This window comes from Pseudomarimonas arenosa (assembly GCF_014841215.1).
Lineage (GTDB): Bacteria > Pseudomonadota > Gammaproteobacteria > Xanthomonadales > Xanthomonadaceae > Pseudomarimonas > Pseudomarimonas arenosa.
This window is the reverse complement of sequence record NZ_JACYTR010000016.1, coordinates 57,672-98,060: the sequence shown is the minus strand read 5'-3', so window position 1 is coordinate 98,060 and position 40,389 is coordinate 57,672. Positions and strand designations below refer to the sequence as shown.

Annotated in this window: 29 protein-coding genes and 5 tRNA genes (1 of these 34 cut by a window edge); 26 read left to right on the top strand and 8 right to left on the bottom strand. The window is 63.1% G+C overall.

The genetic code is table 11. The features are described from left to right. Positions 1–155: 155 nt before the first annotated feature. Positions 156–1,739: a POT-type proton-dependent oligopeptide transporter gene (locus IFO71_RS10085; protein ID WP_192029503.1), complete on the bottom strand. Its 1,584-nt coding sequence runs from the start codon at positions 1,737–1,739 to the stop codon at positions 156–158. Positions 1,740–1,996: 257 nt separating this feature from the next. Between IFO71_RS10085 and alaS the strand changes: the two genes are divergently transcribed. The 18 genes from alaS to IFO71_RS09995 all read left to right on the top strand — a co-directional run bounded on the left by alaS (position 1,997) and on the right by IFO71_RS09995 (position 25,140). Next, on the top strand, positions 1,997–4,633 hold the full coding sequence (gene alaS, locus IFO71_RS10080; RefSeq protein WP_192029502.1) for an alanine--tRNA ligase: 2,637 nt from the start codon (positions 1,997–1,999) through the stop codon (positions 4,631–4,633). Between the two features lie 189 nt (positions 4,634–4,822). Next, entirely contained in the window at positions 4,823–5,032 is a 210-nt protein-coding gene (csrA, locus tag IFO71_RS10075) for a carbon storage regulator CsrA (RefSeq protein WP_192029501.1), read from the top strand. 136 nt (positions 5,033–5,168) lie between these two features. Continuing rightward, a tRNA-Ser gene (locus IFO71_RS10070) sits at positions 5,169–5,261 on the top strand. Positions 5,262–5,517: 256 nt separating this feature from the next. Continuing rightward, a tRNA-Arg gene (locus IFO71_RS10065) sits at positions 5,518–5,594 on the top strand. A 211-nt stretch (positions 5,595–5,805) separates the two neighbouring features. Further along, positions 5,806–6,942, top strand: coding sequence for an efflux RND transporter periplasmic adaptor subunit (locus tag IFO71_RS10060; RefSeq protein WP_192029500.1), 1,137 nt, complete (start codon positions 5,806–5,808; stop codon positions 6,940–6,942). Between the two features lie 3 nt (positions 6,943–6,945). After that, on the top strand, positions 6,946–10,065 hold the full coding sequence (locus IFO71_RS10055; RefSeq protein ID WP_192029499.1) for an efflux RND transporter permease subunit: 3,120 nt from the start codon (positions 6,946–6,948) through the stop codon (positions 10,063–10,065). Between the two features lie 485 nt (positions 10,066–10,550). Further along, the gene (locus tag IFO71_RS10050; RefSeq protein WP_192029498.1) at positions 10,551–11,024 is read left to right on the top strand and encodes a hypothetical protein; all 474 of its coding nucleotides are present in this window, start codon (positions 10,551–10,553) and stop codon (positions 11,022–11,024) included. Positions 11,025–11,036: 12 nt separating this feature from the next. Further along, on the top strand, positions 11,037–13,229 hold the full coding sequence (locus IFO71_RS10045) for an ADOP family protein (protein WP_192029497.1): 2,193 nt from the start codon (positions 11,037–11,039) through the stop codon (positions 13,227–13,229). A 240-nt stretch (positions 13,230–13,469) separates the two neighbouring features. Beyond that, the gene (locus tag IFO71_RS10040; protein ID WP_192029496.1) at positions 13,470–14,756 is read left to right on the top strand and encodes an HD-GYP domain-containing protein; all 1,287 of its coding nucleotides are present in this window, start codon (positions 13,470–13,472) and stop codon (positions 14,754–14,756) included. Next, positions 14,753–15,469 (top strand): alpha/beta fold hydrolase, encoded by a 717-nt coding sequence (locus IFO71_RS10035; protein WP_192029495.1) that lies wholly within the window; start codon positions 14,753–14,755, stop codon positions 15,467–15,469. The genes IFO71_RS10040 and IFO71_RS10035 overlap by 4 nt, the downstream gene beginning before the upstream one ends. A gap of 87 nt (positions 15,470–15,556) precedes the next feature. Continuing rightward, entirely contained in the window at positions 15,557–16,129 is a 573-nt protein-coding gene (locus tag IFO71_RS10030; protein ID WP_192029494.1) for a glycine zipper 2TM domain-containing protein, read from the top strand. A gap of 280 nt (positions 16,130–16,409) precedes the next feature. Continuing rightward, on the top strand, positions 16,410–19,022 hold the full coding sequence (locus IFO71_RS10025) for a bifunctional aspartate kinase/diaminopimelate decarboxylase (RefSeq protein ID WP_192029493.1): 2,613 nt from the start codon (positions 16,410–16,412) through the stop codon (positions 19,020–19,022). After that, entirely contained in the window at positions 19,015–20,376 is a 1,362-nt protein-coding gene (gene murL / locus IFO71_RS10020; RefSeq protein WP_192029492.1) for a UDP-N-acetyl-alpha-D-muramoyl-L-alanyl-L-glutamate epimerase, read from the top strand. The genes IFO71_RS10025 and murL overlap by 8 nt, the downstream gene beginning before the upstream one ends. Continuing rightward, positions 20,357–21,736, top strand: coding sequence for a UDP-N-acetylmuramoyl-L-alanine--D-glutamate ligase (gene murD / locus IFO71_RS10015; protein ID WP_192029491.1), 1,380 nt, complete (start codon positions 20,357–20,359; stop codon positions 21,734–21,736). Before murL ends, murD begins: the two co-directional genes overlap by 20 nt. A 569-nt stretch (positions 21,737–22,305) precedes the next feature. Continuing rightward, a complete protein-coding gene (locus IFO71_RS10010) occupies positions 22,306–23,793 on the top strand; it encodes a DNA-3-methyladenine glycosylase 2 family protein (RefSeq protein WP_192029490.1) in 1,488 nt (495 codons plus the stop codon). A gap of 62 nt (positions 23,794–23,855) precedes the next feature. Next, positions 23,856–24,350 carry a methylated-DNA--[protein]-cysteine S-methyltransferase gene (locus IFO71_RS10005; protein ID WP_192029506.1) on the top strand — a complete coding sequence of 165 codons (495 nt, stop codon included), beginning with the start codon at positions 23,856–23,858 and terminating at the stop codon, positions 24,348–24,350. 194 nt (positions 24,351–24,544) lie between these two features. After that, positions 24,545–24,796, top strand: coding sequence for an AbrB/MazE/SpoVT family DNA-binding domain-containing protein (locus IFO71_RS22640; RefSeq protein ID WP_192029489.1), 252 nt, complete (start codon positions 24,545–24,547; stop codon positions 24,794–24,796). Continuing rightward, a complete protein-coding gene (locus IFO71_RS09995; RefSeq protein ID WP_192029488.1) occupies positions 24,793–25,140 on the top strand; it encodes a type II toxin-antitoxin system PemK/MazF family toxin in 348 nt (115 codons plus the stop codon). Before IFO71_RS22640 ends, IFO71_RS09995 begins: the two co-directional genes overlap by 4 nt. A 64-nt stretch (positions 25,141–25,204) precedes the next feature. Here IFO71_RS09995 and IFO71_RS09990 read toward each other — a convergent pair whose 3' ends face one another. Then, positions 25,205–26,209, bottom strand: coding sequence for a polyprenyl synthetase family protein (locus IFO71_RS09990; protein ID WP_192029487.1), 1,005 nt, complete (start codon positions 26,207–26,209; stop codon positions 25,205–25,207). Between the two features lie 148 nt (positions 26,210–26,357). Between IFO71_RS09990 and ssb the strand changes: the two genes are divergently transcribed. The 3 genes from ssb to IFO71_RS09975 are packed head-to-tail and all read left to right on the top strand — an operon-like array spanning position 26,358 to position 28,988. Beyond that, the gene (ssb, locus tag IFO71_RS09985) at positions 26,358–26,903 is read left to right on the top strand and encodes a single-stranded DNA-binding protein (protein ID WP_192029486.1); all 546 of its coding nucleotides are present in this window, start codon (positions 26,358–26,360) and stop codon (positions 26,901–26,903) included. A gap of 15 nt (positions 26,904–26,918) precedes the next feature. Continuing rightward, positions 26,919–27,515 (top strand): DUF4124 domain-containing protein, encoded by a 597-nt coding sequence (locus IFO71_RS09980; protein WP_192029485.1) that lies wholly within the window; start codon positions 26,919–26,921, stop codon positions 27,513–27,515. Between the two features lie 36 nt (positions 27,516–27,551). Then, positions 27,552–28,988: a mannose-1-phosphate guanylyltransferase/mannose-6-phosphate isomerase gene (locus IFO71_RS09975; protein ID WP_225444525.1), complete on the top strand. Its 1,437-nt coding sequence runs from the start codon at positions 27,552–27,554 to the stop codon at positions 28,986–28,988. A 105-nt stretch (positions 28,989–29,093) separates the two neighbouring features. On the opposite strand, the gene IFO71_RS09970 is transcribed toward IFO71_RS09975, so the two are convergent. Both IFO71_RS09970 and IFO71_RS09965 read right to left on the bottom strand, forming a co-directional pair. Continuing rightward, positions 29,094–30,092 carry a ribonuclease H-like domain-containing protein gene (locus tag IFO71_RS09970; protein ID WP_192029484.1) on the bottom strand — a complete coding sequence of 333 codons (999 nt, stop codon included), beginning with the start codon at positions 30,090–30,092 and terminating at the stop codon, positions 29,094–29,096. After that, entirely contained in the window at positions 30,089–32,485 is a 2,397-nt protein-coding gene (locus IFO71_RS09965; protein WP_225444532.1) for a DEAD/DEAH box helicase, read from the bottom strand. The genes IFO71_RS09970 and IFO71_RS09965 overlap by 4 nt, the downstream gene beginning before the upstream one ends. 313 nt (positions 32,486–32,798) lie before the next feature. Between IFO71_RS09965 and IFO71_RS09960 the strand changes: the two genes are divergently transcribed. Further along, positions 32,799–33,245, top strand: coding sequence for a VOC family protein (locus IFO71_RS09960; protein ID WP_192029482.1), 447 nt, complete (start codon positions 32,799–32,801; stop codon positions 33,243–33,245). 109 nt (positions 33,246–33,354) lie between these two features. Here the strand turns inward: IFO71_RS09960 and IFO71_RS09955 are convergent, their stop codons facing one another. Continuing rightward, a complete protein-coding gene (locus IFO71_RS09955; RefSeq protein WP_192029481.1) occupies positions 33,355–34,329 on the bottom strand; it encodes a threonine ammonia-lyase in 975 nt (324 codons plus the stop codon). Further along, positions 34,326–36,422 (bottom strand): putative bifunctional diguanylate cyclase/phosphodiesterase, encoded by a 2,097-nt coding sequence (locus IFO71_RS09950; RefSeq protein WP_192029480.1) that lies wholly within the window; start codon positions 36,420–36,422, stop codon positions 34,326–34,328. Before IFO71_RS09950 ends, IFO71_RS09955 begins: the two co-directional genes overlap by 4 nt. Positions 36,423–36,568: 146 nt before the next feature. Between IFO71_RS09950 and IFO71_RS09945 the strand changes: the two genes are divergently transcribed. Continuing rightward, complete coding sequence (locus tag IFO71_RS09945; protein ID WP_192029479.1) at positions 36,569–37,945, top strand: aminotransferase; 1,377 nt, start codon at positions 36,569–36,571, stop codon at positions 37,943–37,945. Between the two features lie 555 nt (positions 37,946–38,500). Here the strand turns inward: IFO71_RS09945 and IFO71_RS09940 are convergent. Together IFO71_RS09940 and IFO71_RS09935 are read right to left on the bottom strand one after the other, a co-directional pair. Further along, positions 38,501–39,016, bottom strand: a complete 516-nt coding sequence (locus IFO71_RS09940) for a hypothetical protein (RefSeq protein WP_192029478.1) — start codon at positions 39,014–39,016, stop codon at positions 38,501–38,503. 127 nt (positions 39,017–39,143) lie between these two features. Beyond that, positions 39,144–39,875, bottom strand: a complete 732-nt coding sequence (locus tag IFO71_RS09935; protein WP_192029477.1) for a hypothetical protein — start codon at positions 39,873–39,875, stop codon at positions 39,144–39,146. 193 nt (positions 39,876–40,068) lie between these two features. Between IFO71_RS09935 and IFO71_RS09930 the strand changes: the two genes are divergently transcribed. The 3 genes from IFO71_RS09930 to IFO71_RS09920 all read left to right on the top strand — a co-directional run. Beyond that, positions 40,069–40,145: transfer RNA gene (locus IFO71_RS09930), tRNA-Pro, on the top strand. A gap of 41 nt (positions 40,146–40,186) precedes the next feature. Continuing rightward, positions 40,187–40,263 (top strand) — tRNA-Arg (locus IFO71_RS09925). Between the two features lie 71 nt (positions 40,264–40,334). Beyond that, positions 40,335–40,389 (top strand) — tRNA-His (locus IFO71_RS09920) (it continues 22 nt past the right edge of the window).

Genomic DNA, 40,389 nt, shown 5'->3' with positions numbered 1-40,389 from the left:
GCTACGCGGGACTGCGTCCCGATCTCGCCCAAGTGGGCCCACCACTTGGGCTCGTCGCGCCTTGCACTCGACGCAAAGTCCTCGGTGATCATCCGCGCCCCCTCATGAAATATCCGGGTTAGCCCCCACGCCACTCGGTTTGGCCGAGGGCGCGCTCAACCCGCGTTTCGATAATGATCCATCACCGGATACTTCCTCGCGTATAGCCCGAATACCCCTGCTGCCACAAAGGCGAAACCAGCGAAGAAGAACATCAGGAAGGCTGTTTCGCTCATGCCGGTGCTGGCAATCTGTGCCGTGACCGCTTCGTTGCGGACGGCCTCATTGGTGAGCAGTACCCAGAGATTGCCAAAGGTCACCGACAGCATCCAGAAGCTCATGATGCTGCCCTTCATCGAGGACGGCGCCTGGCTGTAGGCGAATTCCAGGCCGGTGGCCGAGACCAGCACTTCGCCAAAGGTGAGCAGGGCATAGGGCGCGATCTGCCAGGCCAAGGACACCGAATCACCACCGTCGATTGATAGCTGGATCAGACCGGCGACGACCCACGCCAGGCCGGAAAATGCGATGCCCAAGCCCATCCGGCGCAGCGCAGTGGGTTCGATGCCGACCCTGCGCAATGCTGGGTAAAGCACCAGGTTGTTGAACGGAATCAGCAACATCACCAGCAACGGATTCAAGGCCTGCATCTGCGCCGGCTGTTGCACCAGCCAGCTCGGCCACCACCAGCTATCGTGCGGAATGGTCATGGCATTGCCCTGCAGAATCCAGGTCGACGCCTTCTGATCGAACAGAGACCAGAACGGGGTCACCAGGGCGAATACGATCAGGATACGCAGCACGGCGCGCACGCCTTCCACGGCCTCCCGCGGGTGTTGCTGCAGGGCTCGATCAAGCTGCAGCCAGGTGCCGATGCCGCCGAACAGCATTACCAATCCGATGGCCGATACCAGGGCCGTCACCACACTGAGTTGCGGTGTGAAGTACAGCGTAACCAGGGCAAGAGCCGCACCCAGGTAGAAGCAAGCCAGTCCATAGACATGCGAACCGGGTGCAAACAGGGCCGTGCGCACCACGCGAATGAACGAATGAGGGTTAGGTGGCGACGGCGGCACATGCACGTACTTGTGGCGGCCGAGCCAGAAGATCAGCGTTGCCATCGCCATTAAAATGCCGGGAATGCCAAACGCCCAGGCCGGGCCCCAGGCGGCCAGAATGCGTGGCATCAGCAGCGAGGCGAAGAACGAGCCGAAATTGATTGTCCAGTAGAAGGCATCGTAGACCAGTTTGGCCTTGTGCTTGTTGGTCTGATCGAACTGATCGCCAACGAATGCGGAGACCAGTGGCTTGATACCGCCCGAACCCAAGGCAATCAGAAACAGGCCGAAATAGAAGCCGCTGCGGTTGCTTTCGAACAGCGCCAGGCAGAGATGGCCGACGCAGTAGACCAAGGACAACCACAATGTGGTGTTGTACTTGCCGAAGAAGCGATCGGAGATCCAGCCGCCCAGCAAGGGGAAGAAATACACGCCGATGACGAAGGAGTGGAATACGTCCTTGGCGATGCCGGCGCGCTCGGCCTCCGGGGCGTACAACAGCAGGCTGGTGATCAGGAACGGCGTGAGGATGTTGCGCATGCCGTAGAAGCTGAAGCGCTCACAGGCCTCGTTGCCGATGATGTACGGAATCTGCCGCGGCAGGCGGCCGCTGCTGGGTGTCGGCGCACCGTTCGGGTTCATTGTTTGGTTGCTTGCGCTCATCATCGAAGCCTTCCCCGGGAGGCCCGGAACTTTAGCAGACCGTGCCGGCGCCCGCGGCCGCGCGACTGTGGCCGGAAATCAGGCACTTGCACGCTTGGTCGGCCCGCTTGCCCTGCCTGGGACGCCCAGCCGTGACGACGAAACGAGTATTTCAGCAATCTGTTAGGTATTCTGGAAGGCATTTGCCGTCTCGCACCGCGGGAACGGTCAGCCGTATTCCCATCTTGATCCTGCCCATGAAAACCAGCGCCGACATCCGTACCGATTTCCTCGAATTCTTCCGCTCCAAGGGACACGCCGTGGTGCCGTCGGCGCCCCTGGTGCCGGGCAACGACCCCTCGCTGTTGTTCACTAATGCCGGCATGGTGCAGTTCAAGGACGTCTTCCTTGGCGGCGAGAAGCGCAGCTACAAGCGCGCCGCCTCATCACAGCGTTGTCTGCGCGCCGGCGGCAAGCACAATGACCTCGACTCGGTCGGCTACACCGCTCGCCACCACACCTTCTTCGAAATGCTGGGCAATTTCAGCTTTGGCGACTACTTCAAGAAGGATGCCATCGCCTACGCCTGGGAACTGCTCACTGCGGTGTGGAAAATCCCGGCCGACAAACTGTTGGTGACCATCTATCACAGCGACGACGAAGCCTTTGATATCTGGCACAAGGATATCGGGCTGCCGGCCGAGCGCATCATTCGCATCGGTGACAACAAGGGTGCGCCCTACGCCTCGGACAACTTCTGGCAGATGGCCGATACCGGCCCCTGCGGCCCCTGCAGCGAGATTTTCTACGATCACGGCGAGGGTATTCCGGGTGGTCCGCCGGGTTCGCCCGATGAAGACGGCGACCGCTTCATCGAGATCTGGAACAACGTGTTCATGCAGTTCGATCGTCAGCCCGATGGCACCCTCGTGCCGCTGCCGGCGCCCTGTGTCGACACCGGCATGGGCCTGGAGCGCATCTCGGCCGTGCTGCAGCATGTGCACAGCAATTACGAGATTGACCTGTTTCAGGCGCTGATCAAGGCGGCTAGCGAACTCACTGGCACCGCGGATCTCGAAAACAAGTCGCTGCGGGTGATCGCCGATCATATCCGCGCCTGTTCATTCCTGATCGTCGACGGTGTGTTGCCCAGCAACGAAGGGCGTGGTTATGTGCTGCGACGAATCATTCGCCGCGCCCTGCGTCATGGCTGGATGCTGGGGGTGCGCGGTGGCTTCTTCCATAAGATGGTGAAGCCACTGGTTCAGTTGATGGGCGAAGCGTATCCGGAACTGGCCGCCAAGCAGGATCTGGTGGCGCAGGCGCTGAAGGCCGAGGAAGAGCGCTTTGCCGAGACCCTCGATCAGGGCATGAAGATCTTCGATGAAGTGGCCAAGCGCAGCCAGGGCAGCATTCCTGGCGCCGATGCTTTCCGCCTCTACGACACCTACGGCTTTCCGGTCGATCTCACTGCCGACATCGCTCGCGAACGCGGCCTGACGGTGGATATGGCAGGCTTCGAGTCGGCGATGGAGCAGCAGCGCGAACGTGCCCGCGAAGCCAGCAAGTTCGCCTCGGCCGGTGTTCTGCCATCGGAGCTGGTGGCTAAGTTGCATCCGACCCAGTTCCTTGGCTATGAATCGTTGGAAGCGGATGGCTGCAAGGTGATGGCCCTGATGCGCGACGGTGTCGTTGTCGATCGCGTCGAGGCTGGGCAGCAAGCCGTCGTGGTGCTGGACAAGACACCGTTCTATGCGGAGAGCGGCGGTCAGGTGGGTGATCAGGGCGTGTTGCTCGATGCCAAACACGATCGCTTCCAGGTGCTCGATACACAGAAGCTGTCGGCTGCCTTTCATGGGCATGTGGGGTCGGTGCTGAGTGGCGCCATTGCCGTTGGTGATCTGATCTCCGCCCGTGTCGATGGCGAGCGCCGTCAGGCGACTATCCTCAATCACTCGGCGACGCATTTGCTGCACGCCGCGCTGCGCGAAGTGCTGGGCGAGCACGTGACACAAAAAGGGTCCCTGGTGGCGCCGGACCGGTTGCGTTTCGACTTTGCCCATTTCCAGCCGATCACGGCGGAACAGCTGGCGCAGATCGAAGATCGGGTGAATCAGCAGATTCGTGCCAATGCCGAGGCCGAAGTGCATCATATGGGCATGCAGGAAGCGCTCGATTTTGGCGCAATGGCACTGTTCGGTGAGAAATACGGCGAACACGTGCGTGTGCTGAAGATGGGCGATTTCTCGGTTGAGTTGTGCGGTGGTACGCACGTGCACCGGGCGGGCGATATCGGTCTGTTCAAGATTCTCTCCGAAGGAGGTATTTCGGCTGGGGTGCGCCGCATCGAGGCGGTCACCGGGCAGGGTGCCCTTGAACATGTGGCTTCGCTGGAGAGCCGGGTCGGTGATCTGGCCAGACTGACCGGCAGCTCCAACGCTGATCTGGTCGACAAGATCAAGCAGATCCTCGATCGACAGAAGAAACTGGAGAAAGAGCTGGAGGCGATCAAGGCCAAGCTGGCTGCCGGAGCCGCTGGCGATCTGGCCAGCACTGCCCAGGATATCGGCGGCATTCGCGTGGTAGCGGCCAAGCTGGAAGGCGCAGATCCAAAGTCGCTGCGCGACAGCGTGGATGTACTGAAGCAGAAGCTAGGCGATGCGGTGATCGTGCTGGCCGCCGGCAAGGATGGCAAGGCTTCGCTGGTGGCTGGCGTCAGCGGCGCGGCCTTGGGCAAATTGAAGGCCGGTGAGTTGGTCGGCAAGGTGGCGGCGCGCATCGGCGGCAAGGGCGGTGGTCGTCCGGATATGGCGCAGGGCGGCGGCGATGACAGCCCTGAGCTGTTGCAAGCCCTGAGTGAAGTGCCCGATTGGGTAAGTTCGGCGCTGAACTGAGGCTCATCAGGACGGGACGATGATTTCGGCCCGTCTTGGTTGCACTGCAGATTGCGAAGGCCGCGCACGCTCGGCTAGTATCGAGAACGAGTGGTCTCGGTCAGGAGATCGCGAAAGGGAGCGGGTGCCGAAACTGAGCGGCATCAGTATCGGGGCGGTGCATCGGGCGCCGAGCGAGGGAGACGCGACATGCTGATTCTGACCCGAAGGGTAGGGGAAACCCTGATGATTGGCGACCAGGTCACCGTGACGGTGCTGGGCGTCAAAGGTAATCAAGTACGTATTGGCATCAATGCGCCGAAAGACGTATCGGTGCATCGAGAAGAGATCTATCAACGCATTCGCCGCGATGATGAGCCGGCAGATGGCTCGTCCGGCGAACCAAGCGCTGAATCTTGAGTTAGACAACACCGGTCTCATCCATCAAGATGGTGGCTTGGGGTTTACCGGGAGCGCGTCTCCCGCTAGACTTCGCGTCCTGCCACATTCCGGCCCATGCCGGTGGCAGCGATCTGCCGAGATCGAAACAAAGAACGGAGAGTTGCCCGAGAGGCCGAAGGGGCTCCCCTGCTAAGGGAGTATAGGGTCAAAAGCTCTATCGAGGGTTCGAATCCCTCACTCTCCGCCACTTCCCCACGGGAAGTGGCGATTAGTTCGTGATTGCCGAGCAGGTTGCTTGCAAGCAACTTGGCGCTCGGTGCTGCGCGGAGCGATGCTCGGCAAACACTGCACGCCCGCCCCGCCGCGATCCAGCATGTAGGGCCCTGGCCCGCCGATGGCGGGGCGGGATGGCGGCGCTCAATGGCGGGCCAGGCTCGCACTACGTGAGATCGAAAAAATCTGTTGACGAAGTCGGGCGAGATCCACATAATTGCCGGCTCAACGCGCCCGTAGCTCAGTTGGATAGAGTACCAGGCTACGAACTTGGTGGTCGGGAGTTCGAATCTCTCCGGGCGCGCCATATACAGACAGAAGGCCGATGAGCAAGCTCATCGGCCTTCTGTCTTTCTGCGTTCGAGTTCGCTTTCCCGAGCCCCACTGCGGGCTGAACGCCAAGGGGCTCTAGTCCCTCCGGCACATGCCGGCATGCCTTCGCTCAGGCCAAATGCCGCCTCACTGCGCCCTTCGTTTCTCAGCGGCGCGGGCCGAACCCCATGATCAAGAGCCGCTCCATGAACAAGACGCTTGTCCTTTTGACTTTGTCGGCCGCCGTGCTTGTGGCCTGTGGCAAGGCAGCCGTACCCACTGACCTGCAGTCGGCCGAACCGCAGCCATTGCTGCTGGTGGAACAGGATGTATTGGTAGCCGAGGCCAGTGCGCTGTCGCAGGGGCCGGTGATCAGCGGTTCGCTGCAACCTGAACTACGGGCCGATCTGCGCGCCGAGGTGGCTGGAATCGTGCTCGATGTGTTGAAGGACAACGGCGACGAAGTGGCCAAGGGCGATGTGTTGTTGCGGCTCGACCCGACCGCGATTCGTGACAAGCTGCTGTCGGCGCAGGAAGCCGAGCGCGCTGCCAAGGTGGCGCTGGAGCAGAGCGAACGGCAGTTCAAACGCATGCAGTCGATGGTCAAGCAGGGAATGGTAGCGGTCGAAGCGGTGGAAACCGCCGAGGGCAAGCGCAATCAGGCCCAATCTGAACTGGCCTCGGCCCATGCTCGGGTGGTGGAGGCGCGGCAGCAACTGGAAAAGACCGAGGTCCGCGCGCCGTTTGCCGGTGTGGTCGGTTCGCGTACGGTGTCGCCCGGTGACACTGCCCAGGTTGGCATGCAACTGTTATCCGTGCTCGACATCGACACCATGCGGTTTGAGGGCATGGTAGCCGCCGATCAGATTGGCAAGGTCGAAACCGGGGCACCGGTTCGATTCCGCATCAACGGTTTTGCCGGCCAGGAGTTTGAAGGCCAGGTGCAGCGGGTGAACCCGGTGGCTAACGAAGCGACCCGGCAAGTGCAGGTGCTGGTGGCCCTGTCGCCGCAAGCCGCCGATCGTCTGGTCGCCGGCTTGTACGCCGAAGGCCGGATCGATGTCAGCAGTCGGCCGGCCATCATGCTGCCCGAGTCCAGCCTGCTGCGCGACGGCGATACTGCCTTCGTCTGGCAAGTGCTGGATGCCAACCTACGCCGGCAACAAGTGAGCCTGGGTGAACGCGATGCGCGCCTGGGGCGGGTCGAGATCACTTCGGGATTGAGCGCTGGCGACCGCGTACTGCGTCATCCGCTGGGGTCACTGAAAGACGGCGCGCCGGTTGAGTTTTCCGGCGATGCGCCTGCTGGCTCCGAACTGGCGACTGCGGCAGTCGGAGAGTAGTCCATGTTTCTGTCCGAGTTCAGTATCAAACGGCCGGTGGTGACCTTGGTGGTCACCATCGCCCTGATGGTGTTCGGCTACGCCGCGCTGACCCGCTTGAAGACCAACCAGACGCCGGATGTGCAGCCGCCGGTGCTGGTGGTCAGCATTCCGTATCCAGGCGCTTCACCGGAGACGGTGGAACGCGAGGTTATCAACCGCATCGAGGATTCGCTGTCGAGCATCTCCGGCATCCGCGATATCCGCGCCTACGCTCGAGATTCGGTCGGCACCATCGTGGTGATCTTCGAATTCGACAAGAACCTGATCGAGGCCTCGCAGGAGATTCGCGACAGCATCGCCACGGTGCGTGACAAGCTGCCGAGCGAAATGAAAGAACCTTACCTGCGCCGGGTCGACCCCTCGGCACAGCCGGTGATGAATATCGCCCTGTTCAGCGACAGCGTGTCGCATATGGAGCTGTCGCGTTTTGCCGATCAGGTGTTGGCGCGCGAGTTGCGCACCGTGCCTGGCGTGGCCCTGGTCGATCTCAATGGCGAGCAGATTCGCGAAATGACCGTGCAGCTGAAGAGCGCCGCCATGCGCCAGGCCAATGTGTCGGTGGCCGAGGTATTGGCCGCTCTGCGTGCGCAGAACCTGGCCGCGCCGGTTGGGCGGGTCGAGAGTGGGATGGAAGAGCAGAGCATTCGCCTGCTGGGCCGTCTGCGCGATGTGGCCGATTTCGAGAACGTGGTGGTGCGACGGCAGGGCGAGGCTGAAGTGCGCCTTGGCCAGGTGGCCAATATTGAGGATGGCCACGCCGAACAGCGCAGCTATTCGCTGTTCAACGGGCAGGGCTCGGTGGGTATTAGCGTGACCAAGTCGCGCGAAGCCAGCACGGTGTCGGTGACCGATGAACTGCTGACCAAGGTCGAACAGCTGCACCCGCAGCTGCCGAGTGGGGCGGAACTGCAGGTGGTGTTCAACGAGGGCGAATACGTACGCACCTCGTTGAACAATGTGATCGAGGCCCTGACCTTGGGCGCCTTGCTCACTGTGCTGACGGTGTACATCTTTCTCAATTCCTGGCGCTCCACCGTGATCACTGCGCTGGCCCTACCGACCTCGGTGCTGGCCGCCTTTATTGCAGTATGGGTGTGCGGATTCACCCTCAACTTCATGTCCTTGCTCGGCCTCAGCCTGGCGATCGGCGTGCTGATCGACGATGCCATCGTGGTACGCGAAAACATCGTGCGCCATATGGAGATGGGCAAGGACAAATACACCGCGGCGCGCGAAGGCACCAAGGAGATCGGTCTGGCGGTGATTGCCACCACCATGGCGATTATCGCGGTGTTTGTGCCGGTGGCTTTCATGGACGGCATGGCCGGGCAGTGGTTCAAGCCGTTTGGGCTGACCGTCGCTGCCTCGGTGCTGGTGTCGTTGTTCATCTCTTTCAGTCTTGATCCGATGCTGTCGGCCTATTGGGGCGATCCAGACGGCGAGGTCAAGCACCGTACCTTCGTCGGTCGTGGCCTGGAGCGCTTTAACGCCTGGTTTGACCGTCAATCCGAAGCCTATTCGCGGGTGATCGCCTGGGCCTTGCACCATCGCAAGTCGATGTGGAGTTTGGCGATTGCGGCCTTTCTCGGCGCCTTTGCCATGATCGCCACCCAGAGTGTCGGTTCTAGCTTCCTGCCCGATTCCGATAATGGCGCCATTCGCATTGACGTCACCGCGCCCTCCGGTTCCAGCCTGGCCTATACCCGGATCAAGGCCGAGCAGGCCGCTGCTATGGCGCGTGCGTTGCCGGAAACCGAATACACCCAGACCACGGTCGGCAGCGACGGCAATGTCAGCAAGGCCTCGATCATGGTCGAGTTCGTCGATCAGGATCAACGCTCACGCAGTGCCAAACAGATTGCTCAAGATCTGCGAGCCGATATCGCTCGCCTGGTAGGCGCCGAGTACACCGTCGCCGACGATCTCAACAACGGCGGGCAAAAGCCGCTGCAGATTCAGTTCCGCGGGCCCGATTCGCGCAAGCTCACCGAACTGGTCACTGCGTATATGGAAAAGCTGAAGCAGGTGCCGGGCGCGGTCGATGTCGGCTTGTCGACCCAGGAGCCGAAGCCGGAACTGCAGGTGGAGCTGGATCGTGGCCTGGCTTCCAGCCTGGGCATTTCGATGAGCGATGCCGCCACTGCGCTGCGGGTTGCCTTCGCTGGCGTGGAACTCGGTGATTGGATCGACCCGACCGGCGAAACCCGTAACGTGACAGTGCGGCTATCGCCCGAGGATCGCGCCCAAGCCAGCGACCTGGAAACCCTGCCGATCGTCAGCAAGGGCGATCAAGTGGTGCCGCTGAAGCAGGTGGCGACGATTAGCATGGGCTCGGGCCCGGCGGCGATCGAGCACTTCAATCGTGAGAATACGATTGCGGTCACCGCCAATGTGCAGGGCCGCAGCTTCGGTGAAGTGTTTGGTGAAGCGATGGCGCTGGCCCGCGGCATGGAGTTCCCGCCGGGTTATGACTTGGCGGTGGGCGGCGCCGGTCGCGATCAGGCCGAGGTGTTCGGCCGCATCCTCGGCGCGCTCGGCGTTGCCGTGTTGCTGATGTATCTGATCCTGGTCATGCAGTTTCACAGCTTCCTGACCCCGGTAGCGATCATGCTGTCTCTGCCGCTGTCCTTGATCGGCGTGGTGTTGGCGCTGAAGTTCACTGGCGCCACCTTGAACCTGATGAGCCTGATCGGTGTCGTCATGCTGATGGGACTGGTGGCTAAGAACGCCATCCTGCTGATCGACTTCGCCCGCAAGCGTGAGGCCGAGGGCATCGACCGCGATACTGCCTTGATCGAAGCCGGCAAGGCGCGTCTGCGGCCGATCTTGATGACCAGCTTTGCCCTGGTCGCCGGCATGCTGCCGGTGGCGATCGGGCTGGGTGAGGGCTCGGACTTCTACCGGCCGATGGGCATCGCCATTATCGGTGGCGTGATCACCTCGACCGTGTTGACCCTGCTTGTTGTGCCGACCTTCTACGACAGCCTGGAGACCCGGCGTGATCAGCTGTTTGCCTGGGGGCGGCGGGTGCTGCTGCGGCGTCAGGGGAAGTGGCAGATGCAGGCCGAGCCATCGGCCTGATTGGCTCGGCCTGCAAGGGCCAAGCGACGGCAGGGGCCAAGTTTCTCCCGGTCCGCGTAGCAGCGACCCCCAGATCAGACCCGAATACGGACCTGGACTGGAACGGGTTTGACTCCATTTACAGTCAATCGATCGACTTGCATGCTAAGGGCGTTGACAGCCCCCCCCCCCCATTCGACTACCGTCTGCCGCGGCGCGAATGGCGTCGGGTGAGGAAGTGAGAAATGGCTGGACGATCAAGGATGGCAAGAGTGAGAGCGATTGTCGTGGGTGTCGCCCTGACGGTTGCTGCTGCGCCAGCGTTTGCAGCGTGGGTTTCCGTTTGTATGGGAAACTATTGTCGCCACTGCAACACAGATACTGGCTTCTGCGTCGACTGCATTAACGGTAGTTGCCAGGTTGTAAAATAAGGCGGACTCTGCGTTAAGCCTGTGCCGACATACCGCCGTGTGTCGGCGCATTTACTCTCTTGGAACAGGACGCAAATGACCTTGCAACGCACATTGCAATTCTTGACTTTACTTTTGCTTTCAACGGTAGTTTTTCAGGTAGGAGCTCAGGAGAACGGCAAGCCACTGTCGCGAAGAGTGTTTCAGCTCATGTATGAGCCGATTGGGGGCGACTGGGTACCGCAAGTGTATGTCTTCAACTCGGCCGGCGTTTGCGTGGGCGTTTTTGGCCGCCCCGATCCTGCACTGATCGGAGCGCAGGTGGTGGAGGCCATCGAGAAGTCATCCAAAGCGTGCGAGCTCACCATCAGTGACGAATTTCCGGGAGCAGCACCGACTTCCAACAAGCAGGCGGTGGTTCAGATGATTGGTCTTGCGGGAGAAGCCGCAGGATTTTGCGAGAACTGCGCAAGAACCTATTCGGTGCTTGAGGCAGCGCTCAAGGGCGTTAGTGGCGTTCGTCTGGATAAACTTAACCTGGATCTTGCGGCAAAGGAACCCAACGCGTAGCGGAGCGACTATATGTCCAAGGTGGGACATCCGCAGAGTGATTGGACGTTTGCCTCGAAGTGGTTGCTCGAAGGCTCGTTTCTCGTCGCTTTTGCGCTCGCGTTCGCACTGGGGCTGTTGGCACTTGGCGCAGAGCGTTCTGTGCAACACATTACTCAAGGCATTCCCGACGCTTACGTGCTAACGAGAGTGCATCAGGTTCCCAGCGACGATGGCCCACTCATGATGCGGGTGGGATTTCCGACCGCCGATGCGCGAATCCTGTCTGAACGTGTAGGTCCGTCTGCTGAAGTCGGATTTGTCGGCATGGATTCGGTAGTCGCCGATTCCGCCGGTCGCCGTGTGGCGCTTGATGTGCTTGTTCTCTCGCCGGTTGCATTCGGACTTGTCGTGCCGGGCGGGTCTTGTCATGAATCTACCCTTTGGTTGGACGCGAGCATCGCGCATCGCTTGGTCGATCAGCCGATCTCCATCGGGACGTCCAGCTATCGGGGCGTAGCCACTGACTTGAGACGCACCCAGCAGTGGCTTGGCTTACCGGGACCTATTGCCGCGCTGTGCCGAGAACAGGGGCCGGTCGCTATAGCCGCAGTACTTGCACATGGAAGCGCGCTAACCGAGGCGACGTTGGCGTCGCTTGCGCAAGACCGCGCTTTGTTTTCTGGCGAGATGTTCGGAGTTCGACTCAAGTTCGACAAGCTCGATGCCTCGGTGAGGGCGGCCCTGGAGTCTCAATTCGCATGGGCGCAGGGGCTAGCGTGGGCAGCCCCGGTCTTGCTGTCCTTGCTGTTCGTGGCATGGGGAATTCTACAGGGCGTTTCTGTGCGACGGGCCAACATCCAACGACGCATCTTTGGTGCCAGTCGTGCCCAGCTGACCAGGAAGATGCTGGCCCGCGCGTTGGCCCGGGCGGCTCTGGCGTTAGTCTTGGCCAGCCTTGCACTTCAGCTTGCGGTAGGCTTGCAGGGAACTGGCGTACAAGCCGATCTTGATTGGGCAGCGATGGGTTGGCTATCGGTGTTAGCGGTAGTTTCGGCCCTGATCCCAGTCTGGACTATGTCGATTCGCCGGGTTGATTCGGATCTGCGCGAGGCAATGGGTGGCACCCACGTGACGGCGGCGATGCGACCCTATATGTTGCTGTGGGCGGTCAGCCTGGCTGCGTCGATGGTCGCGGTCACGCTGGCAGCTTCGATTGCGCTTCATGCCCGGAATGTGCTGAACACCGATCTGGGGTATCAGCCCGAGGGCCTCGCTACCTTGCCGGTCCGGGTCGACCAGGATGACGATCTGCGGCGCATGCAGGCGGAAGTGCTGCAAAGCGCCTACAACGAGGGTGCTGACGTCGCCAGCCTGATCTGCTTTCCTCCGTGGGAGTTCTCAGGTCACAGCGCAGTAATTGGCAATGACTCAACGATTGGAGCCGGCATGGGGGCAGGACCTTCAATCCTGAAGACGCTGCAAGTTCGTGCGTTCACCGGCCGTGACTTCGAGTCGTTCGACATGGGAGTCCCGGTCATGATGATGCAGGGCAAGGATGATGTCGTCAGCGTGATGTCGCGCTCCAGGGCCAACCTGATCGCCCGCATTGACGGACTGATGGTCGGAGCGCTGAGGCCAGAGTCACGTCTCCTGAGCATTCAGCCGATCGCGGCGCTGGATTGCCGCAGTTTTGCCGTGCTTGCGCGAGGTCTCGATATCTCCACCGCAGGCCTGAGGGCCTTTTCCGAGCGCGTGGCGAGTTCCTTCCCAGAAATTGCCGTAGGTGAAGCCACCCTAGTGTCGAAGCTGATTTCAACCGCGCGTCAGCCGTTGAGCCATTTAGCTTGGTTCCTGATCACCGCAGCGTTGCTGGCGGCCGGCCAACAGCTTCTGGTTTCGATTGCCGTTGCGCGCGCATTCTTGACCGCGCACGTAAAGGAGCTTGCTCTGCGGCAGGCGCTCGGCGAGCGTCCGGCAACGGCCGCCACTCGACTGGCCACAAAGGCGTTGCCCTCGGTGCTGATCGCCGCACTTACGGGAATACTGCTAGCCGTCGCTTTGCAGCGGTTCATCGCAGCCGCCGTCTTCGAGTTTGCGCCACTGTCCTGGACCCTCCTACTTGCGCTCTGCGCGGCCATCGTGGCGACAGCGATTTTCGCGCTTTGGTCAATCGCCACACTAAGGGTTGCCAATATGCCTCTGCTGCGCGCCCTTGCTGAATGACACAGTGGCCAGCGGTGCTTGCTACGACCATGCGACCGGGTGGGCCGAGAAAGGATGTCCTGGCAGCTGCCAGAGCCAGCCCTGGCCGACCGCTCAGTCGCTTGCCTGCAACGATCGTCGATGCGCACAGGGTGCGCGCGATCTGATTGACGTTACTGCCCGGCTGCCCGGCTGCCCGGCTGCCCGGCTGCCCGGCTTCGACTCGGCGCGCTATTATCAGGGCTTAGCGGAGGAGCATTCATGGCCGACAGCACGTTGCCTTCGATCGATGTCGACCGACTGCGGGTCGGCATGTTCGTGGTGCTGGATGTCGGCTGGCAGAACCATCCGTTCCCGTTCAACAGCTTCAAGCTGCGCACCGGCGAGCAGCTCAACGTGCTGCGTTCGCTGAATCTGGGCAAGGTTCGCTACGACCCCGATCGCAGCGATGTCGCGCCGCTGCCGCCAAGCAGCGGCCGGCCGGAAGGCAGCCCGCTGCGAGCCGAATCGGTGGCCGATATCGAGCCGGCAAAGGACAGCGTGGCCGCCGAGCCGGTATGGCGCGACCTGCTTGCTGAGCAAGCAGCTTCGTTGCAGCGCTGCGAGGTGCGTTATCAGGATGCTGTCGACAGCTACCGGCTGCTGTCGAAGAAGCTGATGAGCGAGCCCGGTCTGGCACGGGAAGCTGCCGACAAGGTGGTCAGCGGTATGCTCGATGAAGTGCGCGTCGATCATGAGGTCAGTCTGCGCGTGCTGTCGGATAACCTGGGCGAACACGGCAGCAGCCACTCGGTCAACGTGGCTGTCCTCTGCGTGCTGCTGGCCCAGGCCTGTGATTTTGGTGATAGCGCCATGTCCGATGTGGTGCGCGCGGCGCTGTTGCACGATATCGGCAAGCAGCGCCTGCCGAGTTTCCTGCAGCGTGAAACGCCGGCGCTGAACGATTTTGAGCGCAAGACGCATCGTCGACACGTGGAGTTCAGCGTCGAGGCTGCTCGTCATCTCGGGGCGCCGCTGGCCACGGTGCGAGCCATCGAAGAGCATCATGAAGCGATGGATGGCAGCGGCTATCCATTCGGATTGCGTGGCGAACAGATATCGCCGGCCGGGCGCCTGCTGGCCCTGATCAACCGATACGAGAATCTGGTCAGCCCGGGCGACAAGGACCCCGGCATGACGCCGCACGATGCGCTGGCCTACATGTATGCCCGCGAAAGGCAACGATTCGATCCGCGCATCATGGCCCTGTTTGTCAAGATGATGGGCGTGTACCCGCCTGGCAGTCTGGTGGAACTCAGTGATCAGCGCTTGGCGATTGTGGTGTCGGCCTTGCCCGGCGCTGCCTTGTCGCCGCGGGTGATGATCGTCGAAGATCCAAAGAGCACCGAGCATGGACTGGCCGTCGATCTTAACGAGCAGGTCAACCTTCGTGTCGTGCGTAGTCTGAAGGCAGATGAGCTGGATTCCGACTGGGCGCGGCTGGTTCGGCGCACCAGTCGCGGCGGCTACTACATCGATGCGGTGCACAGCGCTGCCGCGAGCGCGTGAGTACAGCGCCCTCTGAACGGCCGGCGGCGCTGTTTGTGCACGGTGCGGGCGCTGGAGGTTGGGAGTGGGCGATCTGGGCCGAGGTGTTTGGCGCGCACGGCTACGCCTGCCGTGCGCCGGATTTGCATCCGCGGCCTATGGGCCTGGCCTCTACCGGCTTCGGGGACTATCTGGATCAGCTCGACGACTGGATCCTTGGCTGCTCCGGGCCGCAGGTGGTGGTGGCCGCCAGCCTGGGCGCGCTGTTGACCCTGTGCTGGTTGCAGCGGGCAGAGGCCATTGCTGTCCAGCGAATCAGTCGTCTGGTCCTGCTGAATCCGCATCCGGCACTGCCCGAAGCTGAACGAATGCCGCCGCCGCGCTTCAGTGAAAACGGCGTGATCCCCTGGGGACAGCGCAGTCGACTGCAGGTCAATGGCGCTGTCGGCGCCGATGAGGTCAGCGCGCTGCGTGCATTCCGCGGTTGGCGCGATGAGTCGGCCTGCGTACTGGCCGAGGCGCGTCAGCAACGCCTTGATGTGCCGATACAAGTGCCCTGTTTGTGGCTGGCCAGTCAGGACGATGAGGATGTCCCGGTCAGCTTGACCGAGTCTCTGGCCAAGCGCCTTGGCGGCGAGTCAATGCGCCTGCAGGCCGATCACATCAGCCCCCTGATTGGTCGGGGCGCGGCCCGGACGGCGGGCCTGGTGCTCAGTTGGCTGTCGACGGGCTGAACACGCTGATCGGATTCAGAACCAATTAAGTCGCTGATTCCTAGCGTAGTTTCCACGCGGCGCCACTTGCCGTGTCAGGAGATGCAAATGAACCGTTCGATGCTGACTGTTGCGCTTATCGCTGGCCTTGCGGGCGTTGCCGCCGCCGGTTCAGTACAGGCAGAACATCGTGATCTACGCGGTTATCAGGCGCCGGCCTATGAGTATGCTGAAGTACTCGAGGTCGATCCGATCATCACCCGCGTGCAACGCCCGGTGCAGCGCGATCAATGCTGGCGTGAGCCGGTGACCTACCGCGAGCCGGTACGGACAGCCGATACCCGCCGCTATCGTGCCCCGGCCGTGCTCGGCGCCATTGTCGGCGGCGTGATCGGCAATCAGTTCGGCAATGGCCGCGGTCGCGATGCCGCCACCGCCGCCGGTGCATTGCTGGGCTACCACGCAGTGCGCGACGGTCAGCGCAGCCACCAATACGCGGGTTATCGCGAAGTGACTCGCTACGAGGAGCGTTGCGCCACCCAGACCGAATACTTCGAGGACGAGCGGGTTACCGGATATGACGTGACCTATCGCTACAACGGCCAGATCTACCGTACCGTGACCGACTTCCATCCCGGTGATCGACTCCGTGTACAGGTTGACGTTCGACCAGCTCCGTGAGGCGGTAGGGATCGAGCGAAAGCAAAAGGGCGCCCTGGCGCCCTTTTCTTTTTCGCTATCCGGGCTAGCCTCGGCAAAGCGTGTCGTTTGGTTCCCGCGCCGAGCGAGCACCCTTCGGCTGTGCCGGGGGCGCGTTAACCCAGGTCCGGTTCCAGTTCGCCGATGGCCCCGGCGCGAATTTGCTTAGAATCACGAGCCCTGGCTGGCGCCTAGCGTCTTCACTTCGGTTTTGTCATGCTGCGCTGCAACGTGGCCGGTCGAGGCCGTTCGGTAAACAGGAATGAACGCATACAGCGCAGTCACCGCGCCGCCTTGGGTTGTGCTCAAGTTTGGCGGCACCAGTGTTTCCACCCGTGCTCGTTGGGACCAGATCGGTGCCCGCATCAAAGAGCGCCGGAACGAGGGAAAACGGGTGCTGGTGGTGGTGTCGGCCTTGTCCGGCGTTACCAATGCGCTGACCGCGATTGCCGATTGCGTCGATCCCGATGCGCGTCAGCTGCAAGCCGAAGGTTTGCGCGAACGCCATCTGCGCTTTGCCGCCGAGCTGGAGCTCGATGGCCCTGCAGTACTTAACGATTTGTTGGATCGACTGGCGGCGTTGGCGGGCGACTCGCGGGCGATCGACGACGATGCGGGGCGGTTGCTGTGGCAGGCCGAGTTGCTGGGGATGGGCGAACTATTGTCGAGCCGGCTCGGCAGCGCTTACCTGTCACGTACCGGCGAGCCGCTGCGCTGGTGCGATGCGCGTGACTGGCTGCGGGCGCGCAGCTTTCCGCATCAGAGTGCATGGGCCAAACGGCTTTCGGTGAATTGTTCAATCGATAGCGATGCCGAATGGCGGCAGCGCTTCGCTGAACAGGGCGATTGTCTGATCACCCAGGGTTTTATCGCGCGCGATGCCGAGGGGCAGGCCTGCATTCTCGGCCGCGGCGGTTCAGACACCTCGGCGGCCTACTTCGGTGCCTTGCTCAATGCCGACCGGGTCGAAATCTGGACTGATGTGCCGGGCATGTTCAGTGCCAATCCGCGCGCAGTACCACAGGCTCGGCTGCTGGCCCGGCTGGATTTTGCCGAAGCGCAGGAAATCGCCACCACCGGCGCCAAGGTGTTGCATCCGCGCTGTATCGGCCCGTGTCGCGATGCTGGCGTGCCGCTGTGGATCCGCGACACCGAGAATCCGCAGCTCACCGGCACCGTGATCGATGATTCTGCGGTGACCTTGCCGGGTGTTAAAGCAATCAGCTCGCGCAAGGGCATCGTGCTGGTGTCGATGGAATCGATCGGCATGTGGCAGCAGGTCGGCTTCCTGGCCGATGTGTTCGCCATCTTCAAGCAGCACGGCCTATCAATCGACTTGATCGGCTCGGCCGAGACCAATGTCACGGTCTCGCTCGACCCCAGCGACAACCTGGTCAATTCGAATGTGCTCGATGCGCTGTGTCGCGATCTGGAACCGATCTGCCGGGTCAAGGTGATTGCGCCGACCGCCGCCATCACCCTGGTCGGCCGTGGCATGCGCTCCCTGCTGCATCGACTGTCCAGCGTGCTGGCCAGCTTCGGTCGCGAGCGCGTGCATCTGATCTCGCAGAGCTCGAACGATCTCAACCTCACCTTTGTCGTCGACGAGGCATTGGAAGCCGGGCTGTTGCCGCATTTACATGAACTGCTGGTGCATTCTGGCGCCATGCCGATCGGCGAGGAGCGGGTGTTCGGGCCAAGTTGGCGGCAGTTGAAGCAGCCGACGCCGGCGCCGGCCAAACCCTGGTGGCGGGCGCGGGCGCAACGGCTGCTCGATCAGCATGCCGGCGAAACGCCGCGTTATGTGTACCACCTGCCAACGGTGCGCCAACGGGCCGAAGAATTGCGCGCCATCGAGGCGATCGATCGACGTTTTTATGCCATCAAGGCCAATCCCCATCCGCGCATCCTGGCTGAGTTGGAGCGGCTGGGCTACGGCTTTGAGTGCGTTTCCCTGGGCGAGCTGCAGCACGTGCAACAGGCGCTGCCCGAGCTCGCCGCCGACCGGCTGCTATTTACTCCGAGTTTCGCTCCGGTGGCCGAGTATCAGGCAGCGCTGCAGCTTGGCGCCTTTGTCACGATCGACAATATCGAATTGCTGCAGCGCTGGCCGGAGGTGTTTCGTGCTCAGCGTCTGCTGCTGCGCATCGACCCCGGCTTTGGCCAGGGCCATCACGAGAAAGTGCGCACCGGTGGGCGTGAAGCCAAGTTCGGCCTGACCATGGAAGACCTGCCCGGCCTGCTCGATGCGGCGCAGGCGCTGGGCATCCAGATCATCGGTCTGCACGCCCATATCGGCAGCGGCATCACCGAAGCGGCACACTGGCGCGAGGTTTATGCACGCCTGGCCAGCATCGCCGATAGCATCGGCAGCGTTGAATTCGTTGACGTCGGCGGTGGCCTGGGCGTGGCCTATGAGCCGGGTGCCGATCCGTTCGATCTCGAAGGCTACGCCGCCGCGCTTGCCGAGCTGAAACAGAACTGGCCGCACTATCAGCTGTGGGTCGAGCCGGGGCGCTATCTGGTGGCCGAGTCGGGCGCGTTGCTGGCGACCGTCACCCAGGTGGTGAGCAAGGCCGGGGTCAGAAGGGTAGGCATCGACGCAGGAATGCATACACTGTTGCGCCCCGCGCTGTACGGCGCCTGGCATTGGGTACAGAACCTGAGTCGTTTGGACGAGGCAGTGGATGGCGAGGTCGACGTGGTGGGGCCGATTTGTGAGACCGGTGATGTGCTGGCGCGGCGGCGACGTCTGCCTGCCGCCACTGTACCCGGTGATTGCCTGTTGATTGCCCACGCCGGGGCGTACGGCGCGGTGATGGCCAGCCGCTACAACCTGCGTGAGCTGCCGATTGAGGACGTGTTGGATGACTGAGTGGCAATTCGAGCGCGATCAGGTCGAGTGCTTCCGTTTTGTGCGCTCGGGCATCGATCCGCACAGCGGAGAGATCGCGTTGGTCTATGCCTTCGATCAGGGCCCCGAACTGGTCGAGCGGCTGCGTCTGCCCGGCGCGCCGTTTCAGTGGAGCGAGCTGCAGCGTCTGGCAGTGGAGCGCTCTGTTCAGCTGCTGCATTGGCTGGCCGGAGTGAGCTACTACAAGGCCGCCGTGCCCAAACAGATCCAGATCGAATCGGGCGAGATGGATCAGCACACGGCGGATTTTCTGCAGCAGGTCTATGAGTCGGGCCTGGGCGAGTTCGCTTATCGCAATGGCCTGAATCTGCATGGGCAGATCCGTTTCCGGCCCAATGCCGAAGTCCTGGCCGAGGCGCCGGCGCTGCAACTGCAGGATAAGGCCCTGACGGCGATCGGCGGCGGCAAGGATTCGCTGGTCAGCGTCGAGACCCTGCGCGCGGCCGGCGTTGAACAGACCCTGGCCTGGGTGGGGCAGGCGCCGCTGATTCGTTCCTGCGCCGAGCGTACCGAGCTGCCGACCCTGCAGATCGAACGTCAGCTGGCGCCGCAGTTGTTCGAGTTCAATCGACGTGGCGCCTACAACGGCCATATTCCGGTGACCGCCATCAACTCCGCCATGCTGACCGTGGCTGCGCTGGCCTCGGGCAAACGCTGGGTGGTGTTCTCCAATGAGCGCTCGGCCAGTTATGGCAGCCTGATTGCCGGTACTGGCGAGGTCAATCATCAGTGGTCGAAGGGCTGGAGTTTCGAGCAGGCCTTTGCCGCCGAGGCCAGGCGACGCCTGGCGGCGGATCTCGAATACTTCAGTTTATTGCGGCCACTATCAGAACTGGCGGTGGCCCGGCAGTTCGCGCGAACCGATCGTTATGATGGGCATTTCTCCAGCTGTAACCGCAACTTTCATATCCTCGGCGAACGCCCGGCCAGCCGCTGGTGCGGGGTCTGCCCCAAGTGCCGTTTCGTGTTCCTGGCCCTGGCGCCGTTTGTATCCAAGCCCCGTCTGGTCGGCATCTTCGGTCGAAACCTGCTGGATGAGCCGGAGCAGGTAGCCGGTTTCGATGCACTGATGGAGTATCAGGATCACAAGCCGTTCGAATGCGTGGGTGAAGGGCGTGAATCGCGCGCTGCGATGGCGGCCTTGGTCGAGTCAGCGGTGTGGCGCGAAGATGCCCTGGTGGCGCGATTCCGGCGCGAGATTCTGCCCAAGCTCGATTCGGCCGAGTCGGATATGTCGGCCCTGCTGCAACCCAGCACTGAACACGGCATTCCGGCGCAGATCTGGAGCCGGGTGGATGCGCGTTTCCGGACTTGAAGATCAACGCGTCGCCCTGTGGGGCTTCGGTCGCGAAGGCCGTGCCAGCTGGCGCGCGCTGCGAGCACAGTTTCCGACCAAAGCGCTGAGCCTGTTTTGCCCGCGAGCCGAGCATTTCGCCGCCGACGAGCTACGCGATGCGCATCTGCAGGTCTGGGATGAGCCGACGCTGGAACGGCTGGTCGAGTTCGACTGGGTGATCAAGTCGCCCGGCATCAGCGCTTATCACCCTGTTTGTCTGCAGGCTCGGGAGCGCGGTGTGCACGTCACCAGCGGCACCGGGCTGTGGTTTGCCGAGCAGCTGCCCGGCATCAAGCTTTGCGTGACCGGTAGCAAGGGCAAGAGCTCGACCACCGCCCTGATCGCCCACGTGCTGCGCCAGCGCGGCGTGCTGGTCGGCCTGGCCGGCAATATCGGCCTGCCCTTGCTCGAGCTGCTGAACCCGCCCTTGATGCCAGCCGTGTGGGCGATCGAGCTGTCCAGCTATCAGACCGGCGACGCCGTGCGGCCCGATGTCGCACTGGTGCTGAATCTGTATGCCGAGCACCTCGATTGGCACGGCAATGAGCAGCGCTATATCGAGGACAAGCTGAAGCTGATCACTCAGGCGCAGCCGCGTATTGCCGTACTCAACTGGCAGGATCAGCGCCTGCGTCTCGCCGCTGAACAGATCGATCCAGCGATCACCGAGGTGCGCTGGTTCGGTCGCGAAGACGGCTGGCATCTGCGCGATGACGCGGTATGTCAGCGCGCGCAGCCTATGCTGCCAATCGATCGGCTACCGATCGCCGGCACCCACAATGCTGCCAATCTATGCGCGGCCATGGCGGTGATCGAGGCCGCCGGCTTGCAGCAGCCCCGGCTGATCGATACAGCTTGCAGTTTCACCGCCTTGCCACATCGCCTGCAGATCATCGGCGCGAGCAATGGGGTTCGATTCGTCGATGACTCGATTGCCACCACGCCGCACGCCAGCATAGCCGCCTTGCGCTGCTTTGCCGGCCAGCCGGTCGCCATCCTGGTCGGCGGCTATGACCGCGGCCTCGATTGGACGCCGTTCGTCGAATACCTGCAGCAACAGCCAGTGCTGCGGGTGATCTGTCGCGGCGCCAACGGCCCGCGCATCGCCGCCCAGCTGCGTCAAGCCTTGCCGAATCTCGATGTATTGCAAACCCAGGATCTGCAAGCCGCGGTGGGGCAGGCTCGCGCCGCCCTGCCGGGTGGTGGTGTTGTCCTGCTATCACCCGGCGCGCCGAGCTTTCCCGAGTTCAAGGACTACACCGCACGCGGCGCCGCATTTGCAGCCGCGGCGGGGTTTGCGGCGGAGGCCAGAGCGATTGGGGGGTTGGGGATTGCTTGAGTGGGTGTCGAGATGAGTCCGATTGGGTCGGCTTCGATTTGGCCCTGGTACGTCTGCTTCGCCCGACCCTCACCCCCGGCCCCTACCCAGGAACCTCGCTATGCGAGGCCCCTGGGCAGGCAAAGATCGGCTCCCTAACCCCGCCCCGGCCCTCCCCGAACATTGGGGAGGGAGTTCCGGGCGCCAGCCGGCGCGTGTTGTCAGTGCGCATCGGTCTAGCCAGGAACCTCGCTATGCGAGGCCACTGGGCAGGCAAAGATCGGCTCCCTAACCCCACCCCGGCCCTCCCCGAACATCGGGGAGGGAGTTCCGGGCGCCAGCCGGCGCGCGTTGTCAGTGCGCATCGGTCTAGCCAGGAACCTCGCTGTGCGAGGCCCCTGGGCAGGCAAAGATCGGCTCCCTAACCCCACCCCGGCCCTCCCCGAGCATCGGGGAGGGAGTTCCGGGCGCCAGCCGGCGCGCGTTGTCAGTGCGCATCGATCTCTCCCGATGGGAGAGGGGAGTACTGCGTCAATCACCCTGTCCGAAAACGGCGAGTCCGCTGCCCTATTCCAGCCTAAGATGGCTGCATGGACATCTCGCACACCGCCACCGAACGCTGGTCTCGCGCACGCTTGGCGCGCGATGCGCGGTTTGATGGCATGTTCGTGGTGGCGGTCAAATCGACCGGCATCTACTGCCGGCCGGTGTGCCCGGCGCCGTTGGCGCGGGAGTCGAACGTGCGTTATTTCACCCAGGCCGCGGCGGCTGCTGCTGCTGGGTTTCGACCCTGTCTGCGTTGTCGTCCCGAGCGCGCGCCGGGCCTGCGCAGTTACGGCGAGCAGGCCTTCGATCTGGCGCTGAAGCGGGTCGGCGAAGGTTTTCTGGCCGAGCACTCGGTGGCTGAACTGGCCGAGCGGGTCGGGGTCAGCGACCGCCATCTGCGTCGTCAGTTTGAGCAGCAGATGGGCATCGGTCCGCTGGCCCTGCACGCCAATCAGCGCTTGTTGCTGGCCAAGCAGTTGCTGGCCGAAACCCGGTTGCCGGTCACCGAGGTGGCGCTGGCGGCCGGCTTTGCCAGTCTGCGCCGCTTTAACCAGGCGTTCCACGATGCCTGCGGCATGCCGCCCACCGCACTGCGCAAGCAGTCGGAGCAGATCTCGACCGCGCCGGAGCGGATCGAGTTGCTGCTCGGCTACCGGCCGCCGTTCGATTTCACTGCCCATTTGGAATTTCTTGCCGCACGGGCCCTGCCTGGGTTGGAATGGGTGGAAGGCGGTTGCTGGCGGCGACAGCTCGGCGCTGCAGCGCAACTCGATGTGGTGGACGTGCCCGAGCGCTGTGCCATTCGGGTCAGCCTGCAGGGTGTGAAAGCAGCGCGCATTCCCGACCTGTTGCGCCGCGTGCGGCGGGTGTTCGACGTCAATGCCGATCCGGCCTGCATTGCCGAGCAACTCGGCAGCGATCCGATACTGCAGCGTCTCCTGCAGGTTCAACCGGGGCTGCGTTTGCCCGGCATGTTCGATGGCTTTGAAGGGGCGGTGCGCGCCATCCTGGGGCAGCAGATCAGTGTGGCCGCCGCTCGAACCCTGGCCATCCGACTGATGACGCGCTGCGCCGAACAGTTCGCCGATGCCGAGGGATTTCCACGACCGGCCGAACTGGCCGAGCTGGATTTCGACGGCCTCGGCCTGACCTCGCAGCGGGTGAACAGTCTGCGCAGCCTGGGGCGTGCGGTGGCGGAGGGCAGTCTCGACCTGGAAGCACCGCAGCCCTTGTCGGATTGGCTGGCGCAGTGCCAGCAGGTGCCGGGCATCGGCCCGTGGACCGCCGCGTACATGGGCATGCGCGTTCTGCATCATCCCGATGCGTTTCCTGGCGGTGATCTGGTGGTGCGCAAGGCCATGGCGCGAGCGCTTTCGGCGTCGGCCATGCTGCCGAACGAGCGGCGGGTGCGGCAACATGCCGAGGCCTGGCGTCCGTGGCGGGCCTACGCCGTAATCCAGCTCTGGCGGGCGCAGAGCGAGTCCGCCAGTGCGAATAAGCCAAGCGTTAAGTCGAAAGGAGGGCAGCCGTGAATCATTCCTCAGCCGTAGCAAGTACCCGCTTGCCACCGCGCAAGGCGCATGCCGCAGGCAGGGTGCGGGCCGAACTGGAGACGCCGGTCGGCGAACTGATCCTGATCGCCGATGAGGTTGGATTGCGCGCGCTGCGTCTGCCGCAAGGACGGCCCTTGGCCAGCGATGCCGATATCCCGCGCGACCCGCGCCGGCTGCGCCCGTTCCTGACCCAGCTGCAGGCCTATTTTGCCGGCGAATTGCGCCAGTTCGATCTGCCCCTGTCGCCCACCGGCACCGATTTCCAGTGCGCGGTGTGGTGGGCGCTGGCCGAAATTCCCTATGGTGAAACCATGAGTTATTCCGCCATGGCGGCCAAGATCGGCCGACCCAGGGCGGTGCGCGCGGTGGGCGCGGCAAATGGCGCCAATCCCTTGCCGATCGTTCTGCCCTGTCATCGGGTCATCGGCCGCGACGGCTCGCTGACCGGTTTTGCTGGTGGGCTGGCCTGCAAGGCCTGGCTGCTGGCGCACGAGCGACGCCTGCGTGGGGAGCGGCAGGCGGATTTGTGGGGGTAGAGCGTCTTTCTTGTTGCCCCTCCACTGCGGCCGCCGATACACACATCATGGGCGCACGCTGCTCCCTCCGTGACGGCGTCTCGACGGCCTCGCTACAAATAGCTATGAGAAATGCAGGCTAGCAGCGGACGCCTTGCCGGTACGAGCCGAACGGCGTATGTTTTACTGCAGTAAAACAAGTCCATGGTCCCGCAATGAGTTGTACCGCTACCCTTCGTCGTTCAGGCGGCTCTGTCATTCTCTCGATCCCGAAAGCCATCGTCGACTCGCTAGCGGTCGATGCCGGTTCGGTTGTCGAGCTGTCACTCAATGGCCGCAGTTTGTCCGTCACGCCCGCTCGGCGCAGCTTGGCCGAACGTCTCGCGGAGAGTCCGAAGTCGCCGGCGGCGTGGCAGCGCGACGATGCCTGGCTTGAGGACTCACCAGCGGGGCGTGAATCCCTGTGAGCCGCGGCATTCCGCAGCGCGGTGACATCCTCGAACTAAGCCTGGACCCGACCCACGGTCGTGAGATTCGCGGCGCGCGCCCGGTATTGGTGCTGTCGGCCGATGCCTTCAACAAGGCGTCCGGATTGCTCCTGGTCGCGCCTATCACACAAGGTGGCGCGGCGGCGCGCGAAACCGGCTTCAGCGTGACGCTGATGGGCACCGGCACGCGCACGCAGGGCATCATCCTATGCGATCAAACCCGCACCGTCGACGCGCGAGCGCGAACCTTCAAGCGTGTTGAGAAGGCGCCTTCTTTGGTGGTTCAGGAGGCGCTCGAAGCGGTTCGGTCGATACTCGAATGACCCCTGTGGCGCTGCGAACGCCCGCCAGGGCGAACGGCGTTGTGGTGTATCTCTCTGTTAAGGGTCAATGGCGCCGTTCAACGGCGTAGCGAGCCAGGCCGCGCAGCGCGCGGCTATAGGGATTGTCGGGCATGCCCTCCAGCGCTAAGAGGGCGGCGGCGACATGGTCGCGAGCGCGCTGCATGGCGTAGTCGATGCTGCCGGCGGCTTGGATGGCGGCGAGTACGTCCGGAAAGGCGTCGGCATCGCCATTGGCGATGATCGTCTGCAACCGTTCGCGGGTGGCGGCGTCGCTGTGTTGCAGAGCGTGGATCAGGGGCAGGGTGGCCTTGCCTTCGGCCAGATCATCGCCGAGGTTCTTGCCCAGGGTGTCGGCATCGGAGACGTAGTCGAGCACGTCATCGGCGATCTGAAAGGCAAAGCCGAGTTGTAGGCCGTACTCCTGCATGGCGGCTTCGGTGGCCGGATCGGCATCGGCCAGCACGGCGCCGAGCCGGGTGGCGGCAGCGAACAGCACCGCCGTCTTGCGCTCGATTACCCGCAGATAGGCCGCTTCATCGGTATCAGGGTTGTGTACGTGCAACAGCTGCAGCACTTCGCCTTCGGCGATCGCATTGGTGGTGTCGGCCAGAATCTGCATGACCGCCATGCGTTCCAGCTCGACCATCAGCTGAAAACTGCGCGAGTAGAGGAAATCGCCGACCAGCACGCTGGCAGCATTGCCCCAAACGGCATTGGCTGTGCTGCGGCCGCGCCGCAGGTCGGATTCGTCGACCACATCGTCGTGCAGCAGGGTGGCGGTATGGATGAACTCGACCACTGCTGCCAATTGATGCTGCTGGTTACCCTCATAGCCCAGCGATCGTGCGGCCAACAGCAGCAGCATCGGGCGCAGGCGTTTGCCGCCAGCGGCGATGATGTGTTCGGCAACCTGATTGATCAACACCACATCCGAGGCCAATCGGGCACGGATCAATGCGTCCACGGCCTGCATGTCAGGGCCAGCAAGTGCCTGAATTTCAAGCAATGTGGGGAGATTGGATGGGGTGGGGGCAAGAGAAGCGCTCATGGGCGCCGGATTATACGGGCCCTGTGTGCTGGATTCGGCAAAATCCTACAGAATCGAGCGCCGAAGTCTGACGGATTCCCGGCTGGCTCTATACTAGGCTGCTTTGAACGGCCGCTCCGGCCGCAGCTTTCGTCAAAGAGGATCAAGCATGGCGCGTGGAATCAATAAGGTCATTCTCGTCGGCAACCTGGGGGCCGATCCGGAAACCCGCTACACAGCCGGCGGCAGCGCGATCACTTCGATCCGCATCGCCACCTCAGAGAGCTGGCGCGACAAGCAGAGCGGTGAAATGCAGGAGCGCACCGAGTGGCATCGCATCAAGTTCTTCGGCCGCCTCGCCGAAATCGCCGGTGAGTACCTGCGCAAGGGCTCCCAGGTCTACGTCGAGGGCAGTCTGCGCACCGACAAATACACCGACAAGGAAGGCGTCGAGCGCTATACCACCGACATCATCGCCAACGAGATGCAGATGCTGGGCGGTCGCGGTGAGGGCGGCGGTGGCGGCGGCGCTGGCAGCCGCAGCAGTGAAGGTGGCGGCCGCGGTAACTACGGTGGTGGCGGTGGCGGAGATCGCGGCGGCGACCGTGGCGGCTACGGTGGTCAGCGTGGCGGTGGTGCCGGCGGTGCCGGTGGCGGCCAGCGTTCGGCGCCGCCGCAGGAGCCGGATTTCAACGACGACGATATTCCGTTCTAAAAGCTACCGCTAGTCATGCTGTTGCGTCTTGCGCTGAAACCCTTGTTTGGTAGTAAGAATATGTCGTCTTCTCTTGGGCGCTCCGCGTTCGTGTTGTGTGCACTGGCCGTATTGGTCGAGTCTGCCAGTGCGCAGGTATTCAAGTGCGCCGGTCAAGATGGGCGTGTGGTTTATCAACAGACTGCCTGTGCGGCCGATCAGGCGGGTGGCGAGCACGATGTGCGCGTCGCACCGCCTTCTGATCCGGACGCCGCTCGTAGGGCGAAGCAAGATGCGCAGTTGCGCGAACGCAATCACGCGTACTGGCTGAGCCTGCAGCAAATCGAAGCGCTGCCTGAGCGGGAAACGGTGCCGTCGGCCGCACCTGCACGGAAGAGGAACGAAGAACGAATCATGCGTTGTGAGGGCGCAGGACAGGTCTGGTACAGCGCCACCCGAGAATGCCACGACGCTGAGCGGATCGATACGAAAGATGGATACCTGAAAGACGTTCAGTACCGCCATGGTAGGTCGGTCAGTGTGACTCAGGCCTGTGAAGAGATTCGTTCCGGAGCAGCGTCACTTCAGATCGACACGTATCAGCGCAATCAGGGCATGGATCCTTGTAAGTGACCCGCGTGCCTCGTTGATTGATTTTGGTGAATTGCATTGACTAGTTTGAAACTGATTCCAGTGATTCTGTCCGGCGGCGCCGGCACCCGTCTGTGGCCGGCTTCGCGTCAAGGCTATCCGAAGCCCTTTATGCGCTTGGGCGACGGTCAGTCGCTGCTGCAGCGCACCTTGCAGCGCGCGCTGAAAGTGGCCAATGCCGACGAGGTGATGACGGTTACCGGTGCCGACTACTATTTTCTGACCCGCGATGAGTATCAGCGCGAAGCGGCTGCCGCCAGTATTGGCCAGCGATTTCTGCTTGAGCCGGCGGGACGCAATACCGCGCCGGCGATCGTGCTGGCGGCCTTGGATATTGCCCAGAGGCATGGCGCCGAGGCGCAACTGCTGGTGTTGCCGGCCGATCATCTGGTCGCCGATCTGGATAGCTTTGCCGCCGATGTGGCGGTGGCCTGCGAGCTGGCGGCGGCCGGTCATCTGGTGACCTTCGGCATTCGGCCGACCCATCCGGAAACCGGCTTTGGTTATATTGAGGCCGGTGCCGCGGTGGGCAATGCGGGTGGGCGCGAGATCAAGGCCTTTGTCGAGAAGCCTGATCGGGTGACAGCCGAGCAGTACCTTGCCAGCGGCCACTATTTCTGGAACGCCGGCATGTTCTGCTTCGCTGCCGGTGCCCTGATTGAAGCGGCGGCCAAGGTGTGCCCGAATGTGCTGGGGGCAGCGCAGGCGGTGATGGAAGCCGCCGATCTACAGGCCGAGCCGCTGAAGTTCGAGCGTGAGCGCTTTATCGCTCAGCCGGATATTTCGATCGACTACGCGGTGATGGAAAAGGCGGCGAAACGAGCCGTGGTGCCGGCGCGTTTCGACTGGAGTGACATCGGCTCGTGGAAGGCGGTCAGCGAACTTGGCGAGCCCGATCCGCAAGGCAACCGGGTGCGCGGTCAAAGCATCCTGGTTGAATCGGTGAACTGCTACGTCGATGCTGGCGATCGCGTGGTCGCTGCGGTGGGCGTGCAGGATCTGGTCATCGTCGACTCCGGCGATGCGGTGCTGGTGGCCGATCGCGAGCAGGCCCAGGCCGTGCGCGCGGTGGTCGATCACCTGAAGCGCCACAAGCACAGCGCGGCCCAGCATCACCTCACCGTATATCGGCCCTGGGGCAGCTACACCGTGCTGGAGGATGCCGACGACTGCAAGGTCAAGCGACTGACCGTGAAGCCGGGTGGCATTCTGTCGCTGCAGAAGCATTCGCGGCGCAGCGAGCACTGGACGGTGGTGAATGGCACTGCCAAGGTGCGGGTCGGCGATCAGGAATTCCTGCTCGAACGCAATCAGAGCACCTACATTCCGACCGAGACCCTGCATCGGCTGGAGAATCCCACCGATAAGGATGTGCATCTGATCGAGGTGCAATGCGGCGATTACTTCGGCGAGGACGATATCGTGCGACTGGAGGATGTGTACGGGCGGAAGTAGGGGCATCGGCCAGGTTCATGCAGCAACGTGTGGTTAGCGTAGGAAGGGTGGGTCATAGGCCCACCGCGCATCGCGTAGGGTGGGCGTGCCGCCCCCGTCGCCAGCTCAGCCCATGACGGGCGATTCGGCGCTGCGGGGTGCGTGCAGGCGATACTGGTCGGGGTCGATATCGCCTAGCCTGAGCGCCAGCCTCATCAGGCTCACCAAGTCCTGAGCATTGTGTTCCACCACCCGGTTGAGCTGGGTGGCGTCAGCGCGTTGCAGCCAGCGTCGAAAAGCGGCCGGGGCTTCGCTACCGGGCAGGTCGTCGTTGCGCACGATCGATAGCAGTTGCCGTTCGACGGTTTGTAGTCGGCAATCGGCCCACAAGCCGCGGTAGCGTCGTCGCACCAGGTGCAGCAGGTCGGTGTGCGGCAACTCGCGGCTGGGGTCAGGCAGGCGATGCAGGCAAAAGCGGGTACGCAGCAGGGGCAGGTCGTAGCTCTTGCCGTTGTAGCTCAGCAGATGATGCTGTGCGCACAGGTATTGCCCAAACGCTTGCAGCATTGCGACTTCTCCGCTCAGGCCACTGAGCAGCCACTGCCTGAGACATAGTTCGTTCTGCTCGATGAAGGCGATGCCAACCAGAAAGGCGCGGGTGCCGGTGCCGCCGGCGAGCCCTGTGGTTTCGGTGTCGATGGCCAAGAGATGACGCGGATCGATTGCCTGCTCGCGGTGTTGAAAGCGCAGCTCGGTCGGGATCTCGGCCAAAGGATGGCGCATTTCGATCAGATGCAGGCCGGCGGCAATCGGTTGCCCAAGCAGGGCGATCTTGGGTGCATCCGCGTCGGGCGAAGACAGTAGCAGGCGGCGCTGCAGATGCGATCGACTTAGCCAGTCGATCAGTTGGTGGTGGTGTTGCGGGACTGCGGTTGAGGCAAAGTGTTCATGGGGTGCGTTTTGGACGCGCCGATCGGCGTATGAGGATTGCCCGGTCGTCAGGTGTGCATGGCCAAACGATGGTGCGTCCGAGACGCACCGCATGGGGTCAGCATTGTTGTTCGCGCTTTGCCGCAACGCCCGCAGGCGTTCCAGCGTCTTGGCGGCTGTGGCGGTAGCGCTCACCGATTGATCAGCGCGCTAAGCACGCGTGCCGCCAGTTGCTTCTGGCTGTGCGTGGCAGGGGCAGCGAGTACCGGGCCGACACAGGCCGGGCAGCCGTAGCGGCACTGGCAGTGTTCCACCACCGCCAGCGCGCGCTGCAGTAGTTCGGCAGAGCGCTCGAACAATGCTTCGCTGAGCCCGATGCCGCCTGGGTAGTTATCGTACAGATATACCGTTGGCTGAAAACGCTGCGCCTGTTGATCAGTGGCATAGGTTCCCTCACTACCACGCCAGCGTGGCCCGACGAAGGCGTCTCGTTCGGCGCTGAACTCACCATCGCCGCTGCCCACCGAGGACTGCAGGTCGCGTGCCTCGGCCATGACCGCCACCGTGGCCACCAGATGCAGCACGTGGGCGGCGGCGAGAAAGCCGTCCAGCGCATCCTGGCGGCTGTCGAACACCTGATCTAGCAGTTCCGCCGGCAAGCGCCACCAGGCCGCGGTGCTATGCATCTCCTGGTCGGGTAGGGTGATCGGCCCATAGCCGATGTTTTCGTGTGTGTAGTAGCGGATCTTCTTGTAGCCCGGCACCCGGCGCACCACATGCACTTCGCCATGGGCGACATGGCCCTGGCCGCTTGCATTCTGATCAAACCGTTCCAGCGGTTTGAGTCGGGTGTAGTCGATCGCATCGGTGTAGTAGTCGACCGCGGTGCGGGTGACAAAGGCCTTGCGGCCGGTCCAGTCCAGCTGTTCGACCTGGAACGGCTGCGACTGCACCATATAGATGGCACCCTCGTACAAGGTCATGGCGGCGCTGGAATAGTCGACTTCGGCAATGATGGTCTGGCGACCATCGGTGCGATCGACGACGACGAAATTGCCGTCGGCCACCGCGCGCAGCGATACCGCATTGGCCGGGTAGCTGTCGGCGATCCATTCAAAGCGGCCGTTCTCGGGGTGCACCACACCGGATTCGGCCAGCAGTTGTAGATAGGGCAGTGGATCGACATCGGCAAAGCGTTCGCCCTGCTGAAACGGCAGCTCGAAGGCGGCGCAGCGGATGTGATCAAGCAGGATCAACGGCTGATTTTCGGCAATCCGCGCCTGTTCGGGGGAACTGCTGGCGAAGTCTTCTGGATGCTGGATCAGGTACTGGTCCAGCGCTTCGCTGCTGGCGACCAGTACCCCCAGTGCCGGCTGCTGGCGTCGGCCGGCGCGACCCAGACGCTGCCAGGTGGCGGCGATGGAGCCGGGATAGCCGTTCAGGATCACTACATCGAGCGCGCCTATGTCGACACCCAGTTCCAGCGCCGAGGTGCCGACCAGACCGTCGATCTCACCGCGTCGCATCGCGCGCTCGGTCTGGCGGCGCTCATTCGGCAGGTAGCCGCCGCGGTAGGCGCGAATGCGTTCGGGCTTGCGCGGATCATGGTCGAAGACGTCCTTCAGATACTTGGTCAGCACTTCAACCATCAGTCGCGACTGAGCGAAGATCAGGCATTTCAGGCCGGCACGGATGGCGGCGCGGGCGATCCGCGTGCTTTGCGAACGGGCAGAGGCGCGAATGCCGAGATCGGCATTGACCACCGGCGGGTTCCATAACAGTACGGTGCGTGGACCGAGCGGGGCACCGCTGCGCTCAATCAAGTGCACGGGGCGGCCGATAAGTGCTTCGGCGTGAGCCTGTGCATTGCCGATGGTGGCCGAGGCCATGATGAATTGCGGATCACTGCCGTAGAAGCGGCAAATGCGCTGCAGCCGGCGCAGCAGGTTGGCCAGATGCGAACCAAACACGCCGCGGTAGCTATGGATCTCGTCGATCACCACATAACGCAGGGTTTCAAACAACTGGGCCCACTTGGTGTGGTGCGGCAGGATGCCCTGATGCAGCATGTCCGGATTACTGATCACGATGTCGCCGGACAGGCGGATGGCACGGCGGGCATCGGCCGGTGTATCGCCGTCGAAGGTGTGCACGCGCAGGCCGAGCTCGCCAGCCTTGTTCAGTTCCAGCAGTTCGGCCAGCTGGTCCTGGGCCAGCGCCTTGGTCGGAAACAGGTACAGGGCGCGGGCGCTGCCCTGCATGGCGGCACTCACCACCGGCAAGGTGTAACAGAGTGTTTTGCCGGAAGCGGTGGGGGTGGCAATGACCAGATGCTCACCACGTTGGCTGGAGGCCCAGGCTTCGCCCTGATGGCTGTACAGGCGCTCGATGCCGCGCGACTGCAGCGCCTGGCGCAGCGCTGACGGCAGGTCGGCCGGCAGCGCTGCGTACTCCGCTGTCTGGGCCGGGCGATCGATGCAGCCGGTGACGCGCACGGCATAGCGCTGCTGCAGCTTTTCGGCCAGACGGCTGGCGTCAGCCCTCACCCTGACGGCACGTTGCGTTGAGTCGCTGCGTTTCCAGGGCAACTGGCCAGATTCTGCAGGCGCGGCCAGGGCGGGCGAATGAGGAGCCGGCGTTGGGATTTGTTCGGCGAACAAGGGAGCGAGTTGGGCGTTCATGGTGGCCGATACGGGGAGGATGCCCGCTATCGCACGCGCGCGCCGTCGCAGATCCTGAGACTGCGGCTGCTGTGGGGCACCTTGGGGTGGCGGTGTTCCCGAGCAGGTCTTTCTGGCCACCAAGGACGCGGCCTTGCGACGATTGCCATTCAGGCAGCGGCTGGCCGTCGGAGCAGTTCAGCCGGACAATAGGCCTTCCTGTCGATGTCCGGAGAACGCTGTGAGTGCAGCCCCTCGTTTCCATCTTGCCTTTCCGGTCGATGATCTGGAGGCGGCGCGTGGTTTCTACGCCGGGGTGCTGGGGTGCGGCGTGGGACGCGAAGCGCACGATTGGATCGACTTCGATCTTGGCGGTCACCAGATTGTGGCGCACAAGGTGTCGGCAGATAGCTTCGCGCAGTTGCGGGCCAGCAATCCGGTCGATGGTAAACAGGTGCCGGCCTTTCATTTTGGCCTGGTACTGGATTGGGATGCCTTCGAACCGATGGCAGAACGGCTGCGTCAAGCCGGTGTGGCGTTCGTGATCGAACCCTATCTGCGTTTCGAGGGCCGGGTCGGTGAGCAGGCCACGATGTTTGTTCGCGACCCGTCCGGCAACTGTCTGGAGTTCAAGGCGTTTCGCGATATCAGCAAGCTATTCTCGCGCGATCTGGATGCATACCCTTAATATAGGGTGCGCCTTGGCGCACCGATGAGCATTGGGCTCATGGCGAAGCTTGATGTTGCGACGGTGCGGTAAACCGCACCCTATCCATGATCGTGCGGTAGACCGCACCCTATGTTGGGTCCTGCCAGGGCAATCGATCGAGATCGAGATTGCCGCCGCTCAGAATCACGCCGACCTTCTTGCCTCGAAACCGATCGCGGTACTTGAACAGGGTGGCCAGGGTGATGGCGGCCGAGGCCTCAATCACTAGTTTGAGCTGCTCGAACACTTTGCGCATGGCGTGTACTGTCTCGCTGTCGTCGACCAACAGAATCTCGGCGCGATGCGATCGCAGCAGATCGAAGGTCATCGGGCCCAATTCGGCGCGCAGGCCATCGCAAATGGTGTGCGCGATGCGCCCGGTGATGCGTTGGCCGCTGGCCAGCGAGTCAAACGCATCGCGTGCGCCGCTCGGTTCCGCGCCGATGATTCTGATGTCCGGGTTGTGCGCATGCGCTGCCAGTGCCGCTCCGCTAAGCAGGCCACCGCCGGAGATCGGCGCAATGACAGTGTCGAGCTGTGGCTGGTCCTGCAACAGTTCGGCGGTCGCGGTGGCCTGGCCGGCGATGACTCTGGCATCGTTGAATGGCAGCACCAGACTGGCGCCGGTCGACTCAAGCTCGGCCTCGGTGGCGGCATCGCGTGCAGCTTGATGGGTATCGCAATCGACGATGCGCGCACCCCAATAGGCGATCGCATCGCGCTTCATTCTGGGTGCGCTGCGCGGCACCACCACGGTCGCCGGTATGCCGCGCAGGCGGCAGGCCAGGGCCACCGCTGCACCGTGATTGCCGGAGGACTGAGTCAATACCCCGCGTCGGGCGGCAGCGTCGCTGAGCGAGAACACCGCATTGCAGGCGCCGCGAAACTTGAATGCGCCGGCGCGCTGCAGGTTTTCACACTTGAACCAGAGGTTGCAGTCGAGCTGCTCGTCGAGCACTGCCGAGCGCAACACCGGCGTGCGTTCGGCATACGGCGCAATGCGCGCGGCGGCCTGTTCGATGTCGGCCAGGCTGGGTGGGTCGCGAAAGGGGGATGTGGTCATGGCGCGGTCTTTGGCTTGCGATCATCACGGCAAGCGTAGCGGATTGCCTCGTCCATGCTGAGAGGGGGCGAAAACAGAAAGCCCTGATACTCATCGACGCCGATCTCGCGCAGCAGTTCCCATTGAATCTGTTGCTCGACGCCTTCGGCGACGGTGCGCATACCCAGGGCGCGACACAGATCGGCGATGCCGCGTGTTAGCGCAACACCGCGCGGGCTTTCGCCGACGCCGCTGACAAAGCTCTTGTCGATCTTGACCTTGTCGAACGGCAGGTCACGCAGGTAGCTCAGCGAGGAAAAGCCCGTGCCGAAATCATCCAGGGCGGTACGAAAGCCGCGTTGGCGCAGGGCGCCGAGCAGGGTCTTGGCGCGCTCGACGTTGTCCAGCAAGGCCGATTCGGTGACTTCGATCTCAAGCCAGCTGGGGTCGATGCCTTCGATGGCGCAGCTCTCGATCAGGGCTTGCTCCAGGATCGGGTCAATCAATTGCCGTGACGACAGATTCACCGCCACCGGCAACGGGTTGCCGGCATTGTGCAGGCCGCGGATCAGGTGAGTGGCGGCCAGCATGGCCTCCCGACCCAGGGCTGAAATGACGCCGATCTCTTCGGCCAACGGAATGAAGTAAGCCGGCGAGACAGCGCCGAAAGCTTCGGTATGCCAGCGAATCAGCAGTTCGAATCCGGTCGGTTGGCCCGACGGGTCGACCTTCGGCTGGGCGGCGAACTCAAATCGGCCGCGGTCGGCGTCCTGGCGCAGCAGATTGACCAAGGTGAGGCGGCGCAGGCTGTCCTCGTCGAACTGATCGCGAAAGAACTCCCAGCCGCCGCGCTTGTTGCGCTTGGCGGCGTTCATGGCGGCATCGGCGCGGCGAATCAGGAGCTCGGCAGACAGTCCGTCTTCACCGGCGACCGCGATGCCGATGCTGGCGCCCAGGGTCATGGTGTGGTGTTCGACCAGCGTCTCGACCTTCAGTGCCTGCAACACGCGTTCGGCCATGCGCGCCGCTTCGGCCCGTGGCTCCCGGTGTTCAATCAGCAGCACGAACTCGTCGGCACCCCAGCGCCCGACCACGTGCGAACCGGGCACCAGTTCCCGCAGGCGCTCGGCGACACGCACCAGCAAGGCATCGCCGAAGTCGTGACCGAGCGCCTCGTTGGTGGCCTTGAATCCGTCGAGGTTGATGAACATAACTGCCAGTTCCGGCGGGTCGTTATGCGCCAGGCGGCGGCGCAGTTCGGCCTGCAAGGCAATGCGGTTGGGCAGGCTGGTTAGCCCATCGGAGTGAGCGAGCTTGTCCAAGGCCCGCGCCGATAGCTTTTGCGAGGTGATATCGCGCACGCTGATGGCATGAAACACCACCCCCTCACGGCGGCCCTGGCAAGGCACCAGACGTGCCTCAACAGTGAGCTTGTGCCCGCCCGCGGCCTTCATCTGCGTTTCGCCCTGCCATTCCTGTGGCTGCGCGCGCAGCAGCTGGTGGGCGACGTCGGGCAGCACGCCAGCGATGGAGCGTCCTGCCAGCTCTTCCGCCGAACAGCCGGTCATCGACTGGGCGGTGGCATTGCTGTCCACCACCATGCCGTTCTGATCGACGATCCAACGCGCTTGACTGCTATGGCTGAAGCACTGGGCCCGTAACTGCTGATGAAACGCCTGGCGGTGTTGCCGGCTGACGTCGCTGTGCGTTCCCAGCACCCGACAGGCGCGCCCATCACGGCCGCGCTCGGTAACCCGTCCGCGCAGGCGCAGCCATCGCCAGCGCATGCCATGCGCCAGGCGGAACGTGCAATCGATGCTATCGCTGCGCCCTTCGACCAGCCTGCCCCAGGATTCGCGCAGGCCGTACTGATCCTCGACATGTGAGTCGTCGATCAACTCGGACATCGCTCGGTCCTCGGTCGCCGTGTCGGCTGACGCGATAGCAGCGTGCAGACGAATCCGGTCGCCATCGGCCAGCCATTCCCAGAGTGCGACCTGCTCGACCTGCAGAACGGTCTGCAGGCAAAGCGCAAGCTCGGCCCGCGCTGAGTCGGGCGGCCCGGAGCACCGGTCTGTCCGCTCGGCAGAGCGGGGAATGTCTGGCTGGCTCATCGGATGCCTGCAGGTCGCAGTGGCCGTGATGGCAGTATGCGATGCCGGGCTGTGCCGTGCACGCGTGCGCTCCCCGGGCCAGTCCGAAGCGCCTGCTAGACTCAGTGTCCATCCCAGCCCCTTGATCACTTTCAACGGAACAAGCCATGGACCATTTGTCTGATCTCGATCGCCACTTCGTTCTGCATCCCGCCACCAATCTGGCGGCGCATCAACGCCAGGGGCCATTGATCATCGAGCGCGGTGAAGGCATTTACGTCTGGGACACTCAAGGCAAGCGCTATATCGAGGGGCTGGCGGGGCTCTGGTGCGTGGCCCTGGGCTACGGTGAGGATGCCCTGGTCGATGCCGCCGCCGAGCAGATGCGCAAGCTGGCCTATGGGCAATTGTTTGCCTCGCGCAGCCATGAGCCGGCGATTCTGTTGTCCGAGAAGCTCGCCCATTGGCTGCCGCCAACACGTTCAGGTGATGGGCCGTGGCGTTTTCTGTTCGGCAATTCTGGTTCTGACGCCAACGACACCCAGATCAAGCTGGTGCGCTACTACAACAATGTGGCGGGGCGATCACAAAAGAAAAAAATCATCAGCCGCTGGAACGGCTATCACGGCGTAACGGTGGGTTCAGCCAGCCTGACCGGCCTGCCGGTATTCCACACCCATTTCGATCTGCCGATCGAGGGCATCCTGCATACCGATTGCCCGCATCATTTCCGGCATGCTGAGGCCGGCGAGAGCGAGGAAGCGTTCGCCACCCGCCTGGCCGCCAATCTGGAAGGAATGATCCAAGAGGAAGGCCCGGACACGGTGGCGGCCTTTATCGCCGAGCCGATCATGGGCGCGGGTGGTTTGATCGTGCCGCCCGCCACTTACTTCGAGAAGATTCAGGCCGTACTCGAGCGCCATGATGTGATCCTGATCGACGACGAGGTGATCACCGGCTTTGGTCGCCTGGGCACACCGTTTGGTTGCCAAGCCATGGGTATGCGGCCGGATACGATGACCCTGGCCAAAGCGCTGTCGTCGGCCTACTTGCCGATCAGTGCGGTGGCGGTTCCCGACTGGATGCACGAGGCGATGAAAGAGCCAAGCGACAAGCTCGGTGCCTTCGCCCATGGCTTCACTTACAGCGGGCATCCGGTGGCGGCAGCGGTGGCTTTGCGCAACCTGCAGCTGTTCGAGGAGCGCGACCTGATCGCGCATGCGGCACGGGTTGGGCAACACTTTCAGGCCAGGCTCGCGGCGCTGGGCGAATTGCCATTTGTGGGCAGCACCCGCGGCCGTGGTCTGCTCGGCGGCCTGGAGTTGGTCCGCGATGTATCGGCCAAACGGCGCTTTGCGGCCGAGGACAAGGTGGCGATCCGCGTAGCCGCCTTGGCGCTGGAGCGCGGCCTGCTGGTGCGCGCGCTGGCAGGCGACACCATCGCAATCTGTCCGCCCTTGGTCATCACCGAGGCCCAGGTGGACGAGCTGTTTGACTGTCTGCAATCGGCACTGCGCGCGTTCGCTGATGAAACGGCCAGATAACCCGGAATTTCATGAGGTCGCGCCGAAAGACACCGCCAGCCCAGGCACAGCAACGTTCTCGGGCAGTTCTCACTGGATGACAACGTGTTCGCGGTCTTTCGTCGCAGGCAAGGCCCTCATTCGACCGCTGCGCGGCAACGGCTGCTGCGCGGCAACGGCTGCTGCGCGGCCTGCGCCTTCCTCGCTCCCAGAGCAGGGCCATCCATGGCCCTTCCCGCGTGCGCTGCGCTCGGTCGACCGCTGCGCGGCAACGGCTGCTGCGCAGCCTGCGCCCTTCCCGCGTGCGCTGCGCTCGGTCGGCCGCTGCGCGGCAACGGCTGCTGCGCAGCCTGCGCCTTCCTCGCTCCCAGAGCAGGGCCATCCATGGCCCTTCCCGCGTGCGCTACGCTCGGTCGGCCGCTGCGCGGCAACGGCTGCTACGCAGCCTGCGCCTTCCTCGCTCCCAGAGCAGGGCCATCCATGGCCCTTCCCGCGTGCGCTGCGCTCGGTCGGTCTACGCGGGGGCATTCGCCCCGAGGTCCTTTGCACCGATTGCCGCGTTGTTCGGCTGCTCGATCACTTCTTCTGATCGACGCGGTCGATGCGGCGATAGTAGCCTTCAAACGCGGTACTCCAGCTGGCACCGCCGTCGCTTGAGGTTTGCCAATGCTGTCGAACTCGACCATCGTCTAGCAGCTGCCAGTGAATCCGCTGTAGCGAGTCGTTAAGTGACTCGCTCTCCATGAGCATCTCGTTTGGCCCTGGGCTACTGCCGCGCAGTTCCAACAGACCACCCCGGCTGTCGACCCAGAATTGCTTCCAGCGCTGGCTGCTACGGTCGAACAGATTGAGGCTGCGGCCATGGGTGCCGCGGCTGCCGCGCCAATGCTCGCTGATCGCGCAGCCTTCGAGGTCGCGTTCGATCGTGTTGTGGCCGGCCACCACTTGCTTGCCCTCGTTGTCGGTCGTGCTCACCTCCCATTCGCCGATCCAGAAGTCGAACTGTCGATGTTGGACATCCGAGCAGTCCGGTGGCGTGGGTACATTGGCCGCCAGTCCGAGCGCAATGATCAGGGCAGGGCAGTTGAGCATGGTCGTCGTTCCGTCAGGAAAGCCGCTGGCAATCTGCCACAGCAAAGCATTACGCTGGCTGCTTGAGGTGCAGAAAGCGACGAAGCGAGCCAGTCTTGCGACCTTTTGAGATCGCGATCGGGGCAGCTCAGTCGTTCTGCCCCTTCACCGGTGGACCCAGCTGTTCAAGGTCGAGCGCCGAGACTTCGAACAGAAAGCGCTTGTCGCCCTGTTTCTTCAGGCCGGGGCTGATCTCGAAGGTCTGCGCCTGATCGATGATCTCCAGCATCTTCTGGTCTTCCTCCAGAAAAACCGCCGGTGGCACGTTGTTCTTGACTTCGCTGATCAGCACCTTCGGCAAGTCCTGATCATCGGCTCGCGCTGCTACACGGCATTCCTTGACACAGCTGAACTCGTCGCTGTCGGCGAGCAGATAAACGCTCTGGCCCCAGGCCGGGTGGCGGCGCAGCACCAAGCGCAGGTTGGAGTTGTTCTTGGCGCGAACGTAGGCGGTGAACACCCGGCCGCCGGCCTCCTGGTCATCGACCGCGTGGTAGGTCCAAAGCGACTCCAGGCGACGTTGCTCAGCGCTTGCCTTGGCCACTTCGCGCAGCTTGGGCAACTGCTCGCTCAAGCGTTGCGCGGCCCGACTGTTGGGGTAGCGGCTGAGAATATCCTCGGCATACGCCAAGGCCAGCTCCGGCTTATTGGTGCTCTGGACCGCTTCAAACTGGCGGTAGGCCTCATCGGCCAGGGCCTCAATGCGTGCCTGCGCGGCCTGTGCGCGTGCTTCGGCTTCACGCCGTTCTGCCTCAGGGTCGCTACACCCGAGCAGGCCGGCGAACAAGACGAGACAGAGCAGAATGCGGCGAATCGGCATGGTTGAAGCCCTCGGTTTGAATTCGGTCAAGCGGCGCAAAGTCTAGCCCGGCTGGCCGGGAATCAGTTGCCAAGTGAACCGCAATCGTCTGCGAAATGCTCGCTGGTGCGGATTGAGATTGACGCTGCCAGCTGTGCGCCCTATTATTCCGCGGCTTCGAGGCGCCCGTTTGGACGCCGCGCTGCGGACCGCTCGGGGTATAGCTCAGTCTGGTAGAGCGCCAGCTTTGGGAGCTGGATGTCGGGGGTTCGAATCCCTCTACCCCGACCATTCGGGTAAAGGCGCGGCGGCGACTCGAACGGCGGTAGAATGCGCCCGTAGCTCAACCGGATAGAGCATCGGCCTTCTAAGCCGACGGTTGCAGGTTCGATTCCTGTCGGGCGCGCCATCTGCACGCCGCGGAGTTGAGGCAGGAAGCAAGGCGCTCTGGGAAATTTCCCAGTCGCAAACAGAATTATGGTGGATGTAGCTCAGTTGGTTAGAGCACTGGATTGTGATTCCAGATGTCGCGGGT

What these genes read in the sequence shown, in the direction of transcription:
- IFO71_RS10085 (WP_192029503.1), bottom strand. Translation starts at nt 1,739, where the DNA reads ATGAACCCGAACGGTGCGCCGACACCCAGCAGCGGCCGCCTGCCGCGG.
- alaS (WP_192029502.1), top strand. Translation starts at nt 1,997, where the DNA reads ATGAAAACCAGCGCCGACATCCGTACCGATTTCCTCGAATTCTTCCGC.
- csrA (WP_192029501.1), top strand. Translation starts at nt 4,823, where the DNA reads ATGCTGATTCTGACCCGAAGGGTAGGGGAAACCCTGATGATTGGCGAC.
- IFO71_RS10060 (WP_192029500.1), top strand. Translation starts at nt 5,806, where the DNA reads ATGAACAAGACGCTTGTCCTTTTGACTTTGTCGGCCGCCGTGCTTGTG.
- IFO71_RS10055 (WP_192029499.1), top strand. Translation starts at nt 6,946, where the DNA reads ATGTTTCTGTCCGAGTTCAGTATCAAACGGCCGGTGGTGACCTTGGTG.
- IFO71_RS10050 (WP_192029498.1), top strand. Translation starts at nt 10,551, where the DNA reads ATGACCTTGCAACGCACATTGCAATTCTTGACTTTACTTTTGCTTTCA.
- IFO71_RS10045 (WP_192029497.1), top strand. Translation starts at nt 11,037, where the DNA reads ATGTCCAAGGTGGGACATCCGCAGAGTGATTGGACGTTTGCCTCGAAG.
- IFO71_RS10040 (WP_192029496.1), top strand. Translation starts at nt 13,470, where the DNA reads ATGGCCGACAGCACGTTGCCTTCGATCGATGTCGACCGACTGCGGGTC.
- IFO71_RS10030 (WP_192029494.1), top strand. Translation starts at nt 15,557, where the DNA reads ATGAACCGTTCGATGCTGACTGTTGCGCTTATCGCTGGCCTTGCGGGC.
- IFO71_RS10025 (WP_192029493.1), top strand. Translation starts at nt 16,410, where the DNA reads ATGAACGCATACAGCGCAGTCACCGCGCCGCCTTGGGTTGTGCTCAAG.
- murL (WP_192029492.1), top strand. Translation starts at nt 19,015, where the DNA reads ATGACTGAGTGGCAATTCGAGCGCGATCAGGTCGAGTGCTTCCGTTTT.
- murD (WP_192029491.1), top strand. Translation starts at nt 20,357, where the DNA reads ATGCGCGTTTCCGGACTTGAAGATCAACGCGTCGCCCTGTGGGGCTTC.
- IFO71_RS10010 (WP_192029490.1), top strand. Translation starts at nt 22,306, where the DNA reads ATGGACATCTCGCACACCGCCACCGAACGCTGGTCTCGCGCACGCTTG.
- IFO71_RS22640 (WP_192029489.1), top strand. Translation starts at nt 24,545, where the DNA reads ATGAGTTGTACCGCTACCCTTCGTCGTTCAGGCGGCTCTGTCATTCTC.
- IFO71_RS09990 (WP_192029487.1), bottom strand. Translation starts at nt 26,209, where the DNA reads ATGAGCGCTTCTCTTGCCCCCACCCCATCCAATCTCCCCACATTGCTT.
- ssb (WP_192029486.1), top strand. Translation starts at nt 26,358, where the DNA reads ATGGCGCGTGGAATCAATAAGGTCATTCTCGTCGGCAACCTGGGGGCC.
- IFO71_RS09980 (WP_192029485.1), top strand. Translation starts at nt 26,919, where the DNA reads ATGCTGTTGCGTCTTGCGCTGAAACCCTTGTTTGGTAGTAAGAATATG.
- IFO71_RS09955 (WP_192029481.1), bottom strand. Translation starts at nt 34,329, where the DNA reads ATGACCACATCCCCCTTTCGCGACCCACCCAGCCTGGCCGACATCGAA.
- IFO71_RS09950 (WP_192029480.1), bottom strand. Translation starts at nt 36,422, where the DNA reads ATGAGCCAGCCAGACATTCCCCGCTCTGCCGAGCGGACAGACCGGTGC.
- IFO71_RS09945 (WP_192029479.1), top strand. Translation starts at nt 36,569, where the DNA reads ATGGACCATTTGTCTGATCTCGATCGCCACTTCGTTCTGCATCCCGCC.
- IFO71_RS09940 (WP_192029478.1), bottom strand. Translation starts at nt 39,016, where the DNA reads ATGCTCAACTGCCCTGCCCTGATCATTGCGCTCGGACTGGCGGCCAAT.
- IFO71_RS09935 (WP_192029477.1), bottom strand. Translation starts at nt 39,875, where the DNA reads ATGCCGATTCGCCGCATTCTGCTCTGTCTCGTCTTGTTCGCCGGCCTG.